At 58.1% G+C, this 57,671-nt stretch carries 51 protein-coding genes (2 of these 51 running past the window's edge); 17 read left to right on the plus strand and 34 right to left on the minus strand.

Translation table 11 applies throughout. The features are described 5' to 3' along the window. Both ACKUG4_RS02095 and ACKUG4_RS02100 read left to right on the plus strand, forming a co-directional pair. Positions 1-380 carry the 3' portion of an FMN-dependent NADH-azoreductase gene (locus tag ACKUG4_RS02095; protein WP_039768205.1) on the plus strand. 232 nt of this gene lie to the left of the window's left edge, so only the last 380 of its 612 coding nucleotides appear in the window; the start codon falls outside the window, past its left edge; it ends in the stop codon at positions 378-380. 235 nt (positions 381-615) lie between these two features. Next, positions 616-1,653 carry an alpha/beta hydrolase family protein gene (locus tag ACKUG4_RS02100; protein ID WP_011334022.1) on the plus strand — a complete coding sequence of 346 codons (1,038 nt, stop codon included), beginning with the start codon at positions 616-618 and terminating at the stop codon, positions 1,651-1,653. Between the two features lie 4 nt (positions 1,654-1,657). On the opposite strand, the gene ACKUG4_RS02105 is transcribed toward ACKUG4_RS02100, so the two are convergent. Both ACKUG4_RS02105 and ACKUG4_RS02110 read right to left on the minus strand, forming a co-directional pair. After that, on the minus strand, positions 1,658-2,845 hold the full coding sequence (locus ACKUG4_RS02105) for an MFS transporter (protein WP_445433299.1): 1,188 nt from the start codon (positions 2,843-2,845) through the stop codon (positions 1,658-1,660). A gap of 144 nt (positions 2,846-2,989) precedes the next feature. Further along, entirely contained in the window at positions 2,990-4,576 is a 1,587-nt protein-coding gene (locus ACKUG4_RS02110) for an ABC-F family ATPase (protein ID WP_039768209.1), read from the minus strand. 393 nt (positions 4,577-4,969) lie between these two features. Here ACKUG4_RS02110 and lpxO point away from each other — a divergent pair, with 393 nt between their 5' ends. Next, complete coding sequence (lpxO, locus tag ACKUG4_RS02115) at positions 4,970-5,869, plus strand: lipid A hydroxylase LpxO (protein ID WP_445433300.1); 900 nt, start codon at positions 4,970-4,972, stop codon at positions 5,867-5,869. 42 nt (positions 5,870-5,911) lie between these two features. On the opposite strand, the gene ku is transcribed toward lpxO, so the two are convergent. Further along, positions 5,912-6,772 carry a non-homologous end joining protein Ku gene (gene ku, locus ACKUG4_RS02120; RefSeq protein ID WP_445433301.1) on the minus strand — a complete coding sequence of 287 codons (861 nt, stop codon included), beginning with the start codon at positions 6,770-6,772 and terminating at the stop codon, positions 5,912-5,914. Positions 6,773-6,963: 191 nt separating this feature from the next. Here ku and ACKUG4_RS02125 point away from each other — a divergent pair, with 191 nt between their 5' ends. After that, positions 6,964-7,305 (plus strand): hypothetical protein, encoded by a 342-nt coding sequence (locus tag ACKUG4_RS02125; RefSeq protein WP_445433302.1) that lies wholly within the window; start codon positions 6,964-6,966, stop codon positions 7,303-7,305. A gap of 50 nt (positions 7,306-7,355) precedes the next feature. Then, on the plus strand, positions 7,356-8,501 hold the full coding sequence (locus tag ACKUG4_RS02130; RefSeq protein WP_445433303.1) for a PQQ-dependent sugar dehydrogenase: 1,146 nt from the start codon (positions 7,356-7,358) through the stop codon (positions 8,499-8,501). Between the two features lie 5 nt (positions 8,502-8,506). Here ACKUG4_RS02130 and rimI read toward each other — a convergent pair whose 3' ends face one another. Continuing rightward, positions 8,507-9,610: a ribosomal protein S18-alanine N-acetyltransferase gene (gene rimI, locus ACKUG4_RS02135; protein ID WP_445433304.1), complete on the minus strand. Its 1,104-nt coding sequence runs from the start codon at positions 9,608-9,610 to the stop codon at positions 8,507-8,509. 92 nt (positions 9,611-9,702) lie between these two features. Between rimI and ACKUG4_RS02140 the strand changes: the two genes are divergently transcribed. Next, positions 9,703-11,277, plus strand: a complete 1,575-nt coding sequence (locus ACKUG4_RS02140) for a RimK family ATP-grasp domain-containing protein (protein WP_064596402.1) — start codon at positions 9,703-9,705, stop codon at positions 11,275-11,277. A 7-nt stretch (positions 11,278-11,284) separates the two neighbouring features. Continuing rightward, positions 11,285-12,208, plus strand: a complete 924-nt coding sequence (locus ACKUG4_RS02145) for a magnesium transporter CorA family protein (protein WP_445433305.1) — start codon at positions 11,285-11,287, stop codon at positions 12,206-12,208. Here the strand turns inward: ACKUG4_RS02145 and ACKUG4_RS02150 are convergent. From ACKUG4_RS02150 to eco, 3 genes are all read right to left on the minus strand, one after another. Beyond that, positions 12,189-12,527: a DUF2834 domain-containing protein gene (locus tag ACKUG4_RS02150; protein ID WP_445433478.1), complete on the minus strand. Its 339-nt coding sequence runs from the start codon at positions 12,525-12,527 to the stop codon at positions 12,189-12,191. The two genes, ACKUG4_RS02145 and ACKUG4_RS02150, sit on opposite strands and share 20 nt — an antisense overlap. A gap of 83 nt (positions 12,528-12,610) precedes the next feature. Then, positions 12,611-12,916, minus strand: coding sequence for an NIPSNAP family protein (locus ACKUG4_RS02155; protein WP_039768220.1), 306 nt, complete (start codon positions 12,914-12,916; stop codon positions 12,611-12,613). A gap of 20 nt (positions 12,917-12,936) precedes the next feature. Further along, positions 12,937-13,422 carry a serine protease inhibitor ecotin gene (gene eco, locus ACKUG4_RS02160; RefSeq protein WP_221535821.1) on the minus strand — a complete coding sequence of 162 codons (486 nt, stop codon included), beginning with the start codon at positions 13,420-13,422 and terminating at the stop codon, positions 12,937-12,939. A 370-nt stretch (positions 13,423-13,792) separates the two neighbouring features. Between eco and ACKUG4_RS02165 the strand changes: the two genes are divergently transcribed. Continuing rightward, positions 13,793-14,062 (plus strand): DUF1652 domain-containing protein, encoded by a 270-nt coding sequence (locus tag ACKUG4_RS02165; protein WP_011334036.1) that lies wholly within the window; start codon positions 13,793-13,795, stop codon positions 14,060-14,062. Here ACKUG4_RS02165 and ACKUG4_RS02170 read toward each other — a convergent pair. Next, positions 14,059-14,457 carry a hypothetical protein gene (locus ACKUG4_RS02170; protein ID WP_011334037.1) on the minus strand — a complete coding sequence of 133 codons (399 nt, stop codon included), beginning with the start codon at positions 14,455-14,457 and terminating at the stop codon, positions 14,059-14,061. The two genes, ACKUG4_RS02165 and ACKUG4_RS02170, sit on opposite strands and share 4 nt — an antisense overlap. A gap of 90 nt (positions 14,458-14,547) precedes the next feature. Continuing rightward, a complete protein-coding gene (locus ACKUG4_RS02175; RefSeq protein WP_445433306.1) occupies positions 14,548-14,808 on the minus strand; it encodes a DUF2790 domain-containing protein in 261 nt (86 codons plus the stop codon). Here ACKUG4_RS02175 and ACKUG4_RS02180 point away from each other — a divergent pair. Further along, a complete protein-coding gene (locus ACKUG4_RS02180) occupies positions 14,801-14,938 on the plus strand; it encodes a hypothetical protein (protein ID WP_158090455.1) in 138 nt (45 codons plus the stop codon). The genes ACKUG4_RS02175 and ACKUG4_RS02180 overlap by 8 nt on opposite strands. 364 nt (positions 14,939-15,302) lie before the next feature. After that, positions 15,303-15,599 (plus strand): hypothetical protein, encoded by a 297-nt coding sequence (locus ACKUG4_RS02185; RefSeq protein ID WP_445433307.1) that lies wholly within the window; start codon positions 15,303-15,305, stop codon positions 15,597-15,599. Positions 15,600-15,637: 38 nt separating this feature from the next. Here the strand turns inward: ACKUG4_RS02185 and ACKUG4_RS02190 are convergent, their stop codons facing one another. From ACKUG4_RS02190 to ACKUG4_RS02230, 9 genes are all read right to left on the minus strand, one after another. Then, a complete protein-coding gene (locus ACKUG4_RS02190; protein ID WP_445433308.1) occupies positions 15,638-16,150 on the minus strand; it encodes a DUF3304 domain-containing protein in 513 nt (170 codons plus the stop codon). A gap of 51 nt (positions 16,151-16,201) precedes the next feature. Beyond that, positions 16,202-18,028 carry a phospholipase effector Tle1 domain-containing protein gene (locus ACKUG4_RS02195; RefSeq protein WP_445433309.1) on the minus strand — a complete coding sequence of 609 codons (1,827 nt, stop codon included), beginning with the start codon at positions 18,026-18,028 and terminating at the stop codon, positions 16,202-16,204. Continuing rightward, positions 18,025-18,516, minus strand: coding sequence for a DUF3304 domain-containing protein (locus ACKUG4_RS02200; RefSeq protein WP_445433310.1), 492 nt, complete (start codon positions 18,514-18,516; stop codon positions 18,025-18,027). Before ACKUG4_RS02200 ends, ACKUG4_RS02195 begins: the two co-directional genes overlap by 4 nt. Continuing rightward, positions 18,513-19,037 (minus strand): DUF3304 domain-containing protein, encoded by a 525-nt coding sequence (locus ACKUG4_RS02205; RefSeq protein ID WP_445433311.1) that lies wholly within the window; start codon positions 19,035-19,037, stop codon positions 18,513-18,515. The genes ACKUG4_RS02200 and ACKUG4_RS02205 overlap by 4 nt, the downstream gene beginning before the upstream one ends. Then, the gene (locus ACKUG4_RS02210; RefSeq protein WP_445433312.1) at positions 19,034-19,927 is read right to left on the minus strand and encodes a DUF4123 domain-containing protein; all 894 of its coding nucleotides are present in this window, start codon (positions 19,925-19,927) and stop codon (positions 19,034-19,036) included. Before ACKUG4_RS02210 ends, ACKUG4_RS02205 begins: the two co-directional genes overlap by 4 nt. After that, positions 19,873-21,966 carry a type VI secretion system Vgr family protein gene (locus tag ACKUG4_RS02215; RefSeq protein ID WP_445433313.1) on the minus strand — a complete coding sequence of 698 codons (2,094 nt, stop codon included), beginning with the start codon at positions 21,964-21,966 and terminating at the stop codon, positions 19,873-19,875. Before ACKUG4_RS02215 ends, ACKUG4_RS02210 begins: the two co-directional genes overlap by 55 nt. A gap of 191 nt (positions 21,967-22,157) precedes the next feature. Beyond that, positions 22,158-22,706 carry a hypothetical protein gene (locus tag ACKUG4_RS02220; RefSeq protein WP_064596419.1) on the minus strand — a complete coding sequence of 183 codons (549 nt, stop codon included), beginning with the start codon at positions 22,704-22,706 and terminating at the stop codon, positions 22,158-22,160. Then, a complete protein-coding gene (locus tag ACKUG4_RS02225) occupies positions 22,703-23,278 on the minus strand; it encodes a lytic transglycosylase domain-containing protein (protein WP_445433314.1) in 576 nt (191 codons plus the stop codon). Before ACKUG4_RS02225 ends, ACKUG4_RS02220 begins: the two co-directional genes overlap by 4 nt. A gap of 1 nt (position 23,279) precedes the next feature. Further along, positions 23,280-25,475 (minus strand): type VI secretion system Vgr family protein, encoded by a 2,196-nt coding sequence (locus ACKUG4_RS02230; RefSeq protein ID WP_445433315.1) that lies wholly within the window; start codon positions 25,473-25,475, stop codon positions 23,280-23,282. A 265-nt stretch (positions 25,476-25,740) separates the two neighbouring features. Between ACKUG4_RS02230 and ACKUG4_RS02235 the strand changes: the two genes are divergently transcribed. Continuing rightward, positions 25,741-27,042, plus strand: coding sequence for an OprD family porin (locus tag ACKUG4_RS02235; RefSeq protein ID WP_064381736.1), 1,302 nt, complete (start codon positions 25,741-25,743; stop codon positions 27,040-27,042). Between the two features lie 152 nt (positions 27,043-27,194). On the opposite strand, the gene ACKUG4_RS02240 is transcribed toward ACKUG4_RS02235, so the two are convergent. From ACKUG4_RS02240 to ACKUG4_RS02300, 13 genes are all read right to left on the minus strand, one after another. After that, complete coding sequence (locus tag ACKUG4_RS02240) at positions 27,195-27,815, minus strand: transglycosylase SLT domain-containing protein (protein ID WP_445433316.1); 621 nt, start codon at positions 27,813-27,815, stop codon at positions 27,195-27,197. A gap of 44 nt (positions 27,816-27,859) precedes the next feature. Then, positions 27,860-28,798, minus strand: coding sequence for a carbohydrate kinase family protein (locus tag ACKUG4_RS02245; protein WP_445433317.1), 939 nt, complete (start codon positions 28,796-28,798; stop codon positions 27,860-27,862). Positions 28,799-28,811: 13 nt separating this feature from the next. After that, on the minus strand, positions 28,812-30,308 hold the full coding sequence (xylB, locus tag ACKUG4_RS02250) for a xylulokinase (protein ID WP_445433318.1): 1,497 nt from the start codon (positions 30,306-30,308) through the stop codon (positions 28,812-28,814). Between the two features lie 219 nt (positions 30,309-30,527). Next, positions 30,528-32,000: a mannitol dehydrogenase family protein gene (locus ACKUG4_RS02255; protein ID WP_445433319.1), complete on the minus strand. Its 1,473-nt coding sequence runs from the start codon at positions 31,998-32,000 to the stop codon at positions 30,528-30,530. A 16-nt stretch (positions 32,001-32,016) separates the two neighbouring features. Further along, positions 32,017-33,120, minus strand: coding sequence for an ABC transporter ATP-binding protein (locus ACKUG4_RS02260; RefSeq protein ID WP_085610232.1), 1,104 nt, complete (start codon positions 33,118-33,120; stop codon positions 32,017-32,019). 23 nt (positions 33,121-33,143) lie between these two features. Next, positions 33,144-33,974 (minus strand): carbohydrate ABC transporter permease, encoded by an 831-nt coding sequence (locus ACKUG4_RS02265; protein WP_007957423.1) that lies wholly within the window; start codon positions 33,972-33,974, stop codon positions 33,144-33,146. Positions 33,975-33,982: 8 nt separating this feature from the next. Beyond that, the gene (locus ACKUG4_RS02270) at positions 33,983-34,909 is read right to left on the minus strand and encodes a carbohydrate ABC transporter permease (RefSeq protein WP_039768250.1); all 927 of its coding nucleotides are present in this window, start codon (positions 34,907-34,909) and stop codon (positions 33,983-33,985) included. 169 nt (positions 34,910-35,078) lie between these two features. Next, positions 35,079-36,389, minus strand: a complete 1,311-nt coding sequence (locus tag ACKUG4_RS02275) for an ABC transporter substrate-binding protein (protein ID WP_445433320.1) — start codon at positions 36,387-36,389, stop codon at positions 35,079-35,081. 226 nt (positions 36,390-36,615) lie between these two features. After that, a complete protein-coding gene (locus ACKUG4_RS02280; RefSeq protein ID WP_085703022.1) occupies positions 36,616-37,521 on the minus strand; it encodes an AraC family transcriptional regulator in 906 nt (301 codons plus the stop codon). Between the two features lie 116 nt (positions 37,522-37,637). Next, entirely contained in the window at positions 37,638-38,489 is an 852-nt protein-coding gene (locus tag ACKUG4_RS02285; protein WP_445433321.1) for a phosphatidylinositol-specific phospholipase C domain-containing protein, read from the minus strand. A 107-nt stretch (positions 38,490-38,596) separates the two neighbouring features. Further along, positions 38,597-39,889: a glycosyltransferase gene (locus ACKUG4_RS02290; protein ID WP_064596442.1), complete on the minus strand. Its 1,293-nt coding sequence runs from the start codon at positions 39,887-39,889 to the stop codon at positions 38,597-38,599. Between the two features lie 77 nt (positions 39,890-39,966). Then, on the minus strand, positions 39,967-43,860 hold the full coding sequence (locus ACKUG4_RS02295; protein WP_445433322.1) for a hypothetical protein: 3,894 nt from the start codon (positions 43,858-43,860) through the stop codon (positions 39,967-39,969). Between the two features lie 432 nt (positions 43,861-44,292). Next, positions 44,293-44,655 carry a response regulator gene (locus ACKUG4_RS02300; protein WP_064596446.1) on the minus strand — a complete coding sequence of 121 codons (363 nt, stop codon included), beginning with the start codon at positions 44,653-44,655 and terminating at the stop codon, positions 44,293-44,295. Positions 44,656-44,919: 264 nt separating this feature from the next. Here ACKUG4_RS02300 and ACKUG4_RS02305 point away from each other — a divergent pair, with 264 nt between their 5' ends. From ACKUG4_RS02305 to ACKUG4_RS02325, 5 genes are read left to right on the plus strand one after another with little or no spacing between them, the layout of a single operon-like run. Beyond that, the gene (locus tag ACKUG4_RS02305) at positions 44,920-48,411 is read left to right on the plus strand and encodes a response regulator (RefSeq protein WP_445433323.1); all 3,492 of its coding nucleotides are present in this window, start codon (positions 44,920-44,922) and stop codon (positions 48,409-48,411) included. Beyond that, on the plus strand, positions 48,411-49,244 hold the full coding sequence (locus tag ACKUG4_RS02310) for a CheR family methyltransferase (RefSeq protein ID WP_064596454.1): 834 nt from the start codon (positions 48,411-48,413) through the stop codon (positions 49,242-49,244). Before ACKUG4_RS02305 ends, ACKUG4_RS02310 begins: the two co-directional genes overlap by 1 nt. Next, the gene (locus ACKUG4_RS02315) at positions 49,241-49,834 is read left to right on the plus strand and encodes a chemotaxis protein CheB (RefSeq protein WP_064596456.1); all 594 of its coding nucleotides are present in this window, start codon (positions 49,241-49,243) and stop codon (positions 49,832-49,834) included. The genes ACKUG4_RS02310 and ACKUG4_RS02315 overlap by 4 nt, the downstream gene beginning before the upstream one ends. Beyond that, on the plus strand, positions 49,828-51,042 hold the full coding sequence (locus tag ACKUG4_RS02320; protein WP_064596458.1) for a hybrid sensor histidine kinase/response regulator: 1,215 nt from the start codon (positions 49,828-49,830) through the stop codon (positions 51,040-51,042). The genes ACKUG4_RS02315 and ACKUG4_RS02320 overlap by 7 nt, the downstream gene beginning before the upstream one ends. 44 nt (positions 51,043-51,086) lie before the next feature. Then, positions 51,087-51,464, plus strand: a complete 378-nt coding sequence (locus ACKUG4_RS02325) for a response regulator (protein ID WP_007954537.1) — start codon at positions 51,087-51,089, stop codon at positions 51,462-51,464. A gap of 13 nt (positions 51,465-51,477) precedes the next feature. Here the strand turns inward: ACKUG4_RS02325 and ACKUG4_RS02330 are convergent, their stop codons facing one another. The 3 genes from ACKUG4_RS02330 to ACKUG4_RS02340 all read right to left on the minus strand — a co-directional run bounded on the left by ACKUG4_RS02330 (position 51,478) and on the right by ACKUG4_RS02340 (position 55,831). After that, entirely contained in the window at positions 51,478-53,148 is a 1,671-nt protein-coding gene (locus ACKUG4_RS02330) for an ATP-binding protein (protein ID WP_236188340.1), read from the minus strand. Next, positions 53,145-54,647, minus strand: coding sequence for an ATPase domain-containing protein (locus ACKUG4_RS02335; RefSeq protein ID WP_064596462.1), 1,503 nt, complete (start codon positions 54,645-54,647; stop codon positions 53,145-53,147). Before ACKUG4_RS02335 ends, ACKUG4_RS02330 begins: the two co-directional genes overlap by 4 nt. A gap of 128 nt (positions 54,648-54,775) precedes the next feature. Then, on the minus strand, positions 54,776-55,831 hold the full coding sequence (locus tag ACKUG4_RS02340; protein ID WP_236188334.1) for a tetratricopeptide repeat protein: 1,056 nt from the start codon (positions 55,829-55,831) through the stop codon (positions 54,776-54,778). Between the two features lie 192 nt (positions 55,832-56,023). On the opposite strand from ACKUG4_RS02340, the gene ACKUG4_RS02345 reads away from it, so the two are divergent. Beyond that, a protein-coding gene (locus tag ACKUG4_RS02345; protein ID WP_236188333.1) for an FUSC family protein crosses the window boundary here: on the plus strand, positions 56,024-57,671 show its 5' portion. Its footprint extends 488 nt past the window's final position; 1,648 of the gene's 2,136 nt are visible here — the first part of the coding sequence; it begins with the start codon at positions 56,024-56,026; its stop codon lies off the right edge, out of view.

Genomic DNA, 57,671 nt, shown 5'->3' on the forward strand with positions numbered 1-57,671 from the left:
CCACCCTGGCCGAATTCATCGCCGCTGACGCTATCGTCGTCGCTGCACCGATGTACAACTTCACCGTGCCGACCCAGCTCAAAGCCTGGATCGACCGCATCGCCGTCGCCGGCCAGACCTTCCGTTACACCGAAGCCGGCCCTGAAGGCCTGTGCGGCGGCAAGAAAGTAGTGATCGTTTCCACCGCTGGCGGCATCCACGCCGGTCAAGCTTCGGGCGTGGCACACGAAGACTACCTGAAACTGGTCTTTGGCTTCCTCGGCATCACCGACATCGAAGTCGTGCGTGCCGAAGGCCTGGCCTACGGCGAAGAAGTGCGCAACAACGCCATGAGCGCCGCGCAAGCGAAGATCAGCGAGCAGCTGTTCGCCGCCGCGTAAGGCTTGCGTAAAGAACAGCTCCTGTTCAGGCAAATTCCAAAAAACTCTGTATTCTGGTTCCGCAAGGGCCAGATACGGAGTTTTTTGTTTCTGACTGTTACATAATCTGGCCCGGGTTATGCAGTCTGATGATCAACGTCTGAGTGCAACGCCGCGCCGGGGTACCGAATTTCGGAATTTCGGGCGTCGAACACAACGGATCTTTCGATTGAGTAACAACAGGGTGGGGCATCCCATGATGCGTCTTTGTGCAGCGTTACTGATTTGCCTGCTCGGCAGCCTGAATTCAGTGCACGCTGCGCCCGGGCAGCACCCGCGCTGGAGCGTCGGCTATCACGAGATGACATTCCTCGATCCGCTCGACCTGCAACCGATGCGCGCCATCGCGTTCTATCCCTCCAGCGACCGCGAACACCTGAGCCTGCTCGAAGGTTATTCGGTCGAGGCCGGCGAAGACACCAAAGTCGCCATCGGCCGTTTCCCGATGCTTATGCTCTCTCACGGCAACACCGGCACGCCGCTGGCGCTGCACGACCTGGCTACGTCACTGGCACGCAAGGGGTTCGTGGTGGTGGCGGTGATTCACCCCGGCGATAACTCCAAGGATCACAGCCGCCTCGGTACGTTGAGCAATCTCTATGGCCGGCCGATCCAGATTTCCGAAGCCATTACCGCGACGTTGGGCGATCGCATGCTCGCGCCGTACGTGAACGCCGAGCAGGTCGGCGTGATCGGCTATTCGGCGGGCGGCGAAACAGCGTTGATTCTGTCCGGCGCGCAGCCGGATCTGGATCGCCTGCGCCGCTACTGCCAGGAACGTCCGGATGACCGCGACGCCTGCAACACCCAGGGCGAGCTGATTGTCGACCGCGACGATCTGCAACCGGTGGCCGATCCGCGCGTGCATGCGTTGCTGCTGATGGCGCCGCTGAGCCTGAAGTTTGGTCGTCACACTTTGGCTGATGTGCATGTGCCGGTGCTGCTCTACAGCGGTGATGGCGACAAACTGGTGGCCTTCGATAAAAACGCTGCGGCCCTGGCGCGCAAGCTGCCGACCGCACCCGACTTCAAATTGCTGGCCGGGGCAGGGCACTTCGTGTTCATGGCGCCATGCAATGAAGAGCAGATCCGGGCGATGCCGGCGCTGTGCACCGACGCGGACGGGGTCGATCGAGAAGACATCCACCGCAACCTGATTTCCGAGGCCGGACGGTTCTTCTCCCATGCCTTGGGCAGGCCGACCCGCGCGGGGATGCAGACGGCGGATCAGTGAGCGTTTACGCCATGGCCCGGCGCTTGAGCAGCAAGGTCAACGCCAGTCCGGTCACGGACAGCACGGCCGCACTGAAGAAAATCCACGAATAGCCCAGGTTCAACGCCACCGCGCCCATCAACGGGCCGGCAATCGCCAGCGCCAGATCGAAAAACACCGCATAAGCACTCAACCCGGCACCACGACTGGAGTTGGGCACCTGCTTGATCGCCTCGACGCCCAGCGCGGGATATACCAGCGACAGGCCGAACCCGGCCAGACCGGCGCCGACCAAGGCATACGCGGTCGAGGGCGCCAGCCACAGCATGACCAGGCCGACAGTTTCGATGGTCATGCAGGCAATCGCCGAGGTGAATCCGCCAAAACGGCCGATGGCGGAAATGAACAGCAGCCGCGAAAGGATGAAACACACACCGAACACCGTCAGGCAATACGCAGCGCCGCTCCAGCCGCGATTGAGGTAATACAGGGTGATGAAGGTGGTCAGCGTGCCATAGCCAATCGACGCCAGGCTCAGACTGGCGCCGAACGGCGCAATCCGTCCGAACACCGCCCAGAACGGCAGGCGTTCACCGCGTACCACCGGCACCGAGGGCTTATTGCGGATCAGCAGCAAGGCGCCGGCCGCGAGTAGCGACAGCGCAATGCCAAGGCTTTCGAAGCCATAGTCGGCGACCATCACCACGCCCAACGGCGCGCCAATGGCAATCGCGCCATAGGACGCGATGCCGTTCCACGAAATCGAGCGCGCGGTGTGTTCGGCACCGACCTGGCCCATGCACCAACTGATGGTGCCGACGCCGATCAGGCCCTGGGCAATCCCCAGCAACAGGCGCCCGACAATCAGGATCGACAGGCTCAACAGCGGCAAGCTCTGCAGCAACGTCGAAACCAGCGTCAGCACACCGCTGAGCACGATCCCCGACAAACCATAAACAATCGCCCGTTTGGTGCCGATGGTGTCCGACATGCGCCCGGCCATTGGCCGGCTGAGCAGGGTAGCCAGGTATTGCGAACCGATCACCAGCCCGGCGATCACGGCACTGAAACCCAATTGCTCGTGCACGTAGCCGGGCAGTACCGCTATCGGCAGGCCGATGCAGAGGAAGGCAATAAAGGTATAGAAAACGATGGAGACGATCTGCAGGGTGATCGCCAGGGAGCTTTGCGGTGGCTGTTGCTGCGCAGACATGAGGACTCGTTCGCGGGCGGCGGTGGGAGAGTCCGCATCATGGCGTGGCGCTGGATTAAAAGGAAGCAGGCTAACGATCTTTTCCTCGACGAAAAAAAAGCCCTGTCACAAGGACAGGGCTTTCTGTTTACCGCTCGATTCGACTTAGAACACCACGCCTTGGCTGCGCAGGTAGTCGTCGTAGGTGCCGCTGAAGTCGGTCACACCGTTCGGGCTCAGCTCGATGATGCGGGTGGCCAGGGACGATACGAACTCACGGTCGTGGCTGACGAAAATCAACGTGCCCGGGTAGTTTTCCAGCGCCAGGTTCAGCGCCTCGATCGATTCCATGTCCAGGTGGTTGGTCGGTTCGTCCATCACCAGTACGTTCGGCTTTTGCAGGATCAGCTTGCCGAACAGCATACGACCTTGCTCACCACCGGAAATCACCTTCACCGACTTGAGGATCTCGTCGTTGGAGAACAGCATGCGACCCAGGGTGCCACGGATCACTTGCTCGCCCTGAGTCCACTGACCCATCCAGTCGAACAGGCTGACGTCGTCTTCGAAATCGTGGGCGTGGTCCTGAGCGTAGTAGCCCAGCTCCGCGCTTTCGGTCCACTTCACCGAACCTGCGTCCGGGGTCAGTTCGCCCATCAGCGTGCGCAGCAGGGTGGTCTTGCCGATACCGTTCGGGCCGATGATGGCTACGCGCTCGCCGGCTTCAACGGTGAAACTGAAGTTCTTGAACAGGGTCTTGCCGTCGAAGCCTTTGGACATCTGCTCGATGGTCACGGCCTGGCGGTGCAGCTTCTTGGTCTGTTCGAAACGGATGAACGGGCTCACGCGGCTCGATGGCTTGACTTCGGCCAGCTGGATCTTGTCGATCTGCTTGGCGCGGGAAGTGGCCTGCTTGGCTTTCGAGGCGTTGGCCGAGAAGCGGCTGACGAACGTTTGCAGTTCGGCAATCTGGGCTTTCTTCTTGGCGTTGTCCGACAGCAGTTGCTCGCGGGACTGGGTCGCCGCGGTCATGTACTCGTCGTAGTTGCCCGGGAACAGACGCAGCTCGCCGTAGTCCAGGTCGGCCATGTGGGTGCAGACGCTGTTCAGGAAGTGACGGTCGTGGGAAATGATGATCATGGTGCTGTTACGCGCCGTCAAAATCGTTTCCAGCCAGCGGATGGTGTTGATGTCCAGGTGGTTGGTCGGTTCGTCGAGCAGCAGCACTTCCGGATCGGAGAACAGTGCCTGAGCCAACAGAACACGCAGCTTCCAGCCCGGCGCGACTTCGGTCATCGGGCCGAAGTGCTGTTCCAGCGGAATGCCCAGACCCAGCAGCAGTTCACCGGCGCGGGATTCGGCGGTGTAGCCGTCCATCTCGGCGAACTCGGTTTCCAGCTCGGCCACGGCCATGCCGTCTTCTTCGCTCATTTCCGGCAGCGAGTAGATGCGATCGCGCTCGGCCTTGACCTTCCACAGCTCTTCGTGACCCATGATCACCGTGTCGATCACGGTGAATTCTTCGTAGGCGAACTGATCCTGGCGCAGTTTACCCAGGCGTACATTCGGCTCCAGCATGACCTGGCCGCCGGACGGCTCGAGGTCGCCGCCGAGGATCTTCATGAAGGTCGACTTGCCGCAACCGTTGGCGCCGATCAGGCCGTAGCGGTTGCCGCCGTTGAATTTGACCGAAACGTTTTCAAACAGCGGCTTGGCGCCGAACTGCATGGTGATGTTAGCTGTAGAAATCAAAGGTTTTTCCTGCGAAGCGTGCTGAGTAGCGAGGGTGCAGCCGGAGCGCTTGGCCCGAGTCGAAGTGCGCTGAGGCGGGGCAATCCCGTCATCAACCAAGGGGGGCGCGTAAAGTTTGGCGGCGATTGTACTGGTCTGGCTCTTTAAACGATAGGGCGGTGACATTCCGATTGCCGTTTGGCGCAATCGCGAGACAGTTTTTCACAGATGAAGGTTCACTATTGGTTACAAACTGTGGCTAAAATGCCATCCATTCACCCAATGCCTTGTCCGGCATGGGCTCAAGGATGCGCCACCGGGACGTTTTTTTTTGATTTCAGACCACTGCCACAGACCTTGGGCCACAGCCCGAAAGGCGCGCAGTTTGTTCACTTCTGACGTGTGACGATTTCCGTGAAACTCATCATTGCCGCTGTATATGTCATTTCCATTGCGTACGTTCACCTGCGCGGTCGCGTACGCCACAAACTCGGTCGTCAACTGAGCGATCACTCCTCGTTCCTGGCACCGATCAACTGCTTCCTTTATCTGTTCTCGAAAAAGCCCAACACGCCTTACCTTGATCCAAAGGACTTTCCCGATCTGACTCCGTTGCAGACCCACTGGGAAGAAATCCGTGAAGAAGGTCGTAACCTGCTGCGTGCCGGCGAGATCAAGCGCTCGAACCAGTACGACGACGTCGGTTTCAACTCGTTCTTCAAGACTGGCTGGAAGCGTTTCTACCTGAAGTGGTACGGCGACAGCCACCCGTCGGCGCTGCAACTGTGCCCGCGCACCACCGAACTGGTGCAGAGCATCGGCTCTATCAAGGCTGCGATGTTCGCCGAGCTGCCGCCGGGCTCGAAGCTGGTGCGTCACCGCGACCCATACGCCGGTTCGTACCGCTATCACCTTGGCCTGGAAACGCCGAACGACGCCGGTTGCTACATCAACGTCGATGGCGAGAATTATCACTGGCGTGATGGCGAAGCGGTGATGTTCGACGAGACGTTCATTCATTACGCGGAAAACACCACCGACCAGAACCGCATCATCCTGTTCTGTGACATCGAGCGCCCGATGAAGTATCGCTGGGCGGCGGCGTTCAACCGTTGGTTCAGCCGCACCGTGATGTCGGCGGCCGGTGCGCCGAACGATGCGGGTGACCGCACCGGTGGCATCAACCGGTTATTTACCAGAATCTATAAGATTCGCCTGCGCGGCAAAGAGCTGAAAAAGCGCAATCGCAAACTCTACTACATGGAAAAGTGGGCGATCTTCGGCGGTCTGCTGGCGATCTTCATCCTGATCTGACGAATCGGGCGATTGTTGAAAGACAGTCGCCCGATTTCATTTTCATGAGGCCTTTTTGGTTTTCTTCGCCGCTGTTGTCTTGCTGGCAGTCTTCTTCGCCGGTTTGGCCGGGGCTTTGCCGCCGAGGCTGCGCTTGAGCAGTTCGGTCAGGTCGATAACATCGGCCGATTTGCGCTCTTCTTCACCGGAAACCGTCTCAACGTCTTCGATCTTGCCTTCATGGGCCTTCTTGTCCACCAGCGCCATGATCTTGTCTTCGAACTCGTCGTTGTAATCCTCGGGCGTCCAGTCCGCTGTCATGTCTTCCACCAGCCGTTTGGCCATGTCCAGCTCGCCCTTGGCCAGTTGCGGCTTGGTCACTTCGCTGCCCAGCTCAAGTTCGTCCAGGCTGCGCACTTCCTGCGGCCAGCGCAACTTCACCAGCACCAGCGCCGACTCCAGAGGCATCAGCGCCGCCAGGTATTGGCGCGTATGTAAAACCACTCGGGCGAGGGCGACCTTCCGGGTTTTGCTCAGGGTTTCACGCAGCAAGGCGTAGACCTTGCCGCCGCGCTTGTCCGGAGCCAGGTAATAGGGCGTGTCGATGTTCTGCAGCGGGATCTGTTCACTGTCGACAAAGGCGAAGATATCGATGGTCTGGGTCGAAACCGGGTGTGCCGAGCGGATCTCTTCCTCGCTCAGCACCACATAGCGGCCTTTTTCGAACTGCACACCTTTGACGATGTGCTCCTTGGTGACTTCCTTGCCGGTGACCTTGTTGACCCGTTTATAGCCGACCGGGTCCATGCTGCGGCTGTCGAGCCAGTCGAAGTCGACGCCTTGGGATGACGTCGCCGAGACCAGCGCCACAGGGATGTGGACCAGACCGAAACTGATTGCGCCTTTCCAGATTGCCCGAGCCATGTGCTGTTCTCCGAGTGATGTTCGGGTGACCCGTGGCCCGGCGTAAAAGTTTCCGTTGTTTGCTGGGTGCCGCTAAACGTCAGGTCAAGCCGTGTTACATCTTGTTTAGCGGTGACGGGTTAACAAATGCGAACCCACGGCGTAGCGTGGACTCGAAGGCTCTAGTCCCTGCGCACCGAAAGAGGCCGTTCATGAACCGTTTCCTGCTTGGCATTGCGTTGCTCGCCCTCAGTGGCGGGCTGGTTCACGCCGATGGCGCAATAAGCCATACATCGCTGTTGCTGGCACAAAGTCCGACCGGCAACAGCAACAACCCCTACAACAGCCCGATCCGCCGGGCGAACCCCAACAGCATGCAGGGCACCCAGGCCAGCACTCCGCCCATTCGCGGGCCGAACACCGTTCCCGTGCCGCGTCCGCCGACCCTGGAAAACCGCGGTATCGGCAATGGCCAGCCGCTGCGCTCCGTGCCGAGCACGCCACCCACCTTCATCCCCAACCCTCCAGCCCGTGACAGCGGGAGCAACCGTTGAATGGCAGAACCGCTTCTGTCAGCCCTTCAAACGAACAAAAGGAATCGTGCATGTTGCGTAAAACCCTTCTGGCCGGCCTATGTGCCAGTGCACTTATCGCCGCTCCGGCGTTCGCCGCCGCTCCCAAAGAGCTGCAAAGCGAGCAGGGCACCCTTGAAGTCACAACGATTACCCAGGGCCTCGAGCACCCATGGGCTCTGGCCTTCCTTCCTGATCGCCAGGGCATGCTGGTGACCGAACGTCCCGGCAACCTGCGCGTGGTGGATGCCGACGGCAAGCTCTCTGCGCCGATCACCGGTGTGCCGGACGTCTGGGCCAAGGGGCAGGGCGGATTGCTCGATGTGGTGCTGTCACCGGATTTCAAACAGGATCGCCTCGTTTACCTGTCGTACGCCGAGGGTGGCGGTGCGGGTGACAAGGCCGGAACGGCGGTGGGGCGCGGGCGCCTGTCGGATGACCTGAAAACCCTGAAGGACTTCAACGTGATTTTCCGTCAGGAACCGAAACTGTCGGTCGGCAATCACTTCGGCTCGCGGCTGGTGTTCGACCGGGACGGTTATCTGTTCATCACCCTGGGCGAAAACAACGACCGCCCGACCGCGCAGGACCTGGACAAGTTGCAAGGCAAGGTCGTGAGGATCTACCCCGACGGCAAGGTGCCGGACGACAATCCCTTTGTCGGCCAGTCCGGCGTGCGCCCGGAGATCTGGTCCTACGGCCACCGCAATCCCCAGGGCGCCGCGCTCAATCCATTGACCGGAACGGTGCGGGAAAACGAACACGGCCCACGCGGTGGCGACGAGGTGAACATCATCGAACGCGGCAAGAACTACGGCTGGCCGCTGGCGACCCACGGCATCAACTACTCCATGCAACCGATCCCGGAAGCCAAGGGCAAGACCGCCGAAGGCACGGTCGGGCCGCACCATGTCTGGGAAAAATCCCCGGGCGTCACCGGCATGGCGTTCTACGACGCCGATCGCTTCAAGCCGTGGCAGCACAATCTGTTCATCGGTGCGCTGGTGACGCAGGAGCTGATCCGCTTGCAGTTCGACGGCGACAAAGTGGTGCATGAAGAACGCTTGCTCGGCGAATTGAAACAGCGGATCCGTGATGTGCGCCAAGGGCCGGATGGTTACCTGTATGTGCTGACCGATGAGTCCGACGGTTCGCTGTACAAGATCGGACTCAAATGAACCCTTCACGCGGGTGAGCGAGCGTAGAGCACCACCGCCGCCCGCAACTTGCCACGACCGAAGCGGCACATCTTCTCGAACTCCCCATGGCTGACCGGCACGTGCTGGCAGTCCATGGGCTGGCGATGCTGGCTGTGATCGACATCCGGGTCGTGCAGGTAGACGAAGTCTTCGTCGCAGTCGGTGACGATCACCCAGTGCGGCGACTTGGAGCGGGTGAGGCGATAGCTGCTGATCAGCACCAGGGGTTGTCCACCGTTGGCCAGCAGTGTGGGTAAATCCAGCGTTACGCCGATGACCTGATCGACATCGGTGTCGTTCAGTTGCGCCATGAACTCGTCATGGACCAGGCGCATGACGTCTTTTTTATGCGCATCGCGCACGCCGTCGAGAAACAGCGGCCCCGTCATGCTCAGTTGCAATCGCACTCTGAAACCCCGGCGCCAGGCCGCCAGAGCCAGGCCTTGCGGGCTGCAACCGCCATGGCCGGCCGTCATGAACACCGTGGTTGCTTCGCGCCACAACTGCAATTCCTCGCGCCGCTCCAGCAAACGATCAGCCTGCAACGCGCTCATGGCCATCAGCAGGCAGGCCGGGCCGCAGGTGAAATCGGTGGTTTGTCGGTAATAGGGGACCTTGATATTGCGTGAATCGCGATGCTGGAGAATACGTTTCTCCAGACGCAGCGCGTCGGCGTGATCCTCGTAGTAGTCATGGATCAGCGCAAAGCGCCGGTAACCGTTGCGCTCGTACAGGGCGATGGCGGTGGGATTGTCGGTGCGCACCTCCAGCCGCAGGTAGGCGCAGTCGTGCTCGAGTGCGCAGGTCTCGATCTGTTGCAGCAATTGTTTTCCCAGACCGCCGCCGCGTGCCTCGGGGGCAATCGCAATGGAATACAGACGGGCCAGCGAGGTGCCGCGATGAAACAGCACCAGCGCATACCCGGCCAGTTGACCCTCACGTTCGGCCACCCACAATTGCCCGTGGGCCCGGGTGATCATCCATTGGAAACTGCGGCGGGTGAGCCGGTCCGTGGTGAAACAGTGCATCTCCAGCGTGAGCAACGCAGGCAAATCCTCAACGACCGCCAGGCGAAAAACAGCATTCATATGACCACCGTAAAAGTTGCGTAACGAAACGGGACTTTCGAAAAACTTCATGCTTAATAGAAAAGGTCTTGTTCTCCAACGGATCAATTTCTATGTCAGCGGTACAGGGTCATTGGCGCGAAGTATCCAGTCAAAGTTTGCCACCGGCAACTTATTTAAAACCGCAGATCAGAACGTCCAGTCAAGTGTTGATCATCGTCGAACGCAAGGAAGACTGGGCCTCGTACTTTCCCAGCGAAGACATCCTGACGGCCCAGGAATATCTCGAACAACCGCCCGACAGCGAGCCGGGAAAACGGGTGCAGGTGATCAATCTGTGCCGCAGCTACAAGTACCTGGGCCACGGCTACTATTGCTCTCTGCTGGCGGAGGCTCGAGGGCACAAGGTGATTCCGTCGGTACGCACCATCAGCGAACTGACCCGAAAATCCCTTTACGGTCTGGCGCTGGATGACCTGGATAAAACCCTGGAAAAAGCCCTCAGCCATCATCTCTACAGCGACACTGAAGGTTTTACGCTGACACTTTATTTCGGCAGAACGCATATAGAGCCGTTGCAGGATCTGGCCCGGCAATTGTTTGAAGTATTCCCGTGTCCGATTCTGTTAGTTGAGTTTCGTCGAACTAACGGCTGGCACATCGAAGGTATAAAGTCTGGCGCCTTGCACAAGTTGCGCGACGATCAGGAAGATCAGTTCGCCAATGCGCTGGACGGCTTCAGTCGCAAGATCTGGCGTGTACCGCGTTCGCCGCAAGTGGCGCGATATGACCTGGCGATCCTGCATGATCCGCAGGAAGCCTTGCCTCCGTCCAACGCCCGCGCACTGGAAAACTTCGTGCGGGTCGGCAAAAGCATGGGCATCGATGTCGAGCTGATCGAACGCAAGGACTACGCAAGGCTGGCCGAGTACGACGGCTTGCTGATCCGCGAGACCACCAGCGTCGACAACCACACCTACCGCTTCGCCAAGAAGGCCGAAAGCGAAGGGCTGGTGGTGATGGACGACCCGACGTCGATCCTGCGCTGCACCAACAAGGTCTATCTCACTGACCTGCTCAACAGCCATCAACTGGGCATGCCGGCCACGGAAATTCTCTACAAGGAGCGACCCGAAGACTTCGAACGGGTCGGCGAACGCCTCGGTTTTCCGTTGGTGCTGAAGATCCCGGATGGCTGTTTCTCCCGTGGCGTGATCAAGGTCGAGAGCCAGCAGGCTTTGCTGGAAGCCACCGCCGAGCTATTCGAACACTCGGTGCTGTTGCTGGCCCAGGAATTTTTCTACACCGAGTACGACTGGCGCATCGGCGTGCTCAACCGCAAACCGATCTTTGCCTGCCAGTACTTCATGTCCAAGGGCCATTGGCAGATCTACAACCACAAGGCCAAGGGTCAGGACGTCAACGGCGAATGCCGCACGCTGGCGATCCACGAGGCGCCGCGCGCGGTGGTGGAACTGGCGGTGAAGACCGCCAACCTGATCGGCGACGGCTTGTATGGCGTCGATCTGAAACAGGCCGGCGACAAAGTCGTGGTGATCGAGGTCAACGACAACCCGAACCTCGACGCGGGCATCGAAGACGCCTACCTGCAAGACGATCTGTATTCGCTGGTGCTGGAAGAATTCGTGCGCCGTCTCGAGCTCAAACGTCGTGGCCAGGCCTGGTGACCGGCCGATGATCAACAGCTTTGCACTGAATCACGGCGGTTTGCAGCGGGTCGAGCGGCTGGACGCCGAGGTGATGCTGTTCAGCGACCCGGACGCCGCCGAGCGCGACTTGCTCCACAGTCACTTCAAACTCGATGAACACGCGCTGGCCTCGGCGCTCGACCCGGACGAGGTGTCACGGATCGAGTTTCACCCCGATCATCTGTTCCTGATCTGGAAACGCCCGGAAAACTATTCCGGGGGCGGCAGCCTGGCATTCGAGGTGTCGTCCTGTGGTTTGCTGTTCTCACCGGGTCAGTTGCTGGTCATCGCCACGGACGACACGCCGCTGCACGGTATTGGCACACGCAAGCCACTGAACACGCCGCTGGATGTGTTGCTGGATTTGCTGTTCAACAACATCCATCACTACCTCGGGCATCTGAAGGTGATCAAACTGGTCGCCCGGGAGTTGCAGCAGAAATTCAACGCCTCGATGCAGAACCAGCATCTGGTGCAAATGTTCAACCTCAGCGAAAGCCTGATCTATTACATCAACGCCTTGCACAGCAACGGCGCGGTGCTCACGCGGCTGCGCAATCACGCGGAAAAACAGCATTTCGGCAGCGAAGCGATCGGCCTTATCGACGACCTGATCATCGAAAACAACCAGTGCTACAAGCAGGCGGAAATCTATTCGACGGTGTTCTCCGGGCTGATCGACGCCCGGGGCAACCTGATGAACAACAGCATGAACAACCTGCTGCGCAAACTGACGCTGATCAACGTGGTATTCCTGCCGCTCAACCTGATCGCGAGCATTGGCGGCATGTCGGAATTCAGCATGATGACCGCCGGCACGCCGTGGTGGGTGTCGTACCCGTTGTTCCTGGCGGCGATGCTGCTGGGGGCGGGCGGGATGCTGTTCGGGCTCAGGCGTCTTGCGAAATGACCGGGGCCGGGCCTTTGCGATCCTGCAGGCCCCGTACCACCAGGTACAACAACGGCCCGACTGAAATAAACACCGCCGTCAGCAACAGATACGGCACCACTGACCAGCCCGACTGCCCACGCTTGCGCGCGTCCTTGTACATCCAGACGCCCGCCAGGGTTGCCAGCAGATAGAGATCGATCACCACTTGTGCGGTGTCGGGCCGCGACATCAGGCTGATGCCGAAGTCGATCAGCGATTGCTCGGCTTGCAGCATCACACTAACGGTGTAGCCGCTGAAGGCAATCAATGCAGTGAGAGGCAGGGCGATGGACATCAGGTATTCCTTCCTTGGGCAGATGAGTCGGAATTTCAAGTTGCGCAGCTATCAGCCGTTGGCAGTTGCCAACGGCGTTGAAGCGTTCAGGGCAGCAGTGGGCGTAGAAAGCTGCGCTCGTAGCTGATGATGAACTTCTTTTCGACCAGATCGGCCACCAGCGCCGTGCTTTCGGGGTCGGTCAGTGCGATGTGGCGATAGCTTTCGTAATCCGCCAGCGACGGGAAACTGAACAGGCAATACGCGATATTGCTCGCGCCTTCCGAGGGCAGGAAGTAACCATGATGCGTTCCTCCCAGCCGTTCGACGATGCCGAGCCAGGTCTTGGCGTAGGCTTCGAATGCGTCCAACTGATAGGGATCAATCACGTATCTGACGTGGCAGGTAATCAAGGCTGCGGCTCCTTTGCAGATTATTCAGGTATTGCCACGCCAATCTTGTCCGAAGCCGACCAGATGCGGAAGCGCACTTCGACGTCCTGCGGTGCGTAAATCACGATCGGCAGCTTGCTGTTGTAGCGCACAGTGAAACCGTCACCGATCACCGGCACGAACGCGCGTTTTTTCTGGGTGCCGGGCGGGCAGGCCATCAGCGTGCTCATCGGGCCGCTGACTTTTTCCAGGCGGTAGAACGGATAACCCCAGCCTTCGAGGTTTTTCTCTTCGAGGGTGCCGCCCAGGCGTTGGCGGTTGCAGTCGACTTCGAGGGTCTTGCCGGCAAGGATTTCGACTTTGAAGTTTTCTTCCTGGGCTTGCTGCGGCAGGTGGATGACCTGGCGCGTGAAGCCCGCTTCGGCCTTCGGATAAGGCGCGGTGTCTTCAAGCTTGGCGGCGTGGGCGAGGGTGGACAGGCTGGCGAGCATCAGGCCGGCGGTCGCGTAAACAGTGAAATTTCCCATTGAAGCCTCCTGGCGGGTGTACGTTGGTTGACGGGCATTCTCACTGTCACAGGCGATGAATGCAAACCGCCAACCGCATGCAAATTGCAGTGCCTGCACGATCGAATCTTGCATTTTGCAACTGGCCAGTGGCCTGCCTTTTCGCCAAGCCATTGATTTGCAAGGAGGTGAATGCAACCTGATGAAAGGCACGTTTTATGCGTTGATTTGGTGCAGCGCACCGAGTTCGGGCGCCTACACTCCAATGGGCATTTCGCAGTACAGCCGCTTGTCACACCCAAGGATTCAGCGGGGACACACCCGTGGGAACCGTGGCAACGGTCGACGTGAATACTTGATTGGCAGTCTCACAGTAAGGAGAGGTTTCGCCATGTTTCTGTCTGCCTTGGAACTCCGCAACATCATTGAAAGCAGCTTTCTACCGAAACGCTGCCAGTGCACGCTGTCCCCGGATCTGTCGATGACCGTCAAAGTGTATGGCGATCACCAGACCGATCAGGTTGAGCTGCAGGTGAGTGGCATCGATGCCAGTCATTTGAACAGCTGTCGCGAAATCAACGGCCTGATCGCCGGGTTGCGCTCAGATCTTGCGCTACAAACGGCGACCCAACATTCAGTGCCGCGATCCCGAGTCGTCTAACCGACTGTTTCACCCAGTTCGACCGTCACGCGCCGGGCCTGCAAGAAGCCAAGGCCCAGCGCGAACTCGACCAGCACCGCAAGCAGAATCCCGGGGCCGGCGTGGCCGTTGAGCCATTCAGCAAACCCCAGCACCGCCAGGCCAAAACAGCCGACGATAAAGCCGTTGCTCAGCGCATTGCGCGCGATCGATACCGGCGCGTTGCGCACCAGATAAAACATCACCCCCAACGCCGCAAACAGCACCGCGCTGCGCCGTGCGACGAATCCGGCGGCTTCCGAATACTCGATGCTCCAGATCGCCAGCAACATCTGTGGTGCCAGACCCCACGCCAAGGAAAGCAGAAAACAAAGGGAGAAGGTGAGGGTCGAGAGCGTGCGGAACGACAACTGCATGGCGAATCCTTGCGGCAGTGAGGAGGGCCCCGAGCATACTCTTCGAGACCCGTACTCGCCTACCGCAAAGCCGCAAATCAGAGCTTTCTGTCAGTTCTGGAAGCTGCAGGCGTCAGATAATTTCCGGTAACTGATTTCTTCCGGTTTACCGTTGTTGTCGAGGTATTTCATGTCGGCGGTGACGACCTTGCACTCCTGCGTCTGCGGCTCGGTCAGGGAAACCACTTTGGCGACATGCAGCGGCATGCCGTATTCATAGGGAACAGCCTTGGAGGTGTCATTGGCCTGGGCCAGCCCGGCAAACGCGGTGCAGGCGAGGGCGGTGGTGAGCAGGAACGGACGAATGTTCATGATGGACTCCGGTGCGACGGAAATTGAGTTCGGCAGATTGCCAGCCAAACCTGCCGCACTCGGCGTCAGCCAAGGGCTGAGGGTGTGCGGTTCAGTAGAGTTTTTGACCGCTGCGTTAAGCGATGGTTAACCGGGCTGAACGCCGGCTGTCTGGGCGGGGATTGTTTCGCGGGGGAGACTCGGCGGATTCCTACAAGGGTGGATGCCTTGTCTGCTTTCGGGGGCTGGAGTGGGGCGGTTATGGTTTGGCGTCGCTGCAAAATCAGCGACTTAGGTTTGGTCACCTAACGTAATCACCTGTGCATGTGTGCCATTATTCGCCCCGACGGACTTTCGTGTCCGTGGAGTGCATTGCTGTGGCGGCTGTGTGCAGGGTCGCCTTCGGGCGAGCCGAGTCAGGTGGTTCTCGGTTGACCAAGCCTGTACACAGTCCGCCTCCCCATCGTTTGGTCACGGTGCTGGCGGTTACTTTCAAGCTGCCTTGAGTAATTCCAATGCCAATCCTGAAATTAAGCTCCGCCCGCTATCTCCCACTCAACAGCGGCGTCACCGACAGCGCACCGCTGGTCATCGACACCCAAGCCAACCCGAAAGACCTCTTCGAAGCCGCCGTGCAACGCATCCGCGCCGCTGCCGACCTGCTCGAAACCCTGCACTGCCTGTGCTTCAAGCACGCTGATGTCCAGGACATTCCCCACATCACCCATGCGTTGTACCTGCTGACGCAGGATGGCAGTGATTTGCTGCAGGTTGCGCAGCAGAAAATGTTTAACTGGCAGGCGCCGGTTTGATGGTTTGAAAAGCGGCCTGGTATTCACGGGCAGAAGCATTATCTGCCCGTGATGCTGTTGGAGGCTTTTGGCTCTTCATCCGGAACTGGATCAAACGGGCTGATCGAGTTGGGGCTCCATTTCAACTCGACAATATTTCCGGGCAAAAATCGAACATGTAGAAAGTCATCACCACGCTTTCGGCGAGGGAGCGGCAAAATCGCCTCATGATTTTCTTTCTGCACTCCATTCCTGAGCTGCTCGCCTGTCCGGCCGAGAATCCACGAGACACGCACCGTCTCTCCCTCAGTTCTCTGGCAGCAGATAACACCGCCGCTCCCCATTGCGAACAGATTTCCACCACCCAAATCATTCACCCAAAAAAATGTAATCGGGCGATCGGTGTGATTCTCCGAAGTCAACATCGCGCCGGGCGTGCGGAGCAGACCATAGATTTTCGGGGCAGCGTATGAAAGCACCAAAGCCAACACACCCAGCGCTATTTGTCTCCGCCGCCAGGTCCGTCGGCGGCGCGCATCGGCAGAAACATCTATCAAATCAATGAAATCCATTTCGTATATTGAGATTGTCGGCGTGAGCCCCGCAGTAGATTTATCCTTGCTTCAGGTCGATGCGCCTGACGATTGTGTCGATGGCTTACGCATCGTCTGCTCCAGATAATCCGGTGCCATACCTTTTGTCTTATTCAGACTCGGTATGTCGAAGTCTCGCACGCGAAAATATTTGGGTAGCGGAGGATTCTGGGTCGGTGGCATCTGCTGGATCATGTATCGATCATTAACATAAAACTCAAGCAAGTCCTCGATATCAAAGTTCAAACTTTTTACTTCAGGATTGAACCAATCCTTCAATAAAGTTTTAACGGGCGCTGAAGCAAAAGCGGTGTTCAGTCGCCATGCCTCACGGTCCACATCTTCTAGCCAACCTAGATCATTGCGTAAGGCAGCCTTGTCTTGTTGGTTCTGCTTGATCGCCTGATCTCGCTTGGCAGCCTGGGCGCTTGTTTCATTTCCCATGCCAAAAAATTTAGCCATTGACCCTTGCTTACCAAGGATTGGACGTGCGAGACGGTCTTCCTGTTCGTCATACGCCTTATGCTGTTCGCGATAGATCTCCCACAATCCGCGCAGCCTCTGAATATACAAACGTCGGTGAGCAAGGAATGCTTCGGGGGAGACCTTCTGATTGCCTGCAAGACTTAGGTATTTTTTACTAACTTCAATGGCGCTTGCACCGTTGATGTGGTCATTCAATTGGAAGTATTTCGATACCAAGACCGCTTTTTCAGGAAGTGTTTGCATGGGGTAAAGCGGAACGCCTGCACGATAAGCAGCGTTATACATTTCATGCAGACTGACCATGTGGAGTTCACGACTATGAGGAGCATCAGTTTTAGCCAAGCCTCCTCCTACGTCGTAGCTGGTTCCAGGTACGAGGCGCTCTTCCCAGCGAGGTGTCGATGGACCGGTACCAATCAATCGAGATCGGCGAGATTCCTGGCACTCATGTGCTGCAATTAAATGCAATGCGTTTTTTACAGGACCAGGAAGGCATTCACCGTCATCGACTTTGTTCTCGAAAGGCAGCAGATATTCAAAAATAATTGAATCCTCGCCACTACGATCTACCGCATCAAAAAGGCCCATGAACGTAATTTCAAGATTTGTTTTCTTAAATATGGTGGTGGCCGGGTCGCACTCTTCAAAGATCTTATGAGCAAATGCTCTTGCAAGGCTTGCGCCGAAATCGAAGCCAAATATTGACACGGATATTTTTTTAACCGGAGCTTTGCTGTTCTTGTTAGCGTCTTCTAAAGCCTTCTCCAAGGCGCTAACCGCCGCCTCCAATCGCGTATCTACACCTGTTTTGAAAAAGTTCGTTATCAGTTCGTTGTCACGAGTAAAGTCAAACATGTCCAGAGATGCTGGCGCTGCTGCTTTGATTGCTGAGGTAATAATGTTTCCAGGCTTTATGTTGTTATAGATGCTTTCCCACCATTTTTTACCGGTAATGACGTCCTTTGCGGAATCAAGTGGGCTATTCGAAATAGTGTCTTCAGGAGACTTTACTATGCTGTCTTTCGCCCTGCTTGCGGCGCCATCAATGCCTGCGCCGCTTACGGTCTCTCCACCTCCGAGTGTTTTATCAAACTCAGTGGCCAAACCCGACAAGTAAAATCGTTTATTTCCCGTAAATGAATCTGATGCATCGGATAGGTCAGCATCCGGGTACGCCATGAAAAGTCTGGCAACATTACTGAGTCGATCCTCTTGCAAGTCGCTCTTCATGTTTCGGCCAAAACCATCGAAGAAGAATCCAACTCGCAGCGTCGCCTCACAAGGCAGAACAGGATTTTTCTCAACAGAGGTGCAGGAGTTCGTTTTTGTGCTGATAGCTTCTGCACGATCTAGATGCTGAGGTGTGCTCATGGGATACGTCCTTGTTCAATAGATTTTTGCTTGGCAAAGGGAGATGGGAAAGGTCTTGTGAGGTCGGGACTCCATCCCAGCCTAACCTTGTTGCCCGGTTCGAATTGAACGTGAAGATATTGATCAGTTGGCCCACGCTCGGGCAGTGGAAGTTCAATTTCGTGATGCTCTTCTACCGCTCCACTCAATTGCTGCTGACGGGTCATGTCCAGAATCCATTTTATTTTAATGGTTTTTCCTTCAAATCGGGTGCAGCACATAATTCCGCCGCCTCCCATTGCCATCAAGTTTCCACCCCAAAAGTCATTCGCCCAGAAACTAAAAATCGGGCGATCCATATAGTTTGCAGATGTCAACATCGCCCCAGGCGTACGAAACTGGTTGTAAAGGTACGAACCCAGGAACGGCAGCAGTAAAACAAGCAGCCCAATGACCAGGTTGCGGCGGCGCCAGATTTTTTGCCGTTTCATGTTCATAGCCACAGTCATACTGCTAGATTCCTTCCTGATGTTGGGTATTGCTCAGCCGGAAGTCGCTTTGAGGAACTTCCTTTTTCGTCTTTTACTTGAGAGGAGGCTGCTTCGTTCGGTGCGTGTTTTGTGTCCAGTGTTGTTGAGGACCAAACAAGTTCGATGCTGTTTTCAGGGAGAAAGTAGACGTGCAATGTATCGTCTCCTGCTTTTCGCTCGGGCATGGGCAATAACGCTTCGTGCCGTTCTATCGTCATACCCTGTTCCTCCTGAGATTTTGACATGCTCAGGATCCAGACTATTTTTGCCTGGTCACCGGACAGGTCCCAGCAACAAGTCACACCGCCATTTCCACCCCAGTGATCATTGACCCAGTAACTGCCAACGGGCCTGTTCATATAGTTATGAGACGTCAACGCCGCACCTGGTGTTCGGGTGCTGTTGTAAACGAACAAGGCCAGAACAAGGAAGGAAAGAGTCAGGATGCCGATTGCTGAACTTCGATATTTCCCTTTGTGGTTATTAAGTTGTCGACTCACTCCGACAACTCCCTCATCACAACCCCAAGCGGCAACTTCTCCCCAACAGCCCGCTCTTTGGCTTTTCCCCACATCGGCCAATTCGCCGGGAACTCGGGGTCCATCAATTGCAGGCTGGCAAACAGGCTGACGTCTTCCGGGTCCGACAAGCCTTCTGCGCGACCTGCGTCCAGCGCCTGCTTGACCTGGTTCAACCGGTCGCCATGGCAGCTACTGGTGAATACCTCTGGCGCGTCTTTTTCCAGTTCGGTGGTCAGGTTGTAGGGCAGGGGATCGACCTCCATGTCCTTCCATAACTTTGCGTCCAGGAAAATCGGCTGATACTTGCCCGGCTTTTCCAGGTTAAGCCCTTTGAAGCATTGCCACTCATCATCCGCCGCTGGCACCCACCACTCCTGCAACGGGCCGAAAAGCCAGGCATGCCAGGACAGATCGTCGCGGGCGTGGAGCATCGGCAGTACTTCAGGGGCGTAGCTGCGGATCATCAGGACTTCGCCGGCTTCATTTTTTGCCAGCAAGGCATCGCTCAGGTGCGCCGCGAGTTTGTCGCCGGGGCAGTCGGTGCGGATCCAGCTGGCCATGGCGGTGCAGCCGGTGAAGTATTCGTGGGCGAGAAAGGCCTCGAATTCCATGTCGCTGACGTCCACGAGCCATGGGCCGTAGTTGCGCAATTCGGCGAACTCAGGTTGAAGCATCAAGGGGCGGCGTGACGGATCGGATTTGAGGAATTGCTGTCGAGCCGGCTCGGAGAGCAGGCCCGCTTCAACGATTGCGAATCTCGACTGTGCGTTTTTATGCGCCTCTGCCCAGGCTTTCGCTGCGTCGTCCTTCGTCATCAATTGGCTCCCGATTGCAGGGCCAGTTTTTCCCGCATGGCTTTCTTCAGGCACTCAACGCAGATGCCTTTCGGCGCCTTCAGCTTTGGCACTACGACCAGCGATTCAGCCTCGATCTTTTGATTCAGCCGGGTTTGCATCAAGCGTCCGGCATTGTCGAGGGCTGCCAGGCCAGGAATGAAAGGCACGAGGATCTGAATACCGGAACCCACCCCCGGCGCTCCGCCGGTGTTGGCCTTCACCTCCGCACCGCTGATGGTCACGCCACCCGCATCGACCTTGACGAAACTGCCGCCAGCCTTGGCCGTCAGTTCCATTCCGCCTTCGATCACCACTTTCTCGCCGGCGTGGTAGTGAATCTCCGTGCCCGCTTCCACGAACTGACCGGTGCCGACCTTCACATGCTGGGTCACCCCGACGGTGAGGTGATCATTCGCCCGCATCTCACTGACACGATCCAGATGAGTGATGCGGTGCTCTTCAACCTTGAATTCACTTAAAACATTGGCTTCGACCGTGTCATGCCGTTCGTTGCCGACGCGAATCTTCTGGTCGTGCTCGATGTTCTCGTCCCAGTCGCGCTGGGCGTGGATATAGATCTGTTCCGCGCCTTTCTTGTCTTCGATGCGAAATTCGTTGTAGCCCTTGCCGCCGGGTGAACTCAGGGTCTTGAAGGTGCTGCGGGTCTTGTTCGCCGGCAAGTCGTAGGGGACGACGTTTTCCTTGTGGTACAGGCAGCCGGTGACCAGCGGCTGGTCGGGGTCGCCTTCAAGAAAGGTCACCAGCACTTCCATGCCGATCCGTGGAATGGCGATGCCGCCGTAGGCTGCGCCGGCCCAGCCGCTGGCGACGCGCAGCCAGCAGGTGGTTTTGTCGTCGGCCTGGCCTTCGCGGTCCCAGTGGAATTGCACTTTCACGCGGCCGTACTGGTCGCAGTGGATTTCTTCACCGGCAGGGCCGGTGACGATCGCGGTCTGGCTGCCGAGGACTTTCGGTTTCGGGTGTTCGAGGGCAGGGCGGTAGTGGGCGTCCCACGGGGTGGCCACGAAGCTGTTGCGGTAGCCCTGGTGGAAATCGCTCTTGTTGTCGGTGACGTCGCTGGTGACGTTTTCGCCCAGCACTTGCGGCTGTTTGCCTTCGTGGAAGACTTCCAGCAGCAGCCACAAATCGTTCCACTCGGCGCGTGGGTGTTCGGCCAGGGTCATGAAGTGGCCGCTGGTCAGGGTCGGTTCGTCCCCTTTGCCTTCGGCGAGTTTGTAGTCGCTGCGATGGCGTTCCAGCGCGCGGGTCGAGAGGAACTTGCCGCGCTCGCGCGTGGTGAAGCGGCCGGGGTAGTCGTAGTCTTCCAGGTCCGGCATGAACGCGGATTTGACGGCACTTTCGGGCAAGATCTTCGGCTTTTCGAAATCGTAATCGCGGCGGCTGACGCGGCTGGTGCGGGTTTCCAGGCGCAGGTTGAAACGCTTGATCACCGGTTTGTCAGCGGTCATGCCGGAGTCTTGCTGATAGTTGACCGGTTTCAGTTTGCGGAACACGGTCTGGTCGTCGCCGAACACCAGTTTGTGGCCGCTGCTGCTGTGCTGGAAGTGAAAGTGAATGCCTTCCTCTTCGCACAAGCGCTGGATGAAATGCAGGTCGGATTCGTCGTACTGCACGCAGTAGTCGCGTTCCGGGTATTCGGCGCCGAGCTGGAAGCTGTAGGCGTTGGCCAGGATGCCTCGATCTTCCAGAACGCGGGCGATGATCTTCGGCACCGTCAGTTGCTGGAAGATCTGCTGGTCATGGTTGTGCCGCAGGTAGGCCAGTTGCGGCACCAGGCTCAGGCTGTAGCGGGTCAGGGTCTTGCCGGAATCGCCTTGCTCGATGCGATACACCAGACCGTGAATCTTGCCCTCGCCAGTGGCGCCGAACGTCAGGCAGCCAGGCTTGTGCAGGAGTTCTTCAAGGTTGAGGTCGGGACGGGCGCTGACCAGTTCGAGGTCGAAACGGAACGGCTCGTTGAGGGCTTCGCGACCGGTGAAGCTGAGGACTTGCAGGTCGGCCGAAGCGCCTTCGAGCGTGAGGGTAATGTGGGTAGCGTTGGCGTCCAGCATGCCTTTATTTCCGTCCATTGAATAAGCAAGGGACGGATGGTGCAGGATTAGCCGGGCTCGTACAACCCGCAAATGCCCTTCAGGGGCGTAGGGTATTCCCTTAGAGCGGGCATTTGACTCAGTGAAATCGGGGCCGTCAGAGTCGACTCACCCATCGGATGAGTCCAGACAGCCCGACTTGTACCGAAGCATCAGGGCTCAAGTTCTGTCAGCGTTTCTCCCTTGGCAGGGTCGGGCACCGGAAGCTCGTCGATTTCCAGAAAAGCGTCATTTCTACCGTAGCTCAAGAACTTGTGAGAGCTTTCGTTCCCCTTGTTCTCGAAAATGACCTGAGGCCCTTGCTGAGTCAGCAGGATCCAGCCGGGCCGATTTCTCTCGGCAAAGTTCAGGCGTTCTACCTGCGCGCTGTCTCCATCGAAGTAAAACAGCGCACCTTGCAGGTAGTTCGAGGTGAACTCTCCCGAAATCAGGAGTGCGTTCACATCTTTTGTCAGATTGACGCATTGCCAATGAACGTTGCTGCCTCTGGAAGCGTCCGAGTCTTCGTACAGATAGTTCGTTTTCTGTGACTGGCGGATCTTGTAAACATGCGAGTCGAGAATGGGATGGCCACTGAGTAGCGAAACCGCACTTTCAGCACTGGAGAGATCGCAGCGGGTTACGGTGGAAAATTTGAGCTCGGCAGCCGACACCTGCAGACTCACCAGTCCGATAATCAAGCCTGTAAGAAGACCCTTCACTTGGCCATATCTCTCAATACTTGCATTGAATTGGGCGCTGCACGCAGCTTGTCTGCACAGGCCTTGATTTTGGTGTAGTACCGGCCGTCAGTCCTGCCGCGATACTTTTTGTACGCTTCAGCAATCGGATCGGCTGCGCCGTTTTTTTTCTGGCGTTGAATCAGCAATTCCAGATATCGGGTGCCAGCACGAATGTTGATGGCTTCATCCAGAAAACCGGGGCTGTCATGGAATTTGTCGGCCTCAAGATACAGTTTTGTTTCCGGCGAACGCTCTGCTCTGGGCTTGCTCAGATCTTCTATTCTGTACAACTCCCGAACAGCCCCCTTCAATAACTGCATCAGTCCCCGCGCCGTGCTTTCGCTTGATTCGGCTTTGGCATCAAAACGAGACTCCATGTAAATCTGGCAAATGATGGTGTCGTCATCGATCGACGATTGATTGTTCTTGGCGACCAGTGCCCGGATCTCTTTCAGGCGTGCACTGTCGTCCACCGGCAGCGCAGCAGACTTTTGCACGGTCGTGGGCGTCAGCACGGCTTTGCTGGTGGCCAGCGGTTGGTTCTTTGCCACGTCAGGCATCCCAATGTGGATTGAGGGGAGGTACGTCATCGTAGACTTCGATTGTCGCGGTCTCGGCTTCGAGGCTGCTGATCTTGCGCGTCTTGCCATGCTCATCCGTTCGCCCGACGAGGTTCTGACCCGAAGTGGTTTTGATCACATAGGGAAAGTTGCGCAAGGGCAGACCGCTGTTCTGATCCGTGATGATGAAATCCATGTCGTATTCGATGGCTTCCAATACTTCCTTGCGGGCGAGCAGGTTTCCGCTTTTATCGCTGGAGGCCGGTAAAGGAATCAATGGCGCCAGAATCGCAACTCCGGAACCGACACCCGGCGCACCGCCGGTGTTGGCCTTCACTTCCGCACCGCTGATGGTCACACCACCCGCATCGACCTTGATGAAACTGCCGCCAGCCTTCGCCGTCAGTTCCATCCCGCCTTCGATCACGACTTTTTCACCAGCGTGGTAGTGAATCTCCGTGCCCGCTTCCACGAACTGCCCGGTGCCGACCTTCACATGCTGTGTCACGCCCACGGTCAGGTGATCGTTGGCGCGCATTTCGCTCTTGCGATCCAGGTGGGTGATGCGGTGTTCCTCGACCTTGAATTCACTTAAAACATTGGCTTCAACGGTGTCATGCCGTTCATTGCCGACGCGGATCTTCTGGTCGTGCTCGATGTTCTCGTCCCAGTCGCGCTGGGCGTGGATGTAGATCTGTTCCGCGCCTTTCTTGTCTTCGATACGGAATTCGTTATAGCCCTTACCGCCCGGTGAGCTCAGGGTCTTGAAGGTGCTGCGGGTCTTGTTCGCCGGCAAGTCGTAGGGGACGACGTTTTCCTTGTGGTACAGGCAGCCGGTCACCAATGGTTGGTCGGGGTCGCCTTCGAGGAAGGTCACCAGTACTTCCATGCCGATGCGTGGGATGGCGATGCCGCCGTAGGCAGCGCCGGCCCAGCCGCTGGCGACGCGCAGCCAGCAGGTGGTCTTGTCGTCGGCCTGGCCGTCGCGGTCCCAGTGGAATTGCACTTTCACGCGGCCGTACTGGTCGCAGTGGATTTCTTCGCCGGCGGGGCCGGTGACGATGGCGGTCTGGCTGCCGAGCACTTTCGGTTTCGGGTGTTCGAGGGCAGGGCGGTAGTGGGCGTCCCACGGGGTGGCTAGGAACGAGTTGCGGTAGCCTTGGTGGAAATCGCTCTTGTTGTCGGTGACGTCGCTGGTGACGTTTTCGCCCAGCACTTGCGGCTGTTTGCCTTCGTGAAAGACTTCCAGCAACAGCCACAAATCGTTCCATTCGGCGCGCGGGTGTTCGGCGAGGGTCATGAAGTGGCCGCTGGTCAGGGTCGGTTCGTCACCTTTGCCTTCGGCGAGTTTGTAGTCGCTGCGATGGCGTTCCAGCGCGCGGGTCGAGAGGAACTTGCCGCGCTCGCGCGTGGTGAAGCGGCCGGGGTAGTCGTAGTCTTCCAGGTCCGGCATGAACGCGGACTTGACGGCACTTTCGGGCAGGATCTTCGGTTTCTCGAAATCGTAATCGCGGCGGCTGACGCGCCTGGTACGGGTTTCCAGGCGCAGGTTGAAGCGCTTGATCACCGGTTTGTCGGCGGTCATGCCGGAGTCTTGCTGGTAGTTGACCGGTTTCAGTTTGCGGAACACGGTCTGGTCATCGCCGAACACCAGTTTGTGACCGCTGCTGCTGTGCTGGAAGTGAAAGTGAATGCCTTCCTCTTCGCACAAGCGCTGGATGAAATGCAGGTCGGATTCGTCGTACTGCACGCAGTAGTCGCGTTCCGGGTATTCGGCGCCGAGCTGGAAGCTGTAGGCGTTGGCCAGGATCCCGCGATCTTCCAGAACCTGGGCAATGATCTTCGGCACGGTGAGGTTCTGGAAGATCTGCTGGTCATGGTTGTGCCGCAGGTAGGCCAGTTGCGGCACCAGGCTCAGGCTGTAACGGGTCAGGGTCTTGCCGGAATCGCCTTGCTCGATGCGATACACCAGACCATGAATCTTGCCCTCGCCAGTGGCGCCGAAGGTCAGGCAGCCAGGCTTGTGCAGGAGTTCTTCAAGGTTGAGGTCGGGACGGGCGCTGACCAGTTCGAGGTCGAAACGGAACGGTTCGTTGAGGGCTTCGCGACCGGTGAAGCTGAGGACTTGCAGGTCGGCGGAAGCGCCATCAATGGCAAACCTGATGTGAGTGGCATTGGCGTCCAGCATGCTTTGAATTCCATCCTTGAATAAGCAAGAAACAAATGTAGCGGGGTTCACGCATTTCGCACAATCGGAAAATCCTGCGCACGGATGTCAGCGGAACAACCAGTCAGTTTCAGACTAAAGTCGCCTGTAGCACGTCAAAGCCATCTGCCATCATTGCCGTTCACCCCCGCGTGTTCACTGCCTCCCGGTTCTTCACTGGTCCGGGACGGGAGCTATTTCTGGTTGTTTGTGCCTTTGCGCAATCGTTGTTCTGTTGGAGTTTTCAATGCGTCCCCCATTTCCCCTCATCACCCCGCGCCAGTCGCTTGGCTTCGGAGCCTTTGTGCTGTGCGCCGGTTTTACCGCGCAGGTCCAGGCCAGCGGTTTTTTCGAAGACACCACGGCGAAGATCGAATCGCGCACGGTGTACTTCAACCGCGATTTCCGTGACGGGCACACCTCCAGTGATCAGGGCGCGTCCAAGCGCGAAGAGTCGGCGCAGGGCTTTATTCTCAATCTGCAATCGGGCTACACCGAAGGCACCGTCGGTTTTGGTATCGATGCGCTGGGCATGGCGGGTTTTCAGCTCGACTCCAGCCCCGATCGCAGCAACAGCGGCCTGTTGCCGTCCAGCGGTGACAACCCGCGCGGTTCAAAAGGTCAGTACGCAAAAATGGGCCTGACCGCCAAGGTCAAAGTCTCGGATACGGTGCTGAAATACGGCGCGTTGCTGCCGGATCTGCCACTGCTCAAATACAACGACGGTCGCCTGCTGCCGACCATGTTCAACGGTGCGATGCTGACCTCCAAAGAGGTGAAGGACCTGACCTTCATGGCCGCGCGTCTGGACAAGTACACCGCACGGGATTCGACCGATTCGCAAGACATCCGCGTGCACTGCAAGAACAAGCGTTATGCGTGCAACACCACCGCCGATCATTTCGACATGTACGGCTTCGACTACAAGATCAACGATCGCCTGACCGCGCAGTATCACTACGCCGAGCTTGAAGATATCTATCGCCAGCACTTCGTGGGTCTTTTGGCGAATCAGCCGCTGGGTGACGGCGTGCTGAAAGCTGATCTGCGTTTGCTGAAAAGCGCCGACAGCGGTGATGCGAAAGCGGGCTCCATCGACAACCGCGCCTTGAGCGGAATGCTGTCCTACGGCATCAGTGGTCACACCTTCAGCGCTGGCTGGCAGCGCATGAACGGTGACAATTCGATGCCTTATCTGGATGGCAGCAACCCGTATCTGGTGAACTACGTGCAGGTCAACGACTTCGCCGCCGCCCAGGAGCGTTCGTGGCAGCTGCGTTATGACTATGACTTCAAGGCGATCGGCATCAACGGTTTGAGTTTCCTGACCCGCTACGTGAACGGTGACCACATCAAGGTTCCGGGCAGCGATCAGGAAGGCAAAGAGTGGGAACGCGACAGCGAGCTGAAGTACGTGATTCAGACCGGGACGTTCAAGGACGTCAGCCTGCGGTTGCGTAATGCGACTTATCGCACCAACTACGAGAAGTTTGCTCGGGATGTGGATGAGACCCGGTTGATTGTGAGTTACAACTTTTCGGTGTTGTAACCCTTGGGCCAGTGGTGTCTGAACTGACGCCTTCGCGGGCAAGCCCGCTCCCACAGGTTTCCCGGGTGCTCACTTAATTGTGGTCACCCTAAATCCCTGTGGGAGCGGGCTTGCCCGCGATGGCGATCTCGATGTCACCGAGATCCTGACATTTACAGCCAATGCCAGAACCGGCTCCAGAATCCGCGATTCAAATCATTCTTGCACGCTGCGTATTGCTGACCGTACATGTCCGAGCGGTTCTGCACCTTGCGCGCCACCGGCATCAGCCACGCCTTGCTGGCGTAGGTCTTCTGGCGAAAACCGCCCCAGCCTTCGTGGTAGTTGAGGTACTGATTGTAGGCGTCGTACTTGTACACGCCGTTGATCGAGGTGGTTTTGTCCATGTACCAGCCGACGAAGTCGATGGCGTCATCGAAGTCTTCACGATCGGCGCCGTAGCGACCGGTGCTTTTCTGGTAGTCGGACCAGACTTCATCCTTGGCCTGTGCATAGCCGGAGGCCGTCGAAACCCGGCCCCACGGGATCACCCACAACAGGTATTTGCGCGGCGTCTTGGCGTCATAGCGGTAGCCGGACTCCTGATACATGATGGCGAACGGCACCTGGATCGGTACGCCCCAGCGCTTTTGCGTGACTTGCGCCGCGTCGTACCAATCACTTTTTTCGCGGAAAATCTCGCAGAGGTTTTCCGGCGAACGCGGTGGCGATGTTCCGCAACCGGTCAACAGTGCCGCCAATACCAACAGTCCAACCGTGCGCCGCGAATTCAAAAGCCGTCATCCCGTCGTGCAAAAAAGGGCGCCAGTCTACGCGGTCAGGTCAACTGGTGGCGATAAGGCAAATCCGGACCTGTTTTACTGCATGTAAGGGCGGCGGCCTGTACGGCAAACCTGAGCATGCCGTCGATCTGCTCGCGGTTAAGGTGCTGAACACCTTCCACCGAGTCCAGTTCATGTTCGGTCAGCCAGGTGATCAAAGCGGCCTGGAAGGTATCGCCGGCGCCGACGGTGTCGGCAATCTTCACTGAGCTTGCCGGCACCGACCATGAACCGTGGGCACGGCTGAACACGGTCGCGCCTTCACCGCCACGGGTCAGAAACACCACTTGGCAGCGATGCTGCAGCCAACCTTCGATGACCCGCTGTGGATCCTGCTCGGGGTACAGCAGGTTCAAATCCTCGTCGCTGACTTTGATCAGGTTCACCAACGGCACCAGCGTGGCGATCCGCTCGCGCCACAGGTCGATGTTCGGCTCGGGGTTGAGGCGCACGTTCGGGTCGAGGCTGATCAGGCGTTTGCCGCTTTCACGCTGCACCAGCGCAAGCAAGGTATCGGCAATCGGCTGCACCACCAGCGAGAACGAACCGAAGTGCAAGCCGCGCACTTCCGGGCCCAGCGATGGCAGATGGGTCAGGCTCAGCTGACGGTCGGCGCAGCCTTCACCCCGGAAGCTGTAATGCGGCGAGCCGTTGGCACCCACCGCGACCATCGCCAGAGTGGTCGGTGCAGCGAAATCCACCAGATAGTCCGGGCGTACGCCTTCATCCTGCAACACTTGCTGCAAACGCCGGCCGAGGTAATCGGTGGACAGCCCGCCAAACAGCGCCGAATCCACACCCAAACGGCGCAAACCCACCGCCACATTGAACGGCGAGCCACCGGCAATCGCCTTGAAATTGACTTTCGATGCCTGCCCGCCGGCATCGTCTTCGCTGAAGAAATCGAACAGTGCTTCGCCACACACCAGGTACATAGTTGTTTGCTCTTTATAAGGTTGCGACATGCAGTCGATAGCGTTCATAGGCCTGCTGGAACGCCGCGACATTGGCGGCAACCGGCAGGGTTTCACTGTTCAGGTCGAGCTTCACGCAGCGCTGGCACAGATCGGCCAGAGTGTCTTCGTGGCCGTTCGACCACGATTTGCACCACGCCGCCTGAATCGCCGCGCCGAGGGCTGCGGCTTCGCTCTGCTCGGTGCAGATCACCGGGGTGTTCATGATGTCGGCGACGATCTGCCGCCACACCGCACTTTTCGAGCCGCCGCCGATCAGGCAAATGCTGCGGCTTTGTAAACCATTCTGGCGCAACAGATCCAGTCCATAACGCAAGCCGAAGGTGGTGCCTTCGACTGCGGCGCGGCACAGATTGGCCTGGGTCAGGTTATCGATGGTCAGGCCATTCAGGCTGCCGGTGGCGTGGGGCAGGGGCGGCACGCGTTCGCCGTTGAGGAATGGCAACATGCTCACGCCCTCGGCGCCAATCGGAGCCTGGGCCACCAAGGCATTGAACGCGTCGAGATCGAGGTTGAACAGTTCGCGGATCGCACCGGTGGCGTTGGTCAGGTTCATGGTGCAGATCAATGGCAGCCAGCCGCCGCTCGAGGAACAGAAGGTTGCGACCGACGCATCCGGGCTGACCTTCGGTGCCTCGGCGTAGGCGTACACCGTGCCGGAAGAACCGAGGCTCATGGTGATCGCCCCCGGCTGAATATTGCCGGTGCCGATAGCGCCCATCATGTTGTCGCCGCCACCGCTGGACACCACCGCGTTGGGGTTGATGCCCAGCTGTTCGGCAATGGCGGGAAGGATCGTGCCGACCGCTTGATGGGCGTCGATCAGTTCCGGCAGCGCGGCTTGCAGACGACCGCTGGCGTCGATGTCGCGCAGCAGCTGCAAATCCCATTGGCGGGTGCGCACGTTGAAGTAACCGGTGCCGGACGCATCGCCGTATTCGCTGCACGCACGGCCGGTGAGCCAGAAATTCAGGTAGTCATGGGGCAGCAGGATCCGTGCGATGTGGGAGAACACATCCGGATGTTGCTCCTTGGTCCACAACAATTTGGAGACGGTGTAACCCGGCGCGATGACCACGCCGAGGCGTTCCAGCGAACCTTGTTCACCGCCCAGATGATTCAGCAGGCGATCGTTTTCAGGCGTGGTTTCGGTGTCGCACCAGAGCTTGGCCGGGCGCAGGACCTGGCCTTGATCGTCGAGCAACACCAGGCCGTGTTGCTGGCCGGAAACGCCGATGCCCTGGATTGACTGACCGTCGACATTTGCCGCCAACAAAGCGCGACGGGTGGCGAGGGCGAAGGCTTCCAGCCATTGCGCGGTGTCTTGCTCGCGGCGGCCGTTGGCGCCGCTGATCATCGCGTGGGCGGCGGCGCCCTGGCCGAGAACCTGACCGCTGACAGCGTCGAGGATGATCGCTTTGGTGCCTTGGGTGCCGCAGTCGATGCCGAGGAATAGTTGTTGTTTGTGCATGGTGTGAACCTGTTGGTTTTTTGGCGACTTCTAAAGCCACCCCTCACCCCAACCCTCCCGAAACGTCGGACCGCCCCAAAGGGGAGAGGGGGAAAGGGAGCAGATTTGTGTAGGTTTCAATTCCTGAGTTCGGCTCCGGACTTTCAGGTCGATGTACCTCGGATAAACACCTCGGTCGGCTCCCTCTCCCTCTGGGAGAGGGCTGGGGTGAGGGGCTTTTCAGGCCAGAATACGCTCGAGAGTCCGAGTGACGCCTTCTTCTCGCAAGCTGTTCAGGCACCACTCAAACGCTGCCACAAACTCCTTCGAACGCGGTATCGCCGTACCGAAGATTTCTTCAACCCCCAACAACCGCTCAGTGATCAAAGCATCCTCCGCCACCAACCCCTGACAGAACGCCGCCCGAGGATCCGGAATCGAGTAAGTGTCGCCATTCTCGTCCACGCCCTTCAAGTAAAGTGCCCAAGCCGCCACCACCAAAGCCGCGCGTTTGGTCTCGCGCCCATCGGCAATCAACCGATTGATCGTCGGAATGGTGAACTTGGGAAACTTCGACGAGCCATCGGAGCAAACCCGCTCCAACTGATCGGCAATCGCCTGATTGGAAAACCGCGCCACCAGCGTGTCCTTGTACTCGGTCAGGTCGATGCCCGGCACCGGCGCCAGTTGCGGGGTCACGTCCAGGTCCATGTAGGCGCGCATGTAGCGCACGAACAACGGGTCGTTCATGGTTTCGTGAACGAAACGGTAGCCCTTCAAAAAGCCCAGGTAAGTCAGCGCCAGATGGCTACCGTTGAGCAGTTTGATCTTCATCTCTTCGTAGGGGGAAACATCGTCGGTGAACTGCACGCCGACCTTTTCCCAGGCCGGGCGGCCGTTGACGAACTTGTCTTCCAGCACCCATTGCACGAAGGGTTCGCAGACCACCGGCCAGGCGTCGTCGACGGCGTGTTTGTCCGCCAGTTGCAGGCGATGCGCGGTGCTGGTCATCGGCGTGATGCGGTCGACCATGGCGTTGGGAAAACTGACATTGGCGTCGATCCAGCCACGCAGGTCCGGATCGAGCAGCGCGGCGAAGGCCAGCAGCGCCTTGCGGGTCACCGCGCCGTTGTGCGGCAGGTTATCGCACGACATCACCGTGAACGCCGGAGTGCCCGCCGCACGCCGCTTGGCCAACGCCGCACAGAGGAAACCGAACACGGTTTTCGGCTGTTGCGGGTTCGTCAGATCGTGCTGAATCTGCGGCAGGTGCGCCATGAATTCGCCGTTGCTGTCGTCGATGCAATAACCGCCCTCGGTGATGGTCAGCGAGACGATGCGGATCTGCGGATCGGCGAGTTTGTCGATCAGCGCCTGGGCGCTGTCCTCGGCCAGCAGCATGTCGCGGATTGCGCCGATGACGCGGACTTCGGTGTCGTCGCTGTCGCCCAGTTCGAACAGGGTGAACAGGTAGTCCTGCTCCTTGAGATCGTCGCGGGTGCGGCGGTCTTCGGCGCGCAGGCCGACGCCGCAGATCGCCCAGTCCAGCGCTTCGCCGGTGTTCATCAGCGCGTCGGTGTAATACGCCTGATGCGCGCGATGGAAACCGCCGACGCCAATGTGGGCGATGCCTTGGCGGGTGTCGCTGAGGCTGTAGGCCGGCAGTTTCACTTCGGCGGCCAGGCGGTTGAGGTTTTGCTTGTTCAGTTTCATCGGGTCAGTCTCGAAATCAGGCGGCCGCGCGCAACGGGCGGGTCAGCGCCACGCCGTCGGCATCGAACAGATGGCAGTGGGAAGCGTCCAGGTGCAGGTTCAGTTGTTCGCCGTAACGGCTCGCCAGATCACCGCGCACACGCATGGTCAGGGCTTCGCCGGCGTTGGTCTTGACGTGGCAGAAGGTGTCGCTGCCCAGCCGCTCGCTGACGTCGGCGATGACTTGCAGGGTGCAGTCGCCCGCTTGTGCCAGCTCCAGATGTTCCGGGCGAATGCCCAGGGTCACGGCGCTGCCGACACTCAGGTTCGCCGCGTTGAAGGGCAGGGTGATGCGGGTGCCGGCATCCAGCGAGACTTCGCAACTCGCGCCGTCGATGCGCGCGATCTGCCCTTTGAGAAAGCCCATTTTCGGCGTGCCGAGAAAACCGGCGACGAACAGGTTGGCGGGGTTGTGATACAGCTCCAGCGGCGAGCCGACCTGCTCTATCTTGCCGCCATTGAGCACCACGACCTTGTCGGCCATGGTCATGGCTTCGACCTGATCGTGGGTCACGTAGATCATCGTGGCTTTGAGGTCCTTGTGCAGGCGCAACAGTTCCAGGCGCATCTGCACCCGCAGGGCGGCGTCGAGGTTGGACAGCGGCTCGTCGAACAGGAAGATTTTCGGGTTGCGCACGATCGCCCGGCCGATGGCCACGCGCTGACGCTGGCCGCCGGACAGTTGTTTCGGCTTGCGTTCCAGCATCGGGCCCAGTTCCAGAATGCGCGCCGCTTCGCCGACTTTCTTCTCGACTTCGGCTTTCGGTACGCCGGCCAAGTCGAGGGCGAACGACATGTTTTTCTTCACGGTCATGTGCGGGTACAGCGCGTAGGTCTGAAACACCATCGCCAGATCGCGCTTGGCCGGGCTGACTTCGGTGATGTCGCGCCCATCCAGTTCGATGGTGCCGCCACTGACTTCTTCAAGGCCGGCGATCAGGCGCAGCAGGGTGGATTTGCCGCAGCCCGACGGGCCGACGAACACCACGAATTCCTTGTCGTTCACCTCAAGGTCGATGCCCTTGATGATGGAAAAACCTTCGAAGCCTTTTTGCAGATTCTTGATTTTCAGGTTGGCCATGGTGGCGCTCCTCATGCGAATTCTTATTTCACGGCACCGAACGACAGGCCGCGCACCAGTTGTTTCTGGCTGATCCAACCGAAGATCAGGATCGGCGCGCAGGCCAGCGTCGAGACGGCCGACAACTTGGCCCAGAACAAGCCTTCGGGGCTTGAGTAGGAAGCGATCAACGCGGTCAGCGGCGCGGCTTTGGACGAGGTCAGGTTCAGCGACCAGAACGCCTCGTTCCAGCACAGGATCAGCGACAGCAGCACGGTCGACGCGAGGCCGCCCTTGGCGATCGGCAGCAGCACGCGGAGCATTTCCTGAGCCAGGGTGGCACCGTCGAGGCGGGCGGCTTCGAGGATGTCTTTGGGGATGTCCTTGAAGTAGGTGTAAACCATCCACACCACGATCGGCAGGTTGATCAGCGTGTAGATCACGATCAGCGCGATACGCGTGTCGAGCAGGCCGAAACTCTTGGCCAGCAGGTAGATCGGCATCAGCACGCCCACCGGCGGCAGCATCTTGGTGGAGAGCATCCACAGCAGCGTGCCCTTGGTGCGCTGGGTTTCGTAGAACGCCATCGAGTAGGCCGCCGGCACCGCGATCAGCAGGCACAGGGCGGTGGCGCTGAAGGAAATCACCACCGAGTTCCAGGCGAAACTGAAGTAGTCGCTGCGCTCGTTGATGTGCAGGTAGTTCTCCAGCGTCGGCGTGAAGATGAACTGCGGCGGCGTGGCGAAAGCGTCGATTTCGGTCTTGAAACTGGTCAGCACCATCCAGAAGATCGGGAAGAAAATGATGATCGCGATGGCCCAGGCCAGCGTGCCGAGCAGCAGGCTTTGCAGCCGGCGGGATTGTTGAAGAGTCATGGCAGGCCTCAGGCTTTGTCAGTCAGGTTTTTGCCGATCATCCGCACCAGAATGATCGCGGCGATGTTGGCGATGACCACGGCGATCAGGCCGCCGGCCGAGGCCATGCCGACGTCGAACTGCACCAGCGCCTGGTTGTAGATCAGGTAGGCGAGGTTGGTCGAGGCGTAGCCGGGGCCGCCGTTGGTGGTAGTGAAGATTTCGGCGAACACTGACAGCAGAAAGATGGTTTCAATCATCACGACTACCGCAATCGGCCGTGCCAGGTGCGGCAGGGTCAGGTGCCAGAAGATCGCGATCGGGCCGGCGCCGTCGAGGCGGGCGGCTTCTTTCTGTTCCTGGTCGAGGGACTGCATGGCGGTCATCAGGATCAGGATCGCGAAGGGCAGCCATTGCCACGACACAATGATGATGATCGACAACAGCGGGTAGTGGGCCAGCCAGTCCACCGGCTGCGCGCCGAACAATTTCCAGATATAGGCGAGGATCCCGGACACCGGATGGAAAATCAGGTTCTTCCAGATCAGCGCACCGACCGTGGGCATGATGAAGAACGGCGAAATCAGCATCACCCGCACGATGCCGCGACCGAAGAATTCGCTGGCCTCCAGCAGCGCACTGATCAACACGCCGAACACCACGCTGATCAGCAGCACGCTGCCCACCAGCAGCAACGTGTTGGTGGCGCCAGGCATGAAGCCGGAGTCGGTCAGGAAGTAGGTGAAGTTTTCCAGCCCGACGAATTCGTTGGTGCCCGGATCGAGCAGGTTGTAGCGGATCATCGAGAAATAGACGGTCATGCCCAGCGGCACGATCATCCACAGCAGCAACAGGGCCACCGAAGGGCTGACCAGAAACCAGCCGGGATTGGCCACGCGGCTTTTGCGCCGGGGCTGCGACAGGTCGATGTGGGCTTTGGCAGTTGAAGTATTCATGGCGTTTACAACCGAGTCATACAGACCTATGGAGATCCCATGTGGGAGCGACGGTGCGACGATTCGACTTGCTCGCGAAGGCGTGGTGTCAGACAACAAATGTTTCACTGATACACCGCTTTCGCGAGCAAGCCCGCTCCCACAGAAGGCAGGAGAGGCTTTCGCAGGATTACTTCGGATAACCCGCGCGCTTCATCTCGCGTTCGGTGGTTTGCTGCGCGGCGGTCAGTGCCTGGTCGACCGTGGTCTGGCCGATCAGCGCCGCCGAGAACAGCTTGCCGACCTGGGTGCCTACACCCTGGAATTCAGGAATGGTCACCAGCTGGATGCCGATGTACGGCACAGGCTTGAGGGTCGGTTTGCTCGGGTCGGCCGCTTTCAGCGATTCAAGCGTGACCTTGGCAAACGGCGCGGCGCTCATGTAAGCGTCACTGTAGGTCGAGGCGCGGGTACCCGGCGGAACATTGGCGATGCCGTCGGTTTTGGCGACCAGCTCGCCGTACTCTTTTGAGGTGGCCCAGGCGCTGAATTCCTTGGCGGCATCCTTGGCCTTGGAGCTGGTAGGGATCGCCAGCGCCCACGAGTACAGCCACGCCGAGCCTTTGTCGGTGGCCTGATGCGGCGCGTAGGTAAAGCCGACGTGATCGGCGACCTTGCTTTGAGTCTTGTCGGTAACGAACGAACCGGCGACGCTGGCATCGACCCACATTGCGCACTTGCCGCTGTTGAACAGCGCGAGGTTTTCGTTGAAACCGTTGCTGGAGGCACCCGGCGGGCCGGATTTCTTCATGGTGTCGACGTAGAAGTTCAGCGCGTTTTTCCACTCCGGACCGCTGAATTCGGGTTTCCACTGCTCATCGAACCAGCGTGCGCCGTAGGCGTTGGCGATGGTGGTGATCAACGCGATGTTTTCACCCCAGCCGGCCTTGCCGCGCAGGCAGATGCCGTACTGTTCCTTGTCCTTGTGGGTGAGTTTTTCGGCGAAGCCGGCGATCTGTTCCCAGGTCGGACGCTCGGGCATGGTCAGGCCGGCGTCCTTGAACAGGTCGGTGCGGTAGTAGGTGATCGAGCTTTCGGCGTAGAACGGCAGGGCGTACAGCGAACCTTTGACTGACAGGCCTTCGCGCACCGACGGGAACACATCGTCGAGGGCGTAGCTGGCCGGCAGATCCTTCATCGGTTCAAGCCAACCCTTGGCGCCCCAGAGTGCAGCTTCGTACATACCGATGGTCAATACGTCGAACTGCCCGCCCTGAGTGGCGATGTCGGTGGTCAGGCGCTGACGCAGGACGTTTTCTTCCAGCACCACCCAATTGAGCTTGATGTCCGGATGCTCGGTCTCGAAGGTTTTCGAGAGCTTTTGCATGCGGATCATGTCGCTGTTATTGACGGTGGCGATGGTCAGGGTCTGGGCGCCAAGGCTGACGCTGCTGAGGGTCATGCAGGTGAGGGCCAGCAGAGCTTTTGCAGTGGGTTGCATCGTGCACTCCTTTTCTGCACCCGGCGGGGGCAGAAGGACAGTTATTGTTTTTGTGTTCTTCCAGCGGGGGAAGAATGTGCACTGATTACAGCCTTCTGACGCAGGGCTGACAAATCATCCCTAGCACTTGAATCGATACTTTTTTGCACTCGGGATTGGTGCGGCAAACGCAGGGAAGGGCGTTTCAGAAGGACGGCCTGCATTAATCCGTACAGGTTTTCCGGCGTCAGCCGTGGTTTTGCTCGGTCAGGCGCTGCACCACCAGCCGCCGATAATGCGAAGGCGTCATGCCTTTGAGCTGCTGAAAGCGCCGATTGAAATTGGAAATATTGTTGAAGCCCGACTCGAAACACACTTCGGTGACCGGTTTGTCGCCGTCCGCCAGCAGTTCGCAGGACTTGCTGATGCGCAGGCGATTGACGAATTCGATGAAGTTGCGCCCGGTGGCCTGCTTGAACACGCGGCTGAAATAGGTCGGCTTCATGCCCAGGTGCTCGGCGACTTCCTCCAGCGGCAACTCGCGGGCGTAGTGGGCGAAGATGTAATCCACTGCGCGGTTGGTGCGGTCGATGTTGTGCTCGTCGGCCAGTTGCGGGGTGGTTGCGCCGGACAGCAGCTGGTAGTCGTCGCAGGCCGCCAGCAATTCCATCAGGATGAAAAAGTGCCCGAGACGGGTGATACCGTTTGAATCAGCGATGCGTTGCATCAGGATCATGGCCTGACGGATTGTCTGCGGGGAGCGGAATTCGATGCCGTATTGCGCACGTTCGAGCAGCGGCGCCAGGGTCTTGAGTTCGGCGAATACCTGATGGCCGCTTTCAAACAGCTCATCGGTGAAGTTGACCAGCATGTCACGCTTCTCGACCACTTCGTCTTCGGCCACCTGGCTGATCCAGTTGTGCGGCAGATTGGGGCCGGTGAGAAACAGGGTCTGCGGATAGAAATTGCCGATGTAGTCGCCGATGAAGACCTTGCCCGAACTGGCGACGATCAGGTGCAGCTCGTATTCCTTGTGGAAATGCCAGCGCACCAGCGGGCAGGGGAAGCCGTGCTGACGATAGATGATGGACAACCCGTTATGGTCATCCATCAGCTCATAAGAAGGGTCGGTCACGCGGGCGGTTCGGGTCATGGTGGCTGCACTTTTTTATTATTGCCGCTCAATCATGCCTCTTTCCGGGCATGCTCGACCAGAGCGCAATGGCGGCGGCGTGGCAAGGCCGTGATTCGCCGCGCCGCAGCGCTCCCTTATTGTCGTATTTTTTTCAAGTTGGCCGCCCGACAGTAAGCCACGATTTTTGAATCTTCAATAAAGTCGACATTGATGATATTCGACTTCTCGGCCCAGTCACTTTTATCTGGGTCAAACCACTCATCAAGTTCCTTGTGCAGGCGAACAGGACCCAATAGCAAAGTCCAGGTGGCAGCGGATAAAGACCAGGGTGCCCAACTGCCCGGAGGTGTTCTCATTACCCGGGTGATATAACCTTTCAAATCATCTGCTCTGGTAGAAGACTTCTCTTCCCACTGGTGTTCGATTTTTCTGTTGAATAGATTTTTATCGAGATCATCGTGCCCGGGCGCACAGACCAAAATACGTTGGATCGGACTGATGCGTTTTAATTGCGCAAGACTGAGGTCAGTGTTGTAGGTCGGAATGATTCGCGGCCCCAGATATTCGATCAAATAGTCGTTGAATCCTTTGAAGTCGAATTTTCCTTCACTGTCCGCCAGTTCGTGAAAGTCCAGAATAATGAACTCGTCTGGATTGAGGTGAAGAAAGTTTTTAACTTCAAACAACAAGTCAAACAAAGTGCGCGATGAGAGAAACTTATTGTGTCGGAATCGGTATTTCAGAATGCCTTTCTCCTTGGCCAAGCTCGCCAGTCGCAGGTCAAGAGCTCGTGACCCATTGCTCAGTTGTGAATAAAAGGAATCATTCTGGCAAGCGAGATGGTGAGGGCCTGGAATCAATGCATAGGAAGCCTTGCGATCACAACCTGCGTTATGAGTGCCGGGCAGACTGAGTTCGGCCAGTGACAAAACATCTATGTCGGGCGTCGATGACATCCAGTTGTTTTTAGAGAAGGTGTTGTTCATAAAAATCCTTGTTTGGTCAGGTGTCACTTGAAGTTGTTCAAGTGGCAGCAAGGATATTTATATTGGCTTGTTTTTTATTCAAGTGATTGTTTAATGCCGGATGTATATTAGTGGTTCTGTTTATTTTTTGCCTCTATCCACTGCGACATATACTGCGTGCTTTTGTGTGCGTGATGGCGAAGCATACTTCCGATGAAGTTGGTGTTTCTTGAAAGTTGCAGATTTTTCTGGCAGCTCAGCAGTCTTTCGATCAGCGCTGGACCATGTACCCGTTTTGAATATCGATCACTGAGTAGAGTGCGTCCCTGGACTTGGGCCTGTTTCCACAAAGATTCGTCCTGGTAAAGAGCCACCGCCGCATTGGCGAGACTTTCGGCGGTTGCATCGATGGTCCCAGGCCAGGCCTGTTCGCCGTGCATCCCCTCGGCGCCAATCGGTGTCGTGACGCTGGGCGTGCCACACAGCATGGCGTCAACCAGTTTGCCTTTGATGCCGGCACCAAAGCGTAGCGGCGCCAGACACACGCGGGCCTGAGACATCACCTGTAACGCATCTTCCGCCCAGTTCATGACATGGAAACCTTGGGCCGCGTTGTGCAGTGCCGTGGCTTTGGGCGGTGTGTAAGCACCGTAGACATGCAATTGGGCTTCTGGCAATCGAGCGCGAATCAGCGGCCAGACCGTGGTCTTCATCCACAGCACCGCGTCCCAGTTGGGAGCGTGACGGAAGTTGCCGATGCTGAGGAAATGCGCGCGCTCATCAAACGGACGGAAGACCGCGTCTGGAATCTCGACCATCAACGGGCACCAGTGCAGCAATTGTCGCGGCAGCCCGAACTGAGACACCAGCAACTCGATCTCGACTTCGGAAATCATCAGATTCAAATCACAGCGGTACAGGGATGCGATCTCCCGTTTCGCCAGATCAGAACACGCCATCAATTCAAACTCTTCACGCAACGCCGGAACATACAACTGGCGGAAGTCGTTCTGATCGGCGTCGGCTTTCAGGCGCTCCTTGAGGCGGTGATGCCGCGCATGCCGCAGGCTTTGCAAGTCTGAGGTTTCCAGCACGCGCAGGGCGTTCGGGCAGTGCTTTTCAACGCGCCAACCGAACTGTTCTTCCATCATGAACTGGTCGAACAAGACAATGTCCGGTGCAAGTTCGCTGATAAACACATCGAAACTGCTGTTGTTCAGTTCGATAGGGACTTCGCGGACGCCCATTGAAGTCAGATCGGCGCGGTGTTCACCGGGGCCTGCTGGACTGGCGAAGGTAATCTGCCAGCCCTGTTCAAGAAACGTCTCGAGAATCTGCATCACGTGTCCGCTTGCCGCCGAAGAGCGGGGTTCCGGCCAGACATAGCCTATGACCAGGACGTTGGTTTCGGGCTGGGACATGAGGGCGATTCCTTGAAACATGAAAAAAACAGGGCGCGCATTAAAGCACAAACCGGGCAGTGCCCGGTTTGTCGTTCTTAGGGTTTGGGTCTGGCGAGTTGAATCGGCAGTGTTCCCTGAATGAACTTGTATTTCGTTTTATCGGCTGCCTCCAGTGAGCCCTTTATATAGGCCAGATTGAACATCAGCTCGCGGGGGTTGCTTCGACTCTGATCCAGCAGGGACACCGCCAACGAATAGGAGTCGGCATTGCGAAGCGCCGGATGCTGGCGAACGATATCGGGCTGACTGTTGATACTTGCCTGGAACTCGGTAAATGAAGGTGGCTGAGCTGAGCTGAAGTGCGGATTGACGAGATTATCGGGATGGGCGCTTTTGGCGTCCTTCGCAAAGTCGATCAGGCCCGCCGCATCGATGGGGGCGGCTCCGGAGCCCGAAGTTATTGGATAGCCATAGTAGAAATCCAGGGTCTGCGGCGCACCGTGGGACATTTCATGGATCAGCGCATCGGCAATCCGTGCTTCGTCGTAGCGGGAGATTCTGTAGAGATCGTCCAGGCCATCCTTGTAAATCACCAGAAAGTGCTCGGTGCTGTCCTGGACGGTGCCGCCGGCCAGCACACTGGTTTTCCATCGTTTATAGGCATTGGTACGTAATGCCGCTGCCGCTTCCGAACCGCGCTTGAAGGACATATTGGCCAGGGTGACCGAGTCCAGATCCTTGCGCATGACTTTCAGATTCGCGAGCAAGTAATTCAGGGCCTCATCGGAATCACTGCCGAAGACATACTTCAGAATCGATCGAACGTCATCGTCGGGAGCCTTCGACAGCAGCGCGATAGCGTTGTCGAGCTTGGTTCTGGCAAGTGGAATGGCTTTACTCACATAAGTGCGGGTATAGCTGAACGGATTGATCAGGTTGAATAGCTTGCGCAAAGGGGAGGTTGCCGCCACTTTGAAATTTTTCAGGGCAGGCCCCCATGGGCCACCTGTTCTGAGGTTCAGTGCACGCCAGTCGCTGTTTCTCTCAAGGGCGATCAGGCTCTTCGACTCACCCAGGTCACCGACGGCTTTCCAGGTGCCTTGCAGCAGATCGGATTTTTGCGCGGCCTTGATCAAGTCATAGGATTGCGCGCTACCTGCCAGTCGGCGCAATTGACCGGTGGCCGTTTCCACCGCTTCAATGGCGTGACCGGTCAGCAACAGGACGCCGCGTCTGGTCAGACGGGCACCCTTCAACACCAGCGTGGGCAAACCGTCCAATGGATTGACCAGTGACAAGGCAAAATGGGCGCTGGCCTTGGCAATCTTCAGCACCTTGCTGGTCATCGAGGCCGTTCTGGCAACGATGCCGGCCACCGAGGCGCCGAAGCCGATAATCAATCCCAGTAGCGCCAGGCCATCCAGGACACAGCCACCGACGCCCTCGGTGACGCGCTCGGCATCGCCGGAGTTGATGTCTTCGATGCACTTCTTGAAAGGCACGAGAACATTAACGAGGGATGTATCCAATGCATTGTTGTAGTCACGCAACTGTTGCAGCTCGGTCCGGGTGTTCAGCAGCGTGTACAGTTCCTCGCGGGTGGCCATTGGATGACAGCTCAAAACGCTTTCCGCCAAGGCATCGAGTGCAACGGAGAAGAATAAAGGCACGGGACGCGCATCATTCGATTGGCAAGTGAAGTGCCAGAGCTTTTCCACCACGACTCTGGAACTGACGTCTGACCTGGGCTCGCTGCCGTCAAGATAGGCTGCAAAGTCGAGCGGCCATGGCTGCTCGAACCGTTTGTCCTGAAAGTCCGTCTCAGCACCGACGTAAGATAATTCCGGGGTGTCGTCGATCACCCCGCGCGATTGAATCAAGGTAGCCAGATCCGGTCGTGCGCGGCACAGTCCTTTAAGTGGGAACAACTCATAACAACGGAATTCACCATCGCTGCGACTGCCCAGAATAATCCCGTAGCGTCCCTTGGCGGCATTGCGCTGGCGCTGAGTCTCCTGAAATGCATTCAGCGGATTCACTTCATTGCGCACGGTATAGAGAGTGGTGGAACCATTGATCAGGAACTTTCTGTCTTCCTCGGGCAACTGGGTGATTGCCATTTTTATGACAGAGGCGAGGCCGTTTTGCAGCGTCGGATAGTACTGATCAAATGCCGCATCGAACAATTCATCCACGGACTCAAGTTTGCTCAATCTTGAAAAAGCCCCTTTCGGAAGTTTGAGATTGGTAGTGGCCACAAAGCTATTATTGAATTGCCCGCCAACTTCGAGATCGTCAGACATGTATAGATCGAGAATCGAAGCGCGAAGGTTCAATACTCTAGAGAAAACAAGGCTGTCCACTCCAGTTTCATGAGCCAGTGACTCCACAATATTGGGAATATTTAACGGGATCTGCGTGAGCACCAGATCCAGAAAGTTTCGCTCTTTTAAAGATGCAACGTATCTGATCTTGTAAACACGCTGTTCGAGATAGTCTCCTCCCGGCATGACGCGCTTCAAGGCCTCCAGCGCCAACTTGCGTCTATTGGGTGGAGTGACCGATAGACCGGATTCCATTTGGTTCAACGCTTCGGCGTATTGGGTGAAGTAAGAGGCAGCGGTATTGAAAGTCGCGACGTCGTAGTCCGTATCGGCAATATAAGGAATCAGTTCGTTGAGCATGGCCCAGTGGATGATCGGTCGAATGGCCGTCACCTCGTGAAGAAGGCGCTGCGCCTTGCTGACAGGCGCCAGATCGGAGAATGCCATGATGTCGCTGTACTTCATCAACCGGGATGTACCCGGTGCAGCCGCTTCGATCAGCGCTACAGCCTGGGTGAGCACTACCCATCCCGGTTTGTCGATGGTCAGTTCATCAGGCACGCCTTGCACGAGAAATTCGGGAGCCACCCCCGACAGCAGCAGATGCGCTGCCAACGAAGCATTGTGCGGTTCCAGTAACGTGTTGGCGACGAGGTGCTGTTCCACCTCCAGCACAATGTCGGATGCGGTGCGCGAGGCATTGGCAGGCTGGTACAGCGCGAGACCGGCAACGGCTTTGCCGGGTTTGTCGACGTCCGATACCAGGTCCAGAATCAAGGCAGTGACCACCAGGTAATCGAGCTGGCGCGTGGCGACGTCAGGATGGTCGGTATCCAGGTGCCATTCCAAGCGTTTGTGCAACGTTTCGCCCAGTGTCCTGACTTTCGGCCTTTTCAGAAAATCTTTCAAATAGCCACCAGCACGCTCACGTCTGACGGCGTCGGGGAATGCACTGAAGTTCTTCAGGGCGATGTACTGCAGCAGGCTTGTCTGTCCGTGGGTTGTTTCGCCAATCACGTCACGGATGGTTTGCCGGTCTGCAGTCGACAGATGAAAGGCAGACTCCGGGGGTTCCATCAATAATTCGTGATAGTCCCCGGTCGCAGGGGCGGAAGGCATTTCGAACTCCAGGAAATCGATCAGGCTTTGCGTCTCATCATCGGTGACTGGTATATCGAACTGGTGATAACGCAGCCATTGTTCAACACCGATGACCGGCCCCGAAAAAACACAGCCGCCTGTCTGTAGCGTGCATTCGGCGAGCATTTGCAGTTCATCTTGCAGAGCAGATGATTCGCCGTCGTGAGTCAGGTCAATCCAGATTCCGTCCTTCAGTACCCAGAGAACAGCGTGTTCATCGACACTGACAAGAGCGTCGGAGGGTAAGTGATACTTGGTTTTCAAACTGGAAAAGGCATCGCTTGCGATCAACTTCGACAATGCAACGCGAACGAATTCCTCGGCGGTGTCAAAAGTGGAGCCTGCCGTTCGTGGAAAAGTGGCAGGGTGAAAAGTACCGGATACCTTGACAGGGCGATTACTTTTCAAGTCTTTAAGAGCCACAATAACCGTGGCTTTTTCCTTTTTGTCGAGTTCTGGTTGTTGGGTAAACGTAAATAAATTTATCGAATTGATGTCCGGTATCAGGGTCGGAGCAGGTTGCATAAGTAAAAATCCTTATTGTTTGAAAGATATGACTTCCTCGTTGGTCGTGCGGGGGCTTTATTGATGGTGCATGCGCCATGAGTCGCCGCAGAGTAATAGTGCTCCGCGCTGACTTGTTAGTTGAATTTGATTTCGGGGTTGTTCGCTAAGTTTTAAATTGTTGCGCTGAAACTTGCGCCGCCGATAACAGTGTGGCTCTGAAGCCAGTGTCCGGAAGTGACGAGGATTTCAATATAACCAGCGCGTCGAGTGGTTGTTTTAGAGCTCTGGCTTGGTCGTATCAAAGGTGAAAATGCAAAAAAAACCACAACTGCCGGCGGCCTGAGAATAACTGAGTTTTTCGACGCAGGTGCAGTTGTGGCTGGTTTCAAAGTGGGTCAGGGCAGATCGAATGTCTGCCCTTGAAAGTTTGCGAAAATGAACGTTCCGACTTCAGGGTTGAGCAATAACGGCTTTGACTTTGTCGCGCAGTTGATCAATCGAGAAGGGTTTGCCGATTACATGCATACCCGCCGGTACATCGATAGTTTCGGCGTAACCGCTGGCAAACAGGATTGGCAGGGTCGGGCGCAGCTTGCGGGCTTCGGTGGCCAACTCACGCCCATCCATACCCGGCAAGCCGACATCGGTCATCATCAGGTCGATGTGCTTGTCATCCTTGAGGATTTCCAGTGCCTGTTCGCCGCCATCTGCTTCCAGGACCTTGAAGTCCAGTTCCTCCAGCACATCGATGATCAGCATGCGCACGATGGCGTCGTCTTCGACTACAAGGATGGTGGGCGCGGGGGTGGACATAGTGGCGGCTCTCAAGAATGGGGGACGGGGCGCCGGTCGATCAAAAATGCCGGGCTCTTGCATGAGTAAGTGGCGCATAGCCACAAGTTCCCGACTGCATACAAAAAAAGGATAGGCGCAAACGGGCGGGCAAGGATAACTGTTGGGCCGCGATTCGGCGTAGGCAAATGTAGGAAAACAGTATTAAAGCTGTGAGAAAAATGGATCCATGGTGCCGTTTTGGGGCAAACTCCCTGGTTTTCAACAGTTCGACAAGGCTGCCACATGTCCTCTCCGTCTTCGGTTGATGAGCAACGGTTTCGCAAACTCCTGAGCCGCAACGTCAGTTTGCCGTTGGGCGTCGGCGTCATCAGTGCCGTGTTCTTCATTTCATTGATCACCTATTTGTTGTCTGTGATCCAGTGGGTGGAGCACACCGACCGGGTGATCAATAACGCCAACGAAGCGGTGAAACTCACCGTGGATCTGGAAACCGGCATGCGCGGGTATCTGCTCAGCGGCGACGAGCACTTCCTCGACCCGTACGAAACGGCCAAGCCACGCATCGCCGTGGCACTGAATACCTTGCTTGAACTGACTGCCGACAATCCGGCGCAGACCGATCGCCTGCGTCGACTTCAGGCGCTGCAGACCGAGTGGGCGACCTATGCGCAGTCGATGATCGATCTGCAACGCGCCAGCGGTGATTACAAGTCGGCGGTCAAAGCGGGGAAGGGCAAGCGCCTGACCGATGAAATACGTAAACAGTTCGAAGATGTGATTGAGACCGAACAGTTGCTGCGCGCCTCCCGCAACGAAGACGTTCGCCGCACCACGGTCTGGAGCATCAGCCTTTATCTGCTGTTCGTGGCGGGCATCAGCGGTCTGTTGGCCTATGTCGGTCGCCGCGATCTGCTCAACCTGTCGCAAAGCTATGGCGCGACCCTGGCGGCGCAAGAGGCCAGTGCAAAGCGTCTGGAACAGCAAGCCTGGTTGCGCAACGGCCAGACTCAGCTCGCCGAGCAAGTGCTGGGGCAACTGACGGTCAATCTGCTGGGGCGCAATATCCTGCAATTCTGCGCTCAGTACCTCGGCACCGCCGTGGCCGCGCTGTATGTGCGCGAGGAGCATGGCGGCCTCAAGCGCGTGGCGACTTACGGTTTCTCCCGCGAACAGGAACAACAGGATCAGTTGATTTACAGCGATGAAGGCCTCGTCGGGCAGGTCGCCCAGCAGGCTCGGCTGATCCGTCTCGATTCGGTGCCATCCGATTACTTCAAGGTCAGCTCCGGTCTGGGCGAAGGCCTGCCGCACAGTGTGCTGGTGGTGCCGACCAGTGATGACGACCGGGTCAACGGCGTGATCGAACTCGGGTTCCTGCGTCCGCTCACCGACCGTGATGTGGCGCTGCTGGAACTGATCGCCGGCAATATCGGCACCTCCATCGAAGCCGCGCGCTATCGCCAGCGCTTGCAGGAAGTGCTGGCCGAAACCCAGCAACTCAACGAAGAGTTGCAGGTGCAGCAGGAAGAGCTGAAAACCGCCAACGAAGAGTTGGAGGAGCAATCGCGGATTCTCAAGGAATCCCAGGCGCATCTGGAAACCCAGCAAGTCGAGCTGGAACAGACCAACGAGCAACTGGCCGAACAGGCCCAGACCCTGGCCGAGCAGCGCGACGCCATGGATCAAAAGAACAACGAGCTCAATCAGGCCCAGGTGCAGCTCGAAGAGCGTGCCGAGGAACTGCAGCGTTCGAGCAAATACAAGTCCGAGTTCCTGGCCAACATGTCCCACGAACTGCGCACGCCGCTGAACAGTTCGCTGATCCTGGCCAAGCTGTTGGCGGAAAATCCGCAGGACAACCTCAGTGCCGAGCAGGTGAAGTTTGCCGAGTCGATCTATTCCGCCGGCAACGATTTGCTCAACCTGATCAACGATATTCTCGATATTTCCAAGGTGGAAGCCGGCAAACTCGAAGTGATCCCGGAAAACACCAGCGTGGCACGTCTGGCCGACGGCTTGCGCGGTATGTTCGAACCGCTGGCGGCAGACAAGCAACTCGCATTCAGTGTCCAATTGCAGCCCGATGCGCCGATTACGCTGTTCACCGACCGCCAGCGTCTGGAGCAGGTGATCAAGAACCTGCTGTCCAACGCCGTGAAATTCACCGAACAGGGCACGGTCAGCCTGACCATCGCCGGCCAGCCGGACGATCACATTGCCTTTATCGTGCGCGATTCGGGGATCGGGATCGCAGCGGATCAACAGGAAAGCATTTTCGAAGCCTTCCGCCAGGCCGACGGCACCACCAACCGCAAATACGGCGGCACCGGACTGGGTCTGTCGATTTCCAGGGATCTGGCGACTTTGCTTGGTGGTTCGATCAGCGTCACCAGTGCGCCGGGGCAGGGCAGTGTCTTCACCCTGGTGCTGCCGCAGCAATACCGCGAGCCGGGCGACGCGCCGGTCGCGCCGCTGACGTTCAGCCCGCCCGCTGCCGCTCCGGTCATTGCACCCGCCGTGACGGTTTCGCCGCTGGCCTCTGTCGACATTCCGCGTTTCAACGATGACCGCAATAAAGCGCCGTTTGATACCCGCTGCATTCTGGTGGTGGAAGACGAGCCGAATTTCGCCCACATCCTCTATGACTTGGCCCATGAACTGGGCTATCAATGCCTGGTTGCCCACGGTGCCGACGAAGGTTATGACCTGGCCAAAGAGTTCGTGCCGGACGCGATCCTGCTGGACATGCGCCTGCCGGATCACTCGGGTCTGACCGTCCTGCAGCGTCTGAAAGAACACGCCGAAACCCGGCACATCCCGGTGCACGTAATTTCCGTGGAAGACCGCGTCGAAGCGGCCATGCACATGGGCGCCATCGGTTACGCGGTCAAGCCGACCACTCGCGAAGAGCTCAAGGACGTGTTTGCCCGTCTCGAAGCCAAGCTCACGCAGAAGGTCAAACGTGTGCTGCTGGTGGAGGACGACGATCTGCAGCGGGAAAGCATTGCCCGCCTGATCGGCGACGATGACATCGAAATCACCGCCGTCGGCCTGGCGCAGGACGCGCTGGAACTGCTGCGCACGACGATCTTCGATTGCATGGTCATCGATCTGAAGCTGCCGGACATGCTTGGCAACGATCTGCTCAAGCGCATGTCCACCGAGGACATCTGCTCGTTCCCGCCGGTCATTGTCTACACAGGGCGCAATCTGACCCGCGACGAAGAAGCCGAACTGCGCAAGTATTCGCGTTCGATCATCATCAAGGGCGCACGCTCGCCGGAACGTCTGCTGGACGAGGTCACACTCTTTCTGCACAAAGTCGAATCACAGTTGTCCCATGAACGGCAGAAGATGCTCAAGACCGCCCGCAGCCGCGACAAGGTCTTCGAAGGACGCAAGGTGCTGCTGGTGGACGACGATGTACGCAACATATTCGCCCTGACCAGCGCGCTGGAAACCAAGGGTGCCGTTGTGGTGATCGGCCGTAACGGCCGCGAAGCGATTGAAAAACTGAATGAAGTCGAGGACATCGACCTGGTGCTGATGGACGTGATGATGCCGGAGATGGATGGTTTTGAAGCCACTATCGAAATCCGCAAGGATCCGCGCTGGCGCAAGCTGCCGATCATCGCGGTGACGGCCAAGGCCATGAAGGACGATCAGGAGCGCTGCCTGCAGGCGGGCGCCAATGATTACCTGGCCAAGCCTATCGACCTGGATCGTCTGTTCTCGCTGATTCGCGTGTGGTTACCCAAGATGGAACGCATTTAGTGGAACGTAGTAATTCCGTTGAGCGGAACAGTGAAATCGAACTGCGGTTGCTGATCGAAGCGATTTATCTCAAGTACAGCTACGATTTTCGCGATTACTCCGGCGCCTCGATCAAGCGCCGTGTGCAACATGCGTTGAGCCAGTTCGAGTGCGCGACCATCTCGGCCTTGCAGGAGAAAGTCCTGCATGACCCGACGGCGTTCATGCAGTTGCTGCAATTGCTGACGATCCCGGTCAGCGAGATGTTCCGCGATCCATCGCACTTCCTGGCAATCCGTCAGGAAGTGGTGCCGCTGCTCAAGACTTATCCGTCGATCAAGATCTGGATCGCCGGTTGCAGTACCGGCGAGGAGGTCTACTCGATGGCGATCCTGCTGCGCGAAGAAGGCCTGCTTGATCGTACGATCATCTACGCCACCGACATCAACCCGCGCTCGCTGGACAAGGCCAAGCAAGGGATCTTTTCGATGGAAAACGTGCGCGCCTACACCGCCAACTATCAGCAGGCAGGCGGCCAGCGTTCGTTCGCCGACTACTACACTGCGGCCTATGGCTACGCGATTTTCGACAAGAGCCTGTGTGAGAACGTAACGTTCGCCGATCACAGCCTGGCGACCGATAGCGTATTCTCCGAAACTCAATTAATTTCATGTCGTAACGTATTGATTTACTTCAATAAAAAGCTTCAGGATCGAGCTTTCGGGTTGTTCCATGAATCGTTGTGTCACCGTGGATTCCTGGTGCTGGGCAGCAAGGAAACCCTCGACTTCTCAGGCTATGCCAACCAGTTCGAACCCCTGGTGAAACAAGAACGGATCTACCGCAAATCATGAACAGTGCCGCGGATTTGCCTCGGGTCGAGGCGATTGTGGTCGGAGCTTCCGCCGGTGGCGTCGAGGCGTTGCTGACCTTGCTTGGTTCGCTGCGGGCCGGGTTCGGGCTGCCGATCATCATTGTGCTGCATCTGCCGGAAGAGCGTCGCAGTCAGCTCGTCGAGGTATTCGCCCGGCGGCTGGCGCTGCCGGTCGCTGAAGCCATCGACAAACAGGACATCATGCCCGGCACCGTGTATTTCGCCACGCCGGGTTATCACCTGTCGGTGGAGCAGGATCGCAGCCTGTCGCTGAGCCTTGAAGACCGTTTGCATCATTCGCGGCCTTCGATCGATTTCCTGTTCGAATCCGCCGCTGATGCCTACGGGCCGGCGCTGGCCGCCGTGCTGCTGACCGGCGCTAACCACGATGGCGCGCGAGGCCTGGCCCAGGTCAAACGCCGGGGCGGCCTGACCGTCGTGCAGGATCCGGATGACGCACAGGTCGATACCATGCCTCGCGCGGCACTGAAAACGCATCAACCGGATTACATACTTCCCATACACGGCATCGGCCGTCTGCTTGTCGAGCTGGAACGAATCGCATGCTGAGTAATATCCAGGCAAAACTGCTGATCGTCGACGATCTGCCCGAGAACCTGCTGGCCCTCGAAGCGCTGATCAAACGTGAGGATCGCACCGTCTACAAAGCATTGTCGGCGGACGAAGCACTGTCGCTGCTGCTGCAACACGAATTCGCCATGGCCATTCTTGACGTGCAAATGCCCGGCATGAACGGCTTTGAACTGGCCGAATTGATGCGCGGTACCGAGAAAACCAAGAACATTCCAATCATCTTCGTCAGCGCCGCTGGCCGCGAACTCAATTACGCGTTCAAAGGCTACGAAAGCGGGGCAGTGGACTTCCTGCACAAGCCGCTGGACATCCATGCGGTAAAAAGCAAGGTGAACGTGTTTGTCGATCTGTACCGCCAGAGCAAGGCGATGAAGCAACAGGTCGAAGCGCTGGAGCAGAGCCGTCGCGAACAGGAAGCGCTGTTGCAGCAACTGCAAAGCACCCAGGGCGAACTGGAGCAGGCGGTACGCATGCGTGACGATTTCATGTCGATCGTCGCCCACGAAGTGCGCACGCCGCTCAACGGTCTTATCCTCGAAACCCAACTGCGCAAGATGCACTTGGCCCGGGACAACGCTGCCGCGTTCACCCTCGACAAGATGCACGCGATGGTTGACCGCGACGAACGCCAGATCAAAAGCCTGATCCGGCTGATCGAGGACATGCTCGACGTGTCGCGGATCCGCACCGGCAAGCTGTCGATCCGACCGACTCGTTTCGATCTCGCACAGTTGGTGAGCAACTTGCTGCAAAACTTTGCGCAACAGATCGAGGCGGCGGAAACCACCGTTTCCTTCGAAGCGGAGAGTCCGGTCGAAGGCTGCTGGGATGAGTTTCGCATCGAACAGGTGATTTCCAACCTGCTGACCAATGCCTTGCGTTATGGCGCTAGAAGCCCGATTCAGGTGCGCGTCTATCGCCAGGGCAACCACGCACGGGTCGAGGTTCAGGATCACGGCATCGGCATCAGCGAGGAAAATCAGAAACGCATTTTTCAACAGTTCGAACGGGTCTCCGCCAAGACGGTGGTGGCCGGCCTCGGACTGGGTCTGTTCATCTCCGAACAGATCGTCGCCGCCCATGGCGGCTTCATCGTCGTCGAAAGCAAGATCAACGAGGGCGCCCTGTTTCGCGTTTGTCTGCCGCTCCAGGAAAACGGCGAAACAAACGCAACCTCTGAGTGACCGCACGGTCGTATCAGCAGCTATTGACCGAACAAAGGCTTCCCATGAGCGTAGATGCACAAGATGTAGTACTCGTCGTCGAGGACGAACCGGTGATCCTGATGGTGCTGACAGACTATCTGTCAGGGCAGGGCTATCGCGTATTGCAGGCCGAGAACGGCGAGCAGGCGTTCGAGATTCTGGCGAGCAAGCCGCATCTGGACATGTTGATTACTGATTTCCGCTTGCCTGGCGGAATCTCCGGCGTGCAGATCGCCGAGCCCGCCGTCAAATTGCGTCCTGATCTGAAGGTGATCTTCATCAGCGGCTATCCGCAGGAAATCCGCGAGACCGGCAGCCCTATCACACGCCGGGCGCCGATCCTGGAAAAACCGTTCGATCTGGATGTGTTGCAAGAGAAGATTCAGGAACTGCTGGCCTGAGGCGTGAACCGCCTCAGCTCTTGATCATTTCCCGCACCTTCGCCGTCAACAGATCGAAGGTGAACGGCTTGGTGATCATCTGCATCCCGGAATCAAGGAACCCGCCGCGCACAGCGGCGTGTTCGGCGTAACCGGTAATGAACAGAACCTTCAGGTCGGGCCGGTATTGCCGGCCGATTTCCGCCAGTTGCCGGCCGTTCATGCCTGGCAGGCCAACGTCGCTGATCAGCAGATCGATGCGCTGCGGCGAGTCAAGAATGGGAACTGCGCCGTCAGCATCGCTGGCTTCGAAAAACCGGTAACCCAGCTCACTCAAGACCGCACTGACCAGCACCCGCACCGCCGGGTCGTCTTCAACGATCAATACGGTTTCGCCTTCCACGGCGTCGGGGGCCTGTTCAATGTCCAGCGGCTCATGCGGCAATGTCTCGCCTTTGAACCGTGGCAGATAAAGTTTGACCGTGGTGCCCTTATCAATCTCGCTCTCGATCGAGACATGACCACCGGATTGTTTGCTGAAGCCATAGATCATCGATAAGCCGAGCCCCGTGCCCTGGCCGATCGGCTTGGTGGTGAAAAACGGATCGAACGCCCGGTTGATGACGTTTTCCGGCATGCCGCAGCCGTTATCGCTCACGCTCAATACGACGTAATCGCCGGGCTCCAGATTAGTGTAAGCGGCAGTAAAGTCGCGCCCCAGCACCTGATTACCGGTCTCGACCACCAGATGGCCGCCGTTGGGCATCGCGTCGCGGGCGTTGATTACCAGATTGAGCAGGGCGCTTTCCAGTTGATTGGGGTCAGCCTCGGCTACCCATAGCTCCTGGTGCAGGCGCATTTCCAGATGAATGCTTTCGTTGAGGCTGCGTTGCAGCAACTCGCCCATCGATTGCACCAGATCGTTCATTTTTACGGCTTTGGAGTCCAGCGACTGGCGTCGGGAGAAAGCCAGCAGGCGATGAGTCAGGCCGGCGGCACGGTTGGCCGAGGTCACGCCGAGATCGATCAGGCTGTCGAGATCCTCCGTCCGGCCACGCGCCAGTCGACGGCGGATCAACTCGAGGCTGCCGATGATGCCGGTCAGCATGTTATTGAAGTCATGGGCGATACCGCCGGTCAATTGCCCGACCGCTTCCATTTTCTGCGACTGGCGCAGCGCTTCCTCGTTGTGCCGCAGCTGGGCGGTGCGTTCTTCGACTTGTTGCTCAAGGGTTTCCAGGGTCGATTGCAGGCGTCGTTCGCTTTCGCTCAGATCGATCAGGCGGTCGCGGGCTTCGTACTGTCGTCGTCGACCGCGAAGGGCGGTGGAGATCAGGCTGACCAGGGTCACCGGATGGAAAGGACGTTCAAGAAACGTCACGTTGCCCAGCAATTTGCTCAACTGCGACGAGGGTCCCTGTTGGGATCCTCCGTGGTGGGTCAACAACACAATCGGCAGATCCGACCAGGCGGGCTGTTGATCCAGATACGCCAGCAGGGTTTCCAGATCCGGGCCCAGCAAGGCTTCGGACGCAATCAACAGCAACCCGGCACCGGGTTCGAGTTCGGTGCAAAGCGTTCTGAGGTCGGGAGTGATCAGGCCACCGTAGCCCGCTTCGTTGAGGATCATCAGCGCAACCTGACTGTCGCGCCCGAGGGGGGCGAGGATCAACGCCCGTTCCGACAGTGGTACGGTGACTGTCACAAGAAATCGTCCTTAAGCAGCGGATTGCTCGCGCCGAGGTAGGTCGGTACGCCGCGCAGCACCCCCTGAAAGGCTTCCAGTGGTTCGCCGATGGTCATGCCTTTCGTGGAAATGCGGTATTCGCGAATGGTCGATTCATGGCTGCCGGTACGTTTCTTGATGATCGAGATGGCTCGGCGCACCTTGCCGATCGCTTCGAAGTAGCGCAGCAGAATTACGGTGTCGGCCAAATAGGTGATGTCCACCGGCGCCTGCATGTCGCCAACCAGACCGTGTTGGGCGACGGTCATGAAGGTCGCGGCGCCCTTGCGGTTCAAGTACAGCAACAGTTCGTGCATGTGCAGCACCAAGGCGTTTTCTTCCGGCATCGCGGCCTGATAACCGTTGATGCTGTCGATCACCACGGTCTTGATGTCTCTTTCATCGACGCAGCGCCGCACACGGTGGGAGAACTCGCCGGGGGACAGTTCGGCGGCGTCGACCTGTTCGATCAGCAGATTACCGGTGGCTCGCAGAGCCTTGAGGTCGATGCCGATGTTTTTCATGCGCTCGAACAGCTGCTCCAGCTCTTCATCAAAGATGAACAGCGCGGCTTTTTCCCCGCGTGACACCGCTGCGGCCGCGAAGATCATCGAGATCAACGACTTGCCGGTGCCTGCCGGGCCCAGAATCAATGTGCTGGAGCCGGTTTCGATGCCGCCGCCCAAGAGCGCGTCCATCTCTTTTATGCCGCTGGACAGCTGCAGACGCGGGTAATCGCCCCGGTGCTCGGCCGCCACCAGACGCGGGAAAACATGCACGCCATCGCCCATGATGGTGAAGTCATGGTAGCCACCACGATATTTCTGGCCGCGATACTTGACCACCCTGACGCGTCGGCGTTCGGCGCCGTAGTTGGGCGTTAATTCCTCGAGCCGGATCACGCCGTGGGCAACGCTGTGCACGGTCTTGTCGAGGGATTCGGTGGTCAGGTCATCCAGCAGCAGCACCGTGGCGTCATAGCGCACGAAGTAATGCTTGATTGCCAGAATCTGTCGACGGTAGCGCAGGGAGCTTTGCGCGAGCAGGCGAATCTCTGAAAGGCTGTCGAGTACCACCCTGGTCGGCTTGAAGCGTTCGACCACCTCGAAAATCTGTTTGGTCGCCTCGCCCAGCTCCAGATCCGATGAATACAGGAGACTCTGCTGATGCTCGGCGTTGAGCAGGTTTTCCGGGGGAGTCAGCTCGAAAATTTCGATATTTTCGCCCAGCTCCCATCCGTGGGAGGCCGCGCCCTGACGCAGCTCATGCTCGGTTTCGGAGAGTGTAATGTACAAAGAGCGCTCACCGGCACGGGCGCCGGCCAGTAAAAAATGCAACGCGACCGTGGTTTTACCGGTTCCAGGCTCACCCTCCAGCAAGAAAACGTGACTGCGGGACAGGCCACCGGCGAGGATATCGTCCAGCCCTTCGATGCCGGTGGCGGCTTTTGCACTGATCAACGCGTTCGATGTAGACAAAAAATGCCCTCTCATGACTAGGGGAAACGAGGCAGCGGGCGCCGGACGCCGATTGGTACTGCTTGATTACTTGACCCTTTGCGGAGACTGCGGTTCCGAGTTTCTTGCCGGATGTGTCTGGAAGGCGGCTAGAGGCCTTGCTGCAACGAGGGATCGTCAGGGTTCATCTGCTCAAGCTGAGCCAACAGGATCTGCACATTCTGCAACTGACCGCTTTCTTTCCAGTAGTTGATCAGCAGCACCCGCGCCTTGCGGTCGGCAGGGTGACGCTGGACGATTTCCTGTAACTGCTTTTGCGCCGCTTCCAGTTCTTCGGCGCCATGCAGAGTGGTGGCGAGGTCGTAGCGGTAGTCCTTGTTGTCGGGCTCGAGCTCCACGGCTTTGGACAAACCGAGCAGGGCGTACTCGCGTTGATCGTGATGCAGCAGCCAGAGGCCCAGGGCATGTTGCAGATAAGCCGAATCGGGTTGGGCCTTCAATTGTCGGGCGAGCAACTGACGCGCGGCGTCGCTCTGGCCCTGGCGATCGAGTACTTCGATCTGCATCACCAACGCCGGCAGATTGCCGGGATCCAGGCGCAGGGTCTGCTCCAACGCTTGCTGCGCCTGTTTGAGCTCCGCATTGTGCAGATACAGGCGCGCCAGTTGTGCATAGTTGGCGGCGCTTTCCGGCTGGCTCTTGAGCGCCTGTTCCCACATGTCGATACCTTGCTGCAACGGCGCAAAATACAGGCCCAGTTGATCCGGAGACAAACCGAGCAGGGCGTTGATTGCAGCAAAGCGTACGGTTTGATCCTCATCATCGAGCAACGGGCCCAACAGCAAACTGCGCTGACCGCCAGGCACCAGGCCCGTCACGCTTTTGATTGCGGCCAGTCGAACGTCCGGCGATTCGTTTTGCAGATCGGCGTCCGCCAGTTTCAAGGCCTGCGGGCTCGGGTAGTTGGGCAGCTCGGCGTGCAGCCAGACACGCCGTTTGACCGACAGATCCGGGCGCCCCAGCTGTTGGTATAAAACCCGCGCAGCCCCCGGTTGACCGGCACGCGCGGCGGCCAGCGCTTCGCTGTAACCGTGTTTGATCGCTTCCGGCACAACGGGCGCAGTGCTGCGCAAAGACAGCCAGGCGACGATCAGGACCAGCGCAAGGCCGAGGCTGATGAGCAAATAGCGGCGAGACTGAGGCATGCGAATTTCCGAAACTTTCGTTTTGCAGCGGAGGTCGCAAGCTTCTGTCAGCTCGCGCCGTGAGTCAAACACTGTGCCTGATATGACCTACTACAAGTGCTGAAACGCCCTACGAGCTTTGTGGCTCCCGTAAACCATCAAATCCTTAATACAGTGACTACGCTTGCAGAAGTTGTTTCGACGAGGCTATCCATGCAGTCCCTGCTCATTTATTTCAAGGCGCTGATCCACCCCGGTCAGGCTGTGCTGCTGTTTGGTTTGCGCACCATCGTCGCCGGATTGCTGACCTTGTACCTGGCGTTTCTGTTCGATCTGGATCAACCGAAGTGGTCGATCATGGCCGTCGTTATCATCAGCCAGCCACTGGCCGGGATGGCGCTGGCACGCAGCTTCGGGCAAATCATCGGGACGACCCTTGGCGCGGTGGTGGCGGTGGTGCTGATGGCAATTTTTCCCCAGGCGCCGTTGCCGTTCATCACGACCCTGGCCTTATGGCTGGCGCTGTGCACGGCGGGCGGCACGCTACTGCGCTACACCAGTTCTCAGGCGTTCGTGCTTAGCGGATATACCGCTGTGGTAGTGGCGCTGCTGGCGATTCCGGATCAGGACGGCACCTTTTTGCTGGCGGTGACCCGGGTCACCGAAACCTTGTTGGCGGTAGCGTGCGTGTGCGTTGTCAGTCTGTTGACGGCGCGGCCCGAGGCGGTGTCGCGCAACTATTTTGCAAAGGTCGATCAGGTGATCAGGCTGGTTGCCAGCCATGCCGCCGCTGTACTTCGCACCGAAGAAAGCGAAGCGGACTTTCAGCGCCGGCAAATGCAGTTGTTGGGGGAAATCAGCGCCCTTGAAGGCCTGCGTCGGCATTTGTATTTCGACGCCCCGCGCTTGCGCAGTGCCAACAATCTGGTGCTGTTGCTGGGCAATCAACTGATGCTGCTGACCTCGCGCCTGACCGCGCTGCGTCATCAGCGGGAACTGCTCACCGAGCGTTGGGAGGGCGATCTGCCGCTGGAGATCCAGCAATTGCGTGCAGAAGAACTGGCACTGCTCGACCAGCTCGCACTGCAAGGGCGCTCATTGCCGGCAGAGGCGCGGCACCAGTTCGTCGCGCTGCAACAGCAGTTCGAAGGGCTCGCCTACAGGGCCGAACAACTGACCGAAGACATGAGTGCAACCCTGCGTTCGCTGGCGTGGGCACTGCGCTGGGAGCAGGCGCGGCTGTTGCAGCAGTTGGAGCAGATTCTCGAACTGAGCGACGCGATACAGGAAGGACGCGAAGCCAGTTGCATGTTTCGTGGCCAGTCCAGCCCCTTGCACCTGGATTTCACCCTCGCGACGATGAATGCCATTCGCGCCTTCAGCGCGTTGCTGGTAGCTGGGCTGATCTGGATCGAGACCGCTTGGGACGGCGCGCGGGGCGGGATGATTCTGGTGGGGATTCTGTGTTCGTTGATGGCGACATTTCCGCGTCCCTTGATCGCTGCACAGAGTTACGCCCGAGGATTGGGACTGGCCTTGGTCGTCTCGGCGTTCTATCAATTCATGCTGGTCCCGGCTATCAGTGATTTCGAAATGCTGGCCTTGCTGCTCGCGCCTTTGCTGTATGTGATCGCGGTCGGACTGGCCAACCCGGCCACCACCGGTATCGGCATGGGCCTGGGGCTGTCGAGTTTCCTGATGCTCGGGCCGCAGAACGTCGGCACCGGGCAGAACACCGCCATTCAATGGTTCGAATTTGCCGGAGCCTACGTGAGTGCGGCGATGCTGGCTCTGATTGTTTATGCCTGGATTTTCCCGTTCCGCCCGGCTCTGCGCATCCGGCGCTTTTACAACGAAGCGC

It is taken from the genome of Candidatus Pseudomonas auctus (assembly GCF_048654275.1).
Classification (GTDB): domain Bacteria; phylum Pseudomonadota; class Gammaproteobacteria; order Pseudomonadales; family Pseudomonadaceae; genus Aquipseudomonas; species Aquipseudomonas pharyngis.

Excerpts from the sequence above, each read along its gene's own strand:
- ACKUG4_RS02320 (WP_064596458.1), top strand. The coding sequence starts at position 49,828 with ATGCTGAGTAATATCCAGGCAAAACTGCTGATCGTCGACGATCTGCCC.
- ACKUG4_RS02200 (WP_445433310.1), bottom strand. The coding sequence starts at position 18,516 with ATGACTGTGGCTATGAACATGAAACGGCAAAAAATCTGGCGCCGCCGC.
- ACKUG4_RS02175 (WP_445433306.1), bottom strand. The coding sequence starts at position 14,808 with ATGAACATTCGTCCGTTCCTGCTCACCACCGCCCTCGCCTGCACCGCG.
- ACKUG4_RS02190 (WP_445433308.1), bottom strand. The coding sequence starts at position 16,150 with ATGGATTTCATTGATTTGATAGATGTTTCTGCCGATGCGCGCCGCCGA.
- ACKUG4_RS02140 (WP_064596402.1), top strand. The coding sequence starts at position 9,703 with ATGTCAGCGGTACAGGGTCATTGGCGCGAAGTATCCAGTCAAAGTTTG.
- ACKUG4_RS02290 (WP_064596442.1), bottom strand. The coding sequence starts at position 39,889 with ATGTCCCAGCCCGAAACCAACGTCCTGGTCATAGGCTATGTCTGGCCG.
- ACKUG4_RS02340 (WP_236188334.1), bottom strand. The coding sequence starts at position 55,831 with ATGCCTCAGTCTCGCCGCTATTTGCTCATCAGCCTCGGCCTTGCGCTG.
- ACKUG4_RS02215 (WP_445433313.1), bottom strand. The coding sequence starts at position 21,966 with ATGCTGGACGCCAACGCTACCCACATTACCCTCACGCTCGAAGGCGCT.
- ACKUG4_RS02105 (WP_445433299.1), bottom strand. The coding sequence starts at position 2,845 with ATGTCTGCGCAGCAACAGCCACCGCAAAGCTCCCTGGCGATCACCCTG.
- ACKUG4_RS02260 (WP_085610232.1), bottom strand. The coding sequence starts at position 33,120 with ATGGCCAACCTGAAAATCAAGAATCTGCAAAAAGGCTTCGAAGGTTTT.
- ku (WP_445433301.1), bottom strand. The coding sequence starts at position 6,772 with ATGGCTCGGGCAATCTGGAAAGGCGCAATCAGTTTCGGTCTGGTCCAC.
- ACKUG4_RS02195 (WP_445433309.1), bottom strand. The coding sequence starts at position 18,028 with ATGAGCACACCTCAGCATCTAGATCGTGCAGAAGCTATCAGCACAAAA.
- ACKUG4_RS02280 (WP_085703022.1), bottom strand. The coding sequence starts at position 37,521 with ATGACCCGAACCGCCCGCGTGACCGACCCTTCTTATGAGCTGATGGAT.
- ACKUG4_RS02300 (WP_064596446.1), bottom strand. The coding sequence starts at position 44,655 with ATGTCCACCCCCGCGCCCACCATCCTTGTAGTCGAAGACGACGCCATC.
- xylB (WP_445433318.1), bottom strand. The coding sequence starts at position 30,308 with ATGCACAAACAACAACTATTCCTCGGCATCGACTGCGGCACCCAAGGC.
- ACKUG4_RS02245 (WP_445433317.1), bottom strand. The coding sequence starts at position 28,798 with ATGTACCTGGTGTGTGGCGAAGCACTGTTCGATTTCTTCAGCGAAGAC.
- ACKUG4_RS02125 (WP_445433302.1), top strand. The coding sequence starts at position 6,964 with ATGAACCGTTTCCTGCTTGGCATTGCGTTGCTCGCCCTCAGTGGCGGG.
- eco (WP_221535821.1), bottom strand. The coding sequence starts at position 13,422 with ATGGGAAATTTCACTGTTTACGCGACCGCCGGCCTGATGCTCGCCAGC.
- ACKUG4_RS02295 (WP_445433322.1), bottom strand. The coding sequence starts at position 43,860 with ATGCAACCTGCTCCGACCCTGATACCGGACATCAATTCGATAAATTTA.
- ACKUG4_RS02180 (WP_158090455.1), top strand. The coding sequence starts at position 14,801 with ATGTTCATGATGGACTCCGGTGCGACGGAAATTGAGTTCGGCAGATTG.
- ACKUG4_RS02325 (WP_007954537.1), top strand. The coding sequence starts at position 51,087 with ATGAGCGTAGATGCACAAGATGTAGTACTCGTCGTCGAGGACGAACCG.
- ACKUG4_RS02270 (WP_039768250.1), bottom strand. The coding sequence starts at position 34,909 with ATGAATACTTCAACTGCCAAAGCCCACATCGACCTGTCGCAGCCCCGG.
- ACKUG4_RS02185 (WP_445433307.1), top strand. The coding sequence starts at position 15,303 with ATGCCAATCCTGAAATTAAGCTCCGCCCGCTATCTCCCACTCAACAGC.
- ACKUG4_RS02130 (WP_445433303.1), top strand. The coding sequence starts at position 7,356 with ATGTTGCGTAAAACCCTTCTGGCCGGCCTATGTGCCAGTGCACTTATC.
- ACKUG4_RS02305 (WP_445433323.1), top strand. The coding sequence starts at position 44,920 with ATGTCCTCTCCGTCTTCGGTTGATGAGCAACGGTTTCGCAAACTCCTG.
- ACKUG4_RS02170 (WP_011334037.1), bottom strand. The coding sequence starts at position 14,457 with ATGCAGTTGTCGTTCCGCACGCTCTCGACCCTCACCTTCTCCCTTTGT.
- ACKUG4_RS02230 (WP_445433315.1), bottom strand. The coding sequence starts at position 25,475 with ATGCTGGACGCCAATGCCACTCACATCAGGTTTGCCATTGATGGCGCT.
- ACKUG4_RS02265 (WP_007957423.1), bottom strand. The coding sequence starts at position 33,974 with ATGACTCTTCAACAATCCCGCCGGCTGCAAAGCCTGCTGCTCGGCACG.
- ACKUG4_RS02145 (WP_445433305.1), top strand. The coding sequence starts at position 11,285 with ATGATCAACAGCTTTGCACTGAATCACGGCGGTTTGCAGCGGGTCGAG.
- rimI (WP_445433304.1), bottom strand. The coding sequence starts at position 9,610 with ATGAATGCTGTTTTTCGCCTGGCGGTCGTTGAGGATTTGCCTGCGTTG.
- ACKUG4_RS02275 (WP_445433320.1), bottom strand. The coding sequence starts at position 36,389 with ATGCAACCCACTGCAAAAGCTCTGCTGGCCCTCACCTGCATGACCCTC.
- ACKUG4_RS02100 (WP_011334022.1), top strand. The coding sequence starts at position 616 with ATGATGCGTCTTTGTGCAGCGTTACTGATTTGCCTGCTCGGCAGCCTG.
- ACKUG4_RS02165 (WP_011334036.1), top strand. The coding sequence starts at position 13,793 with ATGTTTCTGTCTGCCTTGGAACTCCGCAACATCATTGAAAGCAGCTTT.
- ACKUG4_RS02235 (WP_064381736.1), top strand. The coding sequence starts at position 25,741 with ATGCGTCCCCCATTTCCCCTCATCACCCCGCGCCAGTCGCTTGGCTTC.
- ACKUG4_RS02285 (WP_445433321.1), bottom strand. The coding sequence starts at position 38,489 with ATGAACAACACCTTCTCTAAAAACAACTGGATGTCATCGACGCCCGAC.
- ACKUG4_RS02255 (WP_445433319.1), bottom strand. The coding sequence starts at position 32,000 with ATGAAACTGAACAAGCAAAACCTCAACCGCCTGGCCGCCGAAGTGAAA.
- ACKUG4_RS02315 (WP_064596456.1), top strand. The coding sequence starts at position 49,241 with ATGAACAGTGCCGCGGATTTGCCTCGGGTCGAGGCGATTGTGGTCGGA.